The following is a 51918-nucleotide window of genomic DNA, read 5'->3' on the forward strand; positions in this document are numbered from 1 at the left end:
CTCTGCCCCTGCGGTTATGGGAGCGTCCGAGATAGCAAGGGCCGTGGGATGCTCACGAATGCAGGTCTATCGCATCATCCAGAATTATGCCCAGAGCATTTCGCGTTCAGACCTGTAGCCAGCTGTTTCGATGTTTTTGCATTCCTTTGGCGACGGCTTGGAGAGCGCGCAGCGTCGGCCAAGGCCGCCCGGATTGGCTTTTCGGTCTCGCAATCTCTGCGGTAAACCGATTATGCTGCTGACCAAAGCAACTGCCGCCATAATCGGAGACTGCCCTGATGCATGAACGGAATGAAAATGCGAAGCGCGCCCGTGAAATCCTGAAGGCATGCGGGATCGATTTATGCACAGCCTTCGAGGCGCTAGATGGGCGGCAAATCGATGCGCTGCTCGCACATCTGGATCAGCATCGGTTCAACAAATACGGCCCTATGAGCAAACTTCGCCAACCGCCGGGCAGCGTCAATTCGCGAGTGCGATCGTTTCACGGCCTGCTTCAGGGCCGCGCTGCACTCCGGCAGCCTCGAATCGCTGCATCAGTGGGTACTGAACTCCGGTCGGAGACTGAAGAGTAGCTTGGTGACCAAGCGCTCCTTCTCCTCCCGCGACCACCGCCGGCGTCTCTCAACCGACGTGATCACCTCCACCCGCGGCATCGTCATAGGGCTACTCCTAGGATTATGCCTAGGGCTTCCGACGTTCGCCCTTAGCCAACAAGGCGGCCCTCACCGGAGGGGTACCAAAAATGGTGCGCTAGACGCGTTTGAGATCGCACCTTGAAAATTTCGAGGTGGCCGGAGCTTGCCGCGAGGTCCGGTTGCAGAGACAAGCCAATTCCGCGACGCTTGGCGCATGTGCAATCGCTACACATCACTACGTCGCAAGAAGCCATACGCCAGTGGACCTGCGCCCTGCGCGACATGCCCGCCCGACATCGGCAAATACACAACAGAGACCACAGCCACGTGTGTGAGCCACATGGAGGTCCAAGCCCGCCTATGCGGCCTTTTTTGCGACCGGTTTGAACGGGTTGCCAATCGGGAATGAGTCCGGCCGAATTCCGCGCTCGACCTGCATCCAGGTCACCGGATGAGCAATTGGTAGGCCGAGCCGCGCTCTTGGCGAGAACGCTCCCACGGCTGTGTTGCCGCGTCCGTTACGCAGATAGTCAATGAAGATTCGGCCTTTTCGGACCGCGGATGCGGAGGACAGCAGGTAACGATCAGGATCTGCATCAACGAGACACTGGGCAAGCGACTTCGCCAATTGTCGCGCACCGTCGTGGGTCATCTTTGTCTCTAGCGGTGCCGTTAAATGGATGCCCTTGGGGCGCTTGAAAGACCTGATGATCGATCTCCGCAACCCCTTTCGTGTCTCAGAATCGGGGTGCACTACACCATGTATCCGGTTCAAAGTGTTACCCATCTATCAACTGGACAAAGAGCATCTCTCCCCCTTCGGGATATCGTCTGATGCTTGAGCACATCTCACATCCGATAGGGAAGTTGCCATGCCGATGCGGGCAGGTTCGCAGTTCGACACTTCGCGATCGCTCGTCGCGTCGAATCCCATCTGCCACCGAGCGGCGTCATGTCCATGTCTTCTGTCGAAGGGTTCTCAGCAAGATTGCGTTGGACGGCGAACGCAAAGGCAAAATATGTGTTGAGATCGCGGAGTTTAGACAGTCTAGTATCGGTTTAATAATAGAGCCCGATTCAAGCTTGGGCTAGGGGGGGAACTGTCGAGATGCCAAGTGCAGTAGAAGTGTCCAGCTTCCGTCTGCTGAGACCGATAAACGCAGAGGTTTGCGGAAATTTCTGCTTCTGTCGTGCGCGAACATCCCTTCAGCAAGGGCTCGCCATCCGAAGGCAAGCACCAAAAACACCACGTACGGCCCGGCTTATCTGCGCAGGCACTTTCTTGGCGAATCGTCGATGAAGAATCCTTTTGGCTTCGACGCGAGTAAGATGACGCCAAAAGGGTCTCCCGCGCTCCCAACCATGGATCTCTCAGACACCCCGGCAGAACCCTTTCTAATTGATACGATTAAGGATCATGAGAGGCTTCGCAGCCCAATCCTCAGTCTTCCGGCCGGCATCGATTCCAAATGGTTCGAACGCTGGATTTCAGTCTCGAATAGGAGCGTTCGGCTATTCCACAACAAATGGTCATCGAGCGTTACACAATTGACGGGCTTCCGGTGGCCAGAGAGTCGCCCTGACGTAGATTGCCTTTTCGAGATGCTGCCTGAAGGGTCAAAATACCCATTCTTTCTTCGACTCCTCGTCTCGGAACTTCAGGTCATCACAGGAAAGGACTCGCAGTACAGAAAGTTACTGACTGAGTATCGAGGCGCGTTGCAGAAGGCCAATCTTCGTCCTCTGAGAGTATCGCCGGAAGAGGGTGGGGGTAGAAAACAACTCGCGCAGTTAGCGGCGGCTGGCCAATGGGAGATCGTCAGCGCGGTCGTTCTCCTAGATTGGGCAAGTCTTCCCGCTCCCGACAAGGTTCCTGCCATGGCAGAGGTCGCAACGCACTACCCGGCCCTTGCCGACTACATTCGAACAGTTATGGCATGTGACTTCAAAGAGTTCGATAGGATCGTCCAGGTTGCCAAGCGAGGATCACAAGATGCCCCCCTGTCGGTCGAGAAGCAGCAGGAGAACGAGACTTCGACGTTTGACTCCGGGTCCGTGCAACGTGCCGCGACTGCCAAGCCAGGTTTAGAAGAAACACGGACGATGGATGTTCTTTCTGGAGAGGCGACCATCGACCTGGGCGACAGCACGATCGACAACAACGAGCCCCTCAGACGCGCATCGCAAGCGTGGGTGGCCGACCTCGCCGAGATTATCAGAACGTCCGAAAATGCGATTGCCGCCCCCCCGCGCCTGTCGGCCGCCTCGGAACTCGCACGCCTAATAAACCGTGTACACGAACATGCCGCCGGCTATGAGGCGGCCCTCCCGAAAGACGTCAATACGCATGAACTTGTTGGTCGCATGGGTGCCACCCTTGATTTTGTAAGAGACATGTTCGTCCACATGGAATTAGACGGCGACAGCACAGACGAGAGGATTGCGCAGGGCGCGGAATTGATCTCGCGTGCGCCAAACACGGCTGCCATTGTTGCAATTGAGGCAATTGAGGCCCGCATCGCGAAGGCAGAGGCGGCTCAAAAGGATGCCAGGGCAGCGATGGACGACGATGATCGCGCAAAGCTGCTGCCGCGCAAAGAGCGCATCGCTGTGGCTGCAGGGATCATCCACCGAGCCGAGAGCGCCGCAAACCTTGCTCTTGATGAGATCATCGCGGCAGCGGCGGCGCTTACAGACGCAGTTCCTGTCGCCTCTCCTGAAATGTTGGAAACGCCGCAGAATGATCCTTTGGGCGTACCGGCGACGGATGGGCAAGGTGTTGGGTTCTCCACAATTGTTGAGCCTTATCAGTCAATAACCACTCCCGTCTCTCCGGTGAGTCCCCAAGAGGATATCGCTCCAGAAGCTCTGTCTGAATTTGCCGGAAACGATCAGGAACTAGCCATTCCTGTCATTGCGCCTGTCCAGGCACCTATAGCCGTGGACGAGGAGGTCGATCCGCTGCTGCTTGATGCGGTGGGCACAGCTGACACATTGTTTGAACATCAAGAATTTGGGCTCGCGTATCATTTCGTCAGAGCCTGCGAGCGGGTCCTCGGCGAAGGGTCAGGAGTTCCCTACGGGGCCGACGAACTCCGGCTCATCGCTCTGGGCGCTCGGATGGCGGGGCACTCGCGCCACGAACCGGAAGGTTTCCGAGCTTCTTTGAATGCATGCGCCACTGGTCATGACTTTTCTGAAGATGGAGGCGCTCGACAGGAAGCTCGGCGGGTCGCCGTGACGGCTGCCGTAATCCCAACTGCACTTTTCAACGTGGCGGACAGCAGCGCAGCGTTCGCAGTTATCGACAGAATCCGCCCTACCGGGAGCTGCTCCGGTTTTTTTCAGCTGTACGAGACGCTGGAGGAGAACAGGCGATTGGGGTTTCCCCTCACCGTCGCAAGCGTCAGAGCCGCAAGCGCTGCGCACGCCGACCTTTCCTATGTCGACGAACGCAAGCGCGCAGTAGTTGAGCAGATCAGGGCTATGCAATCCGCGACATTTCGCTTCGTGCTGGGCCAAAAGGTAAAGCATGCATTATTGTCCCCGCATGGGCCGGTGGGGGTACTAAATTCAGCTTTGTCAGGAAGTAGTGGGGCCAATGCGGCTGCCAAGTTCGCCGGGCTGTACAGGTCGCGAGAAGACATCGTCGCGACTTTGATTAAGTCGGCCAATGAGGTGGGCAACGGGCAGGTAATCGATGGTGCCGCGCGCGAACGGCTTGTTGCGTTAGTTTCCGATATCTCAGCGCTTAGCTTGGAATACGCGGAGGCCGCCCGGCAAGTCGAGGACCTGCGTTCTGCCGGTGGTAAGATGGCTCTGATACGCCGGCTCATAGACAACTTCATCAAGGGAATCGAACACTTTCGCAATGAAACATCGGCGCCGACAGGCGACTCATTGTTGGATGCGGCCAACACCTACGCGAGGCAGGTGTTGGGGCAGATAGGGAAAACCCTCAAGGGCAAAGCCGTAGCCGAATTTGACCGCAAAGAAGCTAGCCTTGCACTTTATGTTCCCCTGTTGTGGCTACCAGGCATGACTTGGAGCCACGCATGGACCCCGTCGCCTAACGACGCTTCTAGGCTGATGAGAGCGATTGCTGACCTTCCGTTGCCCAGGATAGTAGGAGACCCGACAGAAGCGCTTGAGACCGCCATAGATAAACGTTGCGAAGAGGACGCTTTCGTACCGGCGAAGATTCTCCTCTCCTTTGCGAAGCGCTTTGGCTGGAGCGATTCTCGCGTGGAAGACATCCGCGCGAGAATCGAGACAGCCGAGAGCACCCGAAAGGGCCAACTCAAGGCTAAGCACGAGCAGGTATCCAGCTTGGTCGAAAAAGTTCGGCGCATGGCCCTCGGCAGTCTGAAGGGATCATCTGAGCTGGAAGAGCGACTCCGCAACGTCCCGCTAGACGAAAAGCCAATAGTTGTGGCTGCCGAGTTCATGCCTGAGGAAATAGAGGGCACACATGTCTCGGACGTCAATGCCGCCTTCCACAGGTTGGAAGACCTAGAAAGGGAAGCTCGAAAGCTCTTAGATGAGGCCAAACGGGAGTTTGTCAAAAGCATCGACGACCTCATTCAAGGCGACAAGATCGACGAGGCCGCTCGGGATAATCTGCGCAGACTCTTAGATACGGACGATCTTGCCACACTCTCGGACTGGATTTCTGTTTTCAGTGCGGATGACGAACGGCGACCGGTGCTAGGCGGCAACATCGTAAATCTCGCACTCGACCGGTTCCTCAAGATCTGCGAAAGCACCAAGGGCGTAGATTTAGTGGCCCTGCAGCATTCTGTTGCTGCCGGAAAGGATGACGGTCCCTTCCAGTTTTCCCTTATCGAGGAAGAGCGCCGTGAGGAAATCGGAAGCGCCATCCGTGCCTGGCTTGATTTTAAGCGGAACCTGAGAGGCAATGCCGGCCTCGCGCATTTAGGGCCGAAGCTCGTCAGTCTTCTGTCTCAAATTGCGTTCGAAGCACAGATGGTGGACCTCAACAAGGAAAGAACGGATCAGAAAAGGTCCGTATTCGTCGTAGACGCAAAAATGCGCATGCCACTCGATGCTTCATCCTTGATGTTGCCTGATTTTGGCAGCTCTACCAACGGGGGATGGCGGGTCGCAGCTGCCCCGAACACGGTCAGCAATGTCGAAATCCTTAATCTTGCGGAAGGTGCGGAGCCTCGCGGCGCCATGGTTCTGGTCTTCGGGCACCTTTCACTCGAGCGACGATACCAGATAAAACTCGAATGCCTAAAACGGAAACGGAAAGTGGTCGTAATCGACGAAATGCTGCTTCTCGCAGCACTTTCGTCGCCCGAGCGTCGGCCGTTAATGCTGTTCGAAATCGCCCAAGCCTTCACGACAGCAACACCGTACCAAGATTACGGTCGGTCCGCTCAAGTGCCACCCGAAATGTTCAAGGGTCGAGCAAAGGAGTCCGCGAGCATCGTCAATCCGTTCGGCTCGTACATCGTCTATGGTGGTCGCAGGCTGGGCAAGACAGCGTTGCTGCGCCACATTTCACGAAACGCTCCAGAACATGCGCTGTTCGCATACCTCGATCTGGTAGACTCGCCGTCGGACCTATTGTGGGAAAGGGGTTCAGAGGTTCTTCTTGAGGTGTTCGGCGGCAAGCAGGCAGCCACGGCCGACGAGTTCGAAGCGGGAGTCAAAGCATATCTCGCTGGCGATGACAGGCGTCGAATTCTCCTGATGCTCGACGAGGCGGACAATTTCGTTCGCGAGCAGGCATCTGAAGGAATTCGTCACCATCATGTTCTTCGGCTGCTGACCTTGATGGCCGATACCGACCACCGCTTCAAGTTCGTGCTTTCCGGCCTGCACAACGTCTCCCGCACCTCACGTTCAGAGAACTCTCCTCTAGCGCAAATCTCAAACGACTCGGTTCGCATAGGGCCTCTCGTCTATGGCGATGCTGGCGACGCCGAGGAATTGATAAGGGTGCCCCTGGCGGCCTTGGGCTATGAATTCGCACGCAGGGAGGACGTATGGCGCATCCTGAGTTTCGCCAACTATTACCCAATCCTGATCCAAGTCTTCTGCCAAGGACTGCTGACGAATGTCGAGGAACAGCAGCGCCGCACACAACGCGAGCTGAGACTGATCACGACTCAGATGGTCGATACCGCGATGAAGAGCCCGAGCATCAAGGCCGCGCTCTACGGCAGTTTCGAGAAGACGATCCGGCATATCGAGCAAAGGTATGAACTACTGACGTACATCGTGGCCGAGCGGGCACTAATCGACGCGGTCGAAGGCGCCGATGGCGATGGTATGACTGCGAGTGAAGTGTCTGAACGCGCCGGGCGCTACTGGCCAGAGGCATTTCCTAAGGGCAGCGATCCTTCGGAAATTGAGTACCTGCTCGACGAGATGGAGGGCTTCGGAATCCTCCGATGGATGCCATCTGGAAGGTGGGCTTTGCGTTCCCGCGTTCTACTCGATCTCATGGTCGAAGACGAGGAGGACCTGCTAGGCCGCATCTATAGCTTCAAGGGAAAGCCGCTGGAGGCCCCTTTTGATCCTAAAAACAGCCGGACGAAGATTTCGGGAACTGGGAAAGCCGAAGTCGAGGGCAAGGTTTCGCCGCTGACCGACGGACAGGAAGCTGAAATCATGTCGCCGGTTCGCGAGCACGGCCGCGCCACTGTGCTGTTCGGCGCCCCAGTTTCTAACGTCGAGCATGTTCGTTTTGCCCTTGAAAGGTCGCGGACAGCCCGAGGCAAGGGTTCGCCGGACGTCAAGGTGGAAATCCGCGGATGGAACCGCAGCGACCTCATGCAGGAGATCCGCAAGGGAAAGCACGGGAAGGGTACAAAAGTACTTGTTATAACCAACCTCACGAACTGGACGCCGGAATGGGTCGTTGATGCTGCGCGTCATCCCAACGTAGCCAAGGGATTGGTCAGGCCACTCTTCATTGGCAACGCGAAACACGCTCTGTCTTGGGCGAAGGCGTACCCGCTCGGATCAAAACCGCCATCCCGAGTTAATGTCGAGATATTGCGGCCGTGGGCGCGTTCATACTTGGCGACGCGGCTCGATGGCCTGAATGCCCTCAAGACGACGACCGTGGACAAGATTCTCAAAACAACGGGAGGATGGAACGAACCTTGTCAAACAATCTTTGCGCACGCCATGACAGGTGCGCAGCTGGAAAAGGCAATCAATGAGGCGGGTTCTGCGCTGGAGAAGGCAGGCGTAACAAGCCTGTTTGGCATAGAGCCCGAACTCGTGCCCGCCTATAGCACAATGGCAACCTACTGCGAAGACGGTACCCCCGCCGACGAAATCGCTGACTTGATAGCAGACCCATCGGGTTCCTCGGTGGCCATCCAGTATGGAGCTCTCGCTGGTATCCTGACACTGTCGGTAGATCCATTGAACGCAGGCAAATTGGTGAGCATGAACGCCCTAGCTCGTACTATGTTCGGAGCTGCACGAGACAAATGAGAGAAGGATTTGAATGGTGGACCTTGCCTGGGCCAGCGGGCTTTGTCTCCCGGGTCATGTCCGACCTGTGGACCTCCGGCATTGCCGTTGTTGAGTGTCCCAGGCCGCTGCCGGTTGGATTTCAAAATGCGCTAGCACGAAAGCTCACTGACGAGCTTGCCGCAGAGGCTGTTTCGTTCAATGCATCCGACGCGGAGGTTGGTAGTTCGATTATTCATTCATTGGCGCTGGCGCGCGGCGTAGCTGGCGTTGCCATCGGTACGGTAGCAGACTTCCTGTCAGATCCGGACTTGGAAAGAACCGCGTTTGTCGTCGACGGCGTTACCCGGGAAGAGGTAAGCGTATGGGGAGCATTGCTCCGCACGTTAGTGCTCGAGCGAAAAAGGCAAGCCATTACCTCTGGACCATACCTTGTTGTGTTCGCTCCTACTGGCCTTGGTAAAGATGACGCCAGACGGCTCAGAGGCGCAGTAACCCCGCGTAAGATGATTGGCACAGTTACATCTCTCGATACCGCCGCGTGGGTGGCAGCAAGCGGCATTCGCATCGGCGCAGGTATCATAGAACGTCTTGCTGTGGCCACGGTCATCGAAGTGGCGGCTTGGTCGCGAGAGTTACTTGAGATGGGCCTGGCGTGGGAGGAAGAAGATCAGCTTGCGCCGATCTCGCGGCTTCAAGTTCTGGCAGGATCGAGATCTTGGCCCTATCCGTGCTGGGAAAACGGCCTCGTGGACCTATGGGATGACTTGCCGGTGCCTCACGCTGCGGCGGCTGTCGCACATAATCTCCTTGATGAGATTGATCGCCGGGTTTGGGCAGCCCAAGCGCGGGCGTTGCTTCCTATGGTTGATGCCGTTCGGCGAGGTTTGATCCGAAAATATCTTGACGAGCTTGAACGCCACGCCGGCCCCGAGAACCCTTACGTCAAACAGATAAATGATCGAGTTCTTCGTTATCATAGTCCGTGGCAATTCGAGTGGTACGAAATTCTCACATTACTCGAGCCCCACATGTCCCACGATGAGCGGAACGGTGCGCTAGCTTTTAAAAGGGCCCGGGATTGGCTATCGCACGGCAAACCCGCCGCCAATTCTCACCTTTTTCAGCTTTCCGAATGGTGGGAGCGCTTGGCCGACTCGCTTCCCGCCTCAGTACCAGGATGGGACTGGCCTCGAGTTGGGCAACGCCTAATGATGACGGTGGGGCCGGCAGCGTCGGGGAAGAGTAATTGGGCCGCATCGCAAGGACTCCCGGTAGTCTCAACGGAGAGCATCACACTGGAACTCCACAGAAGTCTGTCCGTAGGAGACCTCGGGCAGATATTTCGCGTAGCCAGAAACCGGGCCGGCGACTTACTGCGCACAGGGTCCGACGTGGTGTTGGATGCCAGGCACATCGGAACTTCCGACAGGGTGCGAAATGCAAAAATGGTACCGAACGATCTTCCCGTCGAGTATGTGGTGATCGATCGCGACCCGTCCGAGGATATCTCTTCACAAGGGATGGGGAAGACAGGTCTCACAGAAGTTCCCCGTTTGCAGTTTCAAGACCCCGAAGCGGGGTGTCTTGCCGGTGATAGCCTTCCCAATGTCCGGGTCATCGATCTGAGAAATGTCGATCGCTAATTTACATGGCCAGTGGGTCTCACCCACCTCTCCCGCATTTTTAAATTAGCGGCTCATTTGGGCGGCGTCTTGCGTGCTTTGATCAGCTCGAACTGCATTCAAGACTTGCAGGTTGAGATCATACGTCGAGGACCCGCTGCCGTGACTCAAAACTGAGCCAATGGATCGTCAGCCCACCTAGGACCGGGGGCGGTGGCGTGTGTTTTGATCGCGCCGGGACAAAACAGTGCCTACACTTGTTCTACCACTCTCGCATCCGCAATCTCCGCACGATCCAGCGCTGCTTGCACGGCCTCTTTATTCAGCAAAACTATGTGCTGCGCCCGCGTAGGCTCCTTCTCGGCATCTCGAAGTAAACCGAGCCTCTTCAGCACATAGAACAGCATTGAACAGCGCACCGACAGCACCGCTTTATTGCCGGTCATACCGTAGTCCTTCGCCACGACCTTCTTCTGATTTTCGGTGAGAGCAGGATGCGGCGTGATTTCGACATGGATGCGCTCGTGCCATCTGAGATCATCTTTGCTGTGCGCGCCAGTCGGGCCAGAGGCTCGTGCTTCCAGAATGCGCGGCAGTATGAAGTCTTTGAATTTAGCATCGGTATGGCAGTATGCCCGCGCATGCCAGCGAAACCCGTCGTAGCCGAAGGCGTGGGGCGACATGCGCCGCCAAACGGGATCGGTTCGCACGCGGCTCATAGACTGATACAGAACCTCCACCGATTTCTTATCGCGCATTGCGTCGAGAACTGCTCGCAGCACGGCGGTGTCGACCTCCCGGTGCGGTGTAAGGGCGATATCAGAATCGGGACAATACCCTAGCCAGGATTCGGTTGGCTTTGACAATCCTTCCGCAAGGGAGCGCAACCGAGACAGGTACGCGTCGGGGTCGCGGGTCAGGAATTTAGGCTCGAAACTTCGTGACGGTATGTAGCGTTTCCCGCTCTTGTCATACTCAACATTTCCCGGCGCTTGATCCTGATACAGCGTCAGGTCTTTCGATGCCTGCGGCACCGAAACGCCAAACATCTTAATAATGTCCGCGCGGTTCACGCCGCCTTCCCAGAACAGCCGAAACTCTATGAATTCCAGCCTTTGTTCAACGCCCCACCGTACACCGGGTTTTTCGTTTTCCATCAGAACCTCGATATGGGTATAAAAACTATATTGACATCGAAAGGTGATGCGTATAATTCATATACCCATCAGCGCGGACGGTCAAGCTGTTGATCCCCAAGCCGATACGTTCGGAGGCTCCAAGCGAAAGCGAGGCACATCAAGCTCGACGAGGTAATAGACCGCCATCCTGACCTTCCACCCCTCGGCAACGCCGACTGCACCCGAATCGATTTTGCCATGGCAAGAACATGCCTGGTCGACGATGCCAACACGTGCAATCCCGATGATCCTTATCACAAGCGTGTTGACTGCCTGAAGAACTGAAATCGGATCTCAGGGCTGCGCAGCGCAGTCAACTCGATGTGGTCTGTTTCACTCATCTCGGTGACGACCTTTACTGCGGTTCCGGTGACTTCTCGTGGCTCGACCTTCCGGCCAAGTACCAAGGCAGGGCCGGAAGCCAGAGGTGAATACGGCGCAAGAAATCTGCGGGCCTGAACGACGAACGCGCTTCAATTTCAGCGCCACAGGGCCTTCCTCGACCTCAATCGCAGATAGGAATAAAAAGTGTATGGACATATTAACGCTATCCATGTACTAATGCTTCTCATTGACGCCCTTCAACAATGATCTGGGCGATTTTGGCCCGTATCGAACGGATCGGGAAACAGAGGGAATTGAAGGTGACAAGCGCAAACGATCAGGTTGAGAAATTTCTTCAGGCACTCGTGGGAGAGCTCGCCATTCCGGTGTCTCGGTATGAACAGGCCGAAACGAGCTACAAGTCCCTGGGCGATTGGTTTCACCGGCCCGAGAGCACGGTAAGGAATTTCGACCCAGCGGTTTATGTACAGGGATCGTTTCGTCTCGGAACAGCGATCCGACCGATAAGCGACGCCGAGGAATATGACGTCGACTCTGTCTGTGAGTTGAAGAAGCTCACAAAAATCGAGCTGACGCAGTTCGACCTGAAGCAGCTCTTGGGCCACGAAATCAAGGCTTATCACGAGGCCAAAGGGATGACGAAGCCGGTGCGCGAAGGCCGGCGTTGCTGGATCCTCTCCTATGCGGATGGCGCCCAGTTCCACATCGACATCCTTCCCTCGTTGCCGAATGGCTCGGAACAGCGGCTCCTTCTGGAACGCGCGCACTTCGATACGCGGTGGGCGGACACTGCGATCGCCATCACGGATCGTGATGTGCCGACCTATCGGGTGCGGACGGTCAACTGGCCGCGCTCCAATCCCAAGGGATATGGGGAATGGTTTAAGTCCCGGATGGCGTCGGTCCTCGCCCGGCGCAAGCAGGTCCTCGTGGAGTCGTTGAGGAGTCAGGGGGTCATGGCTAGCGTCGAGAAGCTGCCGGACTATCGCGTGCGGACACCGTTGCAGGCCGCGGTGATGCTCTTAAAGAGGCACCGGGACAATATGTTCATCGGCGAACCCGATCTGAAGCCCATCTCTGTCATAATCACCACGCTGGCAGGCCACGCATACGGAGAACAGGACGCGATCTCCGGCGCCCTCTTTTCGATCCTGGAGGGCATGGACCGCTACATCAGTCACGATGGTACCAAATACATCATTGCGAATCCCACCGACCCGTTCGAGAACTTCGCTGACAGATGGGAGAAGGACCCGCGCAGGGCGAAGGCCTTCTTCCGGTGGCTCGAACAGGCCCGGCAGGATTTTGGACGCGCCGCCCACGCCACAACCTTGCAGCGCATGAACGACGCGGTCTCTGCCCGGATGGGCACGGCGTTGACCGACCGAGCCGTGACAAAGATTAACGGAAACGGTGGAGGACTGCTGCGCACGCCGTCCGTTGCCCCCACAGTGGCCATCCCGACCTTCGGAAACGCGCCTCGGGTGCCGACGACGCCGAAAGGATTTGCATGAGCTGGTGGCTGAACAACGCTTCCCGTGCGAGGTCCGAGCAGGTCGCGCTCGCACAGTTGCTGGAGCGCGCCGGCTGGCTGTCGGCTGTCGGCTGGAGGGTCGGCGACGACCTTCAGCTGATCGTGGATTTCGACATCCAGCACAACGGTGAGACGTTCAGCCTCTACATGGCGTATCCGTCGACCTTCCCGGATACGCCGCCCATGGTGTTATCACGGGACGGTAAGCGGCTTACCTGGCACCAGTACGGGGCCGGAGGAGAGCTCTGCCTCGAGTTCCGGCCGGACAATTGGGATCCGTCGATCACCGGGGCGATGATGGCTGAGAGCGCATACTTTCTCCTGTCGGGTGAGAGGCCGGAGGGAGACGAGGGCGGCGTTGTTCCATCGGCTCATAAGGCGTCGATCGGCCGGGACGCCCGCAACGAGCATATGAGGTTCGTACTTGACGGAGGCGTCATCGAAGTCCTCGAAGGACTTCCAGTCGATACTGCTGTACCCATCATCGCCTGGGACCGATTCGAGAAACCGACGTGGGTTGCATCTCTCGTCAGTGTCGGGGACGAAGGCTCGATATGGTCGAACAGCGGTCCAGAGCCTTCGCGCTCCTCAACCGCAAAGGGGTTCGCCTTTCGGACAACGCGGGAGACCGACGGCTTTGGGACAAACCCAGGACGTTTCGCCGAGCTGTTACCTGCTGAGTTTCCCGAACTTGCGGAGCTACTGGAAAGCCCCTTTGACGGTTTCCTGCTGCTCGGGGATGCAGACCGGTGGATCGCGCTGAACCTCTATCCGCACGAAGGCAAGCAGACTGTCTTCAGCTATAAGATGATTATCGCACCCGGTACATCCGGCCGCTTGCCGGCGAACCACGTCGGTCTTGCAGAGAAGCGGGTCGCGATCGTCGGATGTGGCTCGGTTGGATCGAAGATCGCTACCACACTTGCCAGATCCGGCGTCCGAAAATTCACGCTCGTCGATGACGATATCTTCTTCTCGGCAAATCTCGTCAGGAATGACCTCGACGCAAGAGCGATTGGCCAACATAAGGTCGACTCCTTGACCGCTCGCCTCAAGGACATCGTCGCTAATGCCGAGATTTCCGTGCGGCGCGTGGCGATAGGTCAGCAGGAGAGTGCCGGCACGACCGACTCCGTCATGGAGGAATTGGCGCAGGCCGACCTGCTGATCGATGCGACCGCCGATCCGCGAGCGTTCAACCTGATGGCGGCGGTCGCGCGCCGGCACCGCAAACCGATGATTTGGTGCGAGGTCTTTGCCGGAGGGATCGGAGGTATCGTCGCGAGGGCGAGGCCAGAGCTCGATCCGATCCCGACGATTGCTCGAGGCCAGATACGCGCCTGGTGCGATGGCCATGGTGTGCGATGGGCGCCTGCAGCTCAAGTGGAATATGGAGCGCATCAGGAGGAAGGCTCCCCGCTCGTGGCCGACGACGCCGATGTCAGTGTCATCGCCGGCCATGCTTCGCGATTGGCGTTGGATGTCCTGACGCGCGAGCGAAGCATCTTTCCGTCCTCGGCCTATGCGATCGGATTGGCTGCGGAATGGATCTTCCGCGCAGCCTTCGATACTTGGCCGATCGACCTTCTGCCGGAAGGAAAGTGGGGCGAAGCCCAAGATGGTACGTCCAAGGAAGACCTGAAGGAGCTTCTCGCCTTTCTCTTCCCGGAAGCCGCGGCATGATCCGGGTGGGAGTCTCCCATGAGGTGCGCGATTGTATGAAGCCGGCTCTTCGACGAGCAGGATCGCGTGAGATTGGCGGCATCCTCATGGGGCAGGAAGTCGCGCGCGGTCATTTTGCGGTCATCGATTTTTCTCTGGACGAGATTTCGGGAGAACGAGCTCACTTCGTTCGCGACTCCGACCATCACCGGCAGGCTTTGGAGAACTTCTTCGATCGGACAGGTCACAACTATCAGACGTTCAACTATCTCGGCGAATGGCACTCGCATCCAAGTTTTTCAGCGCAGCCGAGCGTCACGGATCTTCGTTCGATGCAGGATCTGGTTGACGGAGAAAGGGGTATCGAGTTCGCCGTGCTCCTGATCGTGAAACTGGGATTTTTCCGGCGCTTCATTGTGTCCGCAAGCCTTCATAGGCGCGGTCGGGAGCCCGAACCTGTCGAACTGACGACCAACTAAGGAAACCGCAGAATGCGCTGGGATACAGTTGATTTTGTGATCCAATCGGCCGCCGGATGGTTCTTTCGAGCGCGCAACTCGGAGAGTTGGATTTTCCGCGGTGCTGTCGCGGTGGTGATTGCAGTTCATGGTGCGAACTGGGTATTCAAATATTCAGGCCCCATCTGGGGCACCGCCGGCTCCGTCGAGATAGGAACGGGCGGCGCTGTCTCCAACGGCATTCTCTGGGCCGTCACTGTGGTTTGCGCTCTGCTGATGATCGGCTCAGCGGTCTGGGCGTGGACGCGCTACGCCAATGAGCAAAAGAGACTCTCACGGAAGAAGGTGTTCGTCATTGAGGGCAGAGGTTTGCGCGACGACGATGGTTCGCCATTGAAGGCCGCCGTTCCCGACAGCATTGTTGGTGCTCGCGTGGATCTGGTTATGGATCTGCGCCAGCACAAAGACGGTGTCATCGTAGACCCCGGAGACCTGCTCCAGCCCGTTGCCGGGATGAAGACTTTGTTCCATCAACTCCAAAAGGGAAACGACAGAAGCGACCTGACGACTGTCTATGGTGGACTGACAGCCGTGCCGTTTACCTTTTTGACCGGTGTGCTTCTGGATGATGAGGGAGATGTCGTCGTCATGGACTGGGATCGAGGCGCAAGTCGGTGGCGGTTGCTCGATGGACCGGACGATGGTTTACGTTTCGAAGTTACAGGGAGTGATGAAGCTGGGGGCGCCCGAGAGGTGGTGCTGGCTGTCTCGGTTTCATACACTGTGAAATCGGAAGATTTAGCCACCACCTTCGCGCATCCGATTGTCCGCATGATGCTGCCCGACCCGCAGTCATCACATTGGTCCCAAGTCAAGCAATCGGCACTTGCCGATCAGTTTCTCGGGGTTTTGAAGCAACTCGATGCGGCGGGAGTCGAGAGGATCCATCTGGTCCTGGCTGCGCAAAACAGCGCCGTCTTCAACCTAGCTCGCCGTTATGACAAACGAAATCTGCCTAACCTGGTCGTCTACCAATTCGAACGCGCGCAAAATCCGAAGTACCCGTGGGGTATCGAGATGCCTGTTGCAGGTGTGGGGACTGCTCGAGTCGTTCATGGCGTTGTATCTGAGGCGCAATCTCAGGGAGGCTAGCTGTGCGTATGAGAATCAGACCGCGTCGATGGTCGGTGGAGCAACAACCATCCGCCATGGCGCGCGATGCCGCGAAGCTTCAATTGCCGCTTGCGACTGCCCGCCTGACCAACCTTCTCAACGAGGGTTTGAAGTAGCGCGCATCCTATGAAAGATGTCGGCGCCGGCGGCTGGGCGGCGCTTAAGGAAAGAACGGAGTATATGCCGCAGTCCTGCGCGCGTCCGCACCAGCGGATGATTGTCGCGCGTGGGACGAAGGAATTCGCCCCCGCCGCGGGCGGTGAACAGGACAGCCGTAGGAGCGTCAGCACAGCGCCGGCCGCAGGACGGGGCGCGGGACCGACTGTCCCCGACCGCGGTGGTCCGCGTGTTGCCTCGGAGATAGAAGCCAATCGGCCGAGATCTCGACGCAGTTCCAGTTCTCGACATCCGGCAACTGATCGAACGGATTGGCATCGTGGGGCAAGGGGATGAGCCGATTGCTGAGGATTGAGCCTCGGCGGGCGCCCGTGCGTGGAGGAAGGCGCCTCCAGCCGAATTGCGCGCGCTCATGAAGGAATTGGCGGGTCTGGATCAGCAGTGTTGCAACTTTGATCGAAGCGCCAGCGCTCGAGCTTGCTCGCATAGGAATTAATTCATCGCCATTGTACCAGCCCGTCGCCGGGCCGCATGCCTTCCCGCTTGCACGCCTTCCAAGTCGTTCTTGAAGTGACGAGTGTAGCGCTCGCGGGGAAATAGGAAGCCATCGCTGCCGATTTAGTATTTCTCGAAGGTCGGATTATAGTCTTTGCAGGCCATCTCGCTCAGAATAATTCGCGGCGCAGGGCACGTAGCAGAGATGGGTTCGCAAGCTCAATCGACGCCATCTTCTCTGTCGAAACGCCAATCGTGACGCGCAGAAGAACGGCGAACGCGTGACGAACGAGATCGAGAGAGTGTCGGCCCATAGTCGCTGGCGATGTCATTCCTGATCGCAAATGCAAGAATCTGAAGAAGGGTGCGCTCGTCTCCCGCTGGCGGGGTTGACGCGAATGTTTCAAGCATCCCGATCAAATCAGAGATCTTCGCGTCGATCTCGGGTCGAATGCCCTTTGGATTGACGCCCTTGAGCTTCCACAACGCCCGCTCCCCAGGTGGTGTTGTATGCTGGCGGGGAAGATGATGATCGGCGCAATGCGCTGCCCAACGTAACGGCCCTTTCATAGGTCATTCGCGATCTCGCGACACCTTGCCCGGACGGGCCGGACCATACATTTTCGCGGCGGCATCCTTCAGGATCGCATTGTCGAGCATCTGCTTCGCCAGCAGCTTCTTGAGCCGCGCGTTCTCGTCCTTCAGCGCCTTCAGGCGCCGGGCGTCGGACAGTTGGCGCGCTTCTGAATGAGGCCAAAGAACTGCTTCATGTTTGTCAAACCGGCGCTATTTCTTCTTTTTCACCCTTTGCGTAAGAGCGGATCCCGCGACCGATTTGACTGCCTTTGAGGAGCTCTTAGAACGAAGCAACTTGGATGCCGTAGAAGCTATTTTCTTGCTCGTAACCTCATTAAGTTTCTTTGCCATTGGTTATCCCCGCGCGGTTGAGTTGGCGTAATACGCATTGTGATGCGTCTGCAATCAACTGCCGGAGAGCACTGTCCCCAACTTTCATTTTCCAACACTCGGTCCGGTTCCGCAAACAACCAAGCGGAGCAGGAACTATGCTCGCCTTCACTGTCTTTCACCTTTTGTCGGTCGGCATCGGCTGTTCTGTCGTCCTCCGCGATCAGCCACGCCTGGCACGCAGGAATTCGAAATATGCGCGCACATCTTCGATGAAGATGTTGGCGATGCAACGTTTCTCATCCCAGCATTTGACAAGGTAGCCGTTGCGACCGCCGAGCCTGCTGCCGTTGAACCAAAGACCAAGTCTCGCTGTCCATGTCGGCATCTCTCATTATCGGTGAGATCGGCGACGGCATAACTGCGAAGCCGGCGGCGCTTCGCGTTATCGCGGCTGTGAGCGTGATCTCGCGGCGCTTCCCCTCCGCTGCGATCTATCCGCGCCGGCCGATTAACGCGTCAATTCGCGCAAGGTCATTGTAAGAGCGCAGCTTGAGATATTCGGGCCTCGACAAGCCGGCAGCGAGGATCGCCTGTCGGATCTTATGCAGCGCCTGCTCGATGGAAACCCATTGGTGGTGCGGTCCTGACATAATCCGCAGTGGAATGCCCTTGAGTCTTCACGTCAGTAGGCGAGGATACGTGGTCGCAATTGAGGGCTGTACGAAACCTCGAAAAGTTGCGCGATTGTTGGCCAGCAAGGCAACCCATCCCGGTCATGCAAATGGTCAAACGGCAGCAGTTTTCCGAGGTCGATAAATTCAAGGGCATCGAAATCGGGCAGCCGGACCCACTTCCGGTTCTGCCACACATCGGGTCGTGTCGAGTAGTGCGAACTGTTCGCCGGTCGCAGCTGCGAGAAATCGTTCCGCTGTCGGATACGACTGTTTATGAGATGGAACAACGTGGTGAGTTTCCACGACGCTTCAATCTCACTCCCCGCTGCGTTGTCTGGGACTTGGCAGAAGTCGAAGCTTGGATCGAGGAGCGGCGGAATGCGTCATCTGCCGGAAAAATCGAGACCAGCCCTGCTCCTGACGTAAGACTCCGAAAGACGCGACCCGTCAAGTCGGATCAAGGATAATCGCTGCCTCCGCAGGCGGCTGAAGTGTGGGGGTGTGCTTTTTGCCTGCCGCCCACGCATCAATCATGTCCGCCCATTCCTGCAGCATATGACGACGCTGCAGCTCATATTCAGCTCTGTTGTAGACACCTCGAGAGGACCGGCTGTCGTCGTGGGCAAGGCATTTCTCAATCCAGTCGCGATTAAATCCGATCTCGTTCAGGAGTGTTGAACCGGTGCGCCGAAGGTCGTGCACCGTAAAATGCGCGAGCGGAAAGTCTTGCTTCTTTGCCCGCTCGACAATCGAAGTGGTTACCCGATTGAAGGTCGCGCGCGACATGGGCTCATCGGCATCGTAACGGGACGGCAGCACATATCGGGAGTTCGCCGCGCAAGTCTTGAGCGCGATCATGATGTCGAGGGACTGGCGTGACAGGTAGACGTTATGCGGCTTCTTCCGTTTCATTCGCTCTTTTGGGATGCTCCAGACGGCGTTCTGGAAATCGACCTCGTCCCAAGTCGCCTCGAGTAGTTCACTCTTCCGGACCATCGTGAGCAGGATGAACTTTAGGCCGAGCCGAATGGTCGGCAGCGTCGGCACGCTTTCCAACTCTTTCAGCATAATCCGGATTTCTGCAGGCGACAGAGCACGGTCTTTCGCCTCGAACGTGGCAATTGAGGCCGGTCCCACCTCGTCCGCGGGGTTGGCGATCTTCTCCCCGTGCAGAATGGCAAAGCTATATATCTGCTTCACGATATCGCGGATATGAACAGCGGTTGCCGGCGCACCACGGTCCTTCACCTTTGCGCAGAGCGCCCGCAAGTCGTCAGATGTTATCTCGGTTAGTTGTCTTTTCTCCCAAATCGGCAAAATGTCGCGATCGAAAATGGCCTTGCGCATCGAGCGGGTGCTATCCGCCATCTTCGCTTCCTTGAACCAGCGCTTGCCTTCATCCCCGAAACTCGCCGTGGCTGACAGGCGACGCTTTGCGCGCTGCTTTTCATGCGCCGGCGACTTTCCGGCTGCCACCATTTTTCGCGCGGCAAGGCAGCGGTCGCGCGCCTCTGCCAGCGTGAGGCCTCCCTCCCCATATCGGCCCAGCGTCACAGTCTCTCTCCGACCATTCGTCCGGTAGTCATACCGAAACGCAATCTGCCCAGTCGGAGACACCGCCGCGTACATACCGTCACGGTCGGCAACTTTGTACATTTTGTCTCTTGGTTTCAGCCGCTTAAGGGCAATATCTGTTAGCATAATGACAGAGGATCGGATCACAACTTGGGTTTCTCGGACGCCAATTTTACCGTCATTGATTTTACCGTCAACTGTTAGGAAGAATCCTTGTATTTCAATGCCTTGATGGACAAGAAGTGAGTGCGCTTGCAATCGGCGGGACGACGGTATCGCATGGCATGAAAGAGAACGCAGAAACGCATGCCGTCAAATTTACCGCCAAATGATTCCGCTTCGAGGCGATAGATGGCGATAGATGGAGTAAGGAAAACAAAGTTATTTCAGAGGTTTATACAACTCTGATCGATAGTTACCGAAAGCTCGCTAATGGTGCACCTTTATTCCCACTCGATTGTGCCCGGCGGCTTGCTCGTCACGTCGTAGACGACGCGGTTGATGCCGCGCACCTCGTTGATGATGCGGGTGGCGGCGGCGCCCAGGAACGCCATGTCGTAGTGGTAGAAATCCGCCGTCATGCCGTCGACCGAGGTGACGGCGCGCAGCGCGCAGACGAATTCATAGGTGCGGCCGTCGCCCATGACGCCGACGGTCTGCACCGGCAGCAGCACGGCGAAGGCCTGCCAGATGGCGTCATAGAGGCCGGCCTTGCGGATCTCGTCGAGATAGATGGCATCGGCCTCGCGCAGGATCTCCAGCTTTTCGCGGGTGATGCCGCCCGGGCAGCGGATGGCAAGACCGGGTCCGGGAAATGGGTGCCGGCCGACGAAGCTGTCGGGCAGGCCGAGCTCCTTGCCGAGCACCCTGACCTCGTCCTTGAACAGTTCGCGCAGCGGCTCGACCAGTTGCATGTTCATGCGCTCGGGCAGGCCGCCGACATTGTGGTGCGACTTGATCGTCACCGACGGGCCGCCGGTGAAGGAGACGCTTTCGATGACGTCGGGATAGAGCGTGCCTTGCGCCAGGAAATCGGCGCCGCCGAGTTTCTCGGCCTCTTCCTCGAACACCTCGATGAACAGCCGGCCAATGGTCTTGCGCTTCTTTTCCGGATCCGACTCGCCCTCGAGCGCGCCGATAAAGCGGTCCGAGGCGTCGACCAGGATGAGCGGCAGATTGTAGTGCTGGCGAAACATCTCCACCACGCCTGATGCCTCGTCCTTGCGCATCAGCCCGTGGTCGACAAGGATGCAGGTGAGCTGGTCGCCGACCGCCTCGTGGATCAGCAGTGCTGCGACCGAGGAATCGACGCCGCCCGAAAGCGCGCAGATGACCTTGCCCTTGCCGACCTGCTTGCGGATCGTCTCGACCGCGTGCTCGCGATAGGCGCGCATCGTCCAGTCGCCTTCGATGCCGGCGATCTTGTGGACGAAGTTTTGCAGCAGCCGGGCGCCGTCCGGCGTGTGCACCACTTCGGGGTGGAACATGATGCCGTACATCTTGCGCTCGACATTGCCGAAGATGGCGAAGGGCGAGCCTTCCGATTTGCCGAACACCTCGAATCCCTTGGGCAGCGAGATGACGCGGTCGCCATGGCTCATCCACACCTGATGGCGCTGGCCGGGCGCCCACAGGCCCTCGAACAGCGGGCTGTCCTTCTGGATCTCGACGAAGGCACGGCCGAATTCGCGATGGTCGGAGCTTTCGGCGACGCCGCCCATCTGCACGCACATGGCCATCTGGCCGTAGCAGATGCCGAGCACCGGCACGCCTGCGTCGAAGACAATCTGCGGCGCGCGCGGGCTGCCGATGTCGCCGGTTGAGGCCGGGCCGCCGGAGAGGATCACTGCCTTCGGATTGATGCGCCTGAACGCCGCTTCGGCCGACTGGAACGGCACGATCTCGGAAAAGACGCCGGCCTCGCGGATGCGCCTGGCGATGAGCTGCGTGAACTGGCTGCCGAAATCGACAATCAGGACGGTGTCGGGCAGGACGGTGTCGGGCAGGACGGTGTCGGGACGATTGGCTATCTTCATGGCGAGCGTTTAGAGAAAGAAACGAGTCGGCGCAATGGGTTGCGAAGGCGTCTCCCTCACTCCGTTTCCGCGTCATGCGATGGTCCAAACTGCAGCGCATCGGAGCCGATCGCCTGTTCCAGCCGCGTCACCGCATCCGCCAGCTTCTCGTCGATGACATGGAGATACTCCTTCCAGTCCCCGACATGCCTGAGATCGGCAGCCCCGTCGGAAATGCCGCGCAGGCCGACGAGCGGCACGCCGAACAGTTGGCAGGCTCGCAGGCAGGCGAAGGTCTCCATATCGACCATGTCCTCGGCAATCGCATCATAGGCGCTGCCGGAAATGATCGCCGCGCCGGTCGACAGCGTCGCCTCGCCTATGCCTGGAATCCTAAACGGCAGCGGCACCGTCACGGGCAGGTCGAGAAACGGCGTCGCGCCCTTCTCGAAGCCCAATGGCGAGGCGTCGATGTCGCGGTAGGCGACCGAAACGGCCTGGTAGATTTCCGTTTGTTCCAGTGTCCGGCTGCCGGCCGAACCGAGCGAGACGACGAGATCCGGCAGCGCCTTTTCAGATTTGAGCCATGACAGTTCCGCGCCCAGCCTGACACCCGCTTCGACCGGCCCCACCCCTGTCATGACAGGCGTGAACAGCCGCTGCAGATGCGGCCCGTATTCGGCCTGCGCCGCCATCACGAAGAGGACGTCCCTGCCGGCAATTCTGACGGCCTTGCGCATCGGATCAGCCTTCGATGCCATCGCGACCGACCACCGTCATCATCGTTCCAGTCATGGTGGCGATCAGCTTGGCCTCGCCGTCGACGGCGAAGGCATAGGCCTGGCCGTCGGCAACGATGATGGTGCGGCCGGGCTTGGTCACCGAGCCGCGGAACAGAAAACGCTCGCCCCGGCCCGGCGCCAGCAGATTGACCTTGAACTCGATGGTCAGCACACTGGAGCTTTCCGGCATCAGCGAGAACGCGGCATAGCCGCAGGCCGAGTCCAGCGCCGTCGAAATGACGCCGGCATGGAGGAAGCCATGCTGCTGAGTCAGCGCCGCCGAATAGGGCATCTCGATCTCGATGATGCCCGGCGTCACCAACGTCAGCTCGGCGCCGATCGTCATCATGGCGTTCTGGCGCGCGAAGGACGTCCTGACGCGATCCTCATAATTGGGGGCGGGTACGATCTCTGCTGCCATAGCTTGTCACGCTCCTGTCAGAAAAGCTTATTGCAGAGGCATGAGCGGCAGGCAATCGCTATTGCTGCACTGCAGCAATCAGGCCCGCCGGCAAGGTTCAGCCACCCCTGCGCAGCGCACAGACATAAAACCCATCGGTACCGCTCAGCGCCGGCGACAGCGAAATGCCGCCTGCTGCGCCGATACGGGGGGCCGCCTCGTGGCCCGGAAAGCGGCTGTCCCAAAGCTGGCGGTGATCGACCGGGACAAAGCCGCTGTTACGATCCCTGAAGGCAGCTACCTGCTCGCCATTCTCCTCATCGAACACCGAGCAGGTGATGTAGACTAGCAGCCCGCCCGGTTTGACGAAGGTTTTGGCGACATCGAGGATCGCCGATTGCTCGCCCTTGCGCGCATCGAGCTGCTTCTGCGTCAGCCGCCATTTGGCATCGGGCCGGCGCCGCCAGGTGCCGCTGCCGGTGCAGGGCGCGTCGACCACGACGATGTCGATGTGGCCCGCGAGGGGGGTGAGTTCCGTCGGCTTGGTGACGATTTGGACGTTGCGGTTTTCCGAGCGGCGGATGCGGTCGAAGATCGGCGCCAGCCGCGCTTTTTCGGAATCATGGGCAAACACCTGGCCGCGATTGTCCATCGCCGCCGACAGGGCCAGCGTCTTGCCGCCGGCTCCGGCGCAAAAGTCGAGAACCTGCATCCCGGCCTCGGCGCCAGCCAGCGTGGCGGCGATCTGCGAGCCTTCGTCCTGAACCTCGAACCAGCCTTTCTGGAAGGCCGGTTCGGCCTGCACGTTCGGGTGCCTGCCGTCGCCCGCGATCGGCGGGATGCGGATGCCGTGCGGCGCAATTCGTGCAGCCTTGGCGCTGGTCTCGGCCAGTTCGGCGAGCACCTTGTTGCGATCGGCCTTCAGCGTGTTGACCCTGAGGTCGAGCGGCGGGCGGGTCGCCAGCGCCGCACCTTCATCGACCCAGCAGGCGCCGAAGGCCTGCTCGAAAAGCGGTTCGCACCAATCCGGAATATCGGCGCGCACCGCCGGCGGCGCATCGTCGAGCCTGCGGTCAGCGATGGCCTTCAGTTCATCGTCGTTCAACAGCGGCGGCGCAAACTTGTCACCGTCGAGCGCTTCGTTCAACGACTGCGCCGTCTGGTTCCATTCGAGCAGCAGCGCGCCAAAACCGATGGCGCGCGGCGTATCTTCGCCCAACAGCCAGCCGGCCGAGCGCTTTCGCCGCAGCGCGTCGTAGACGATGTTGCCGATCGCGGCGCGATCGCCGCCGCCGGCGAAGCGGTGCGACAGGCCCCAATCCTTCAGCGCATCGGCGACCGGCCGGTGCCGCCGGCCGATATCCTCCAGCACTTCGATGGCTGCTGCCAGCCGTCCGCCCAGTCGCATCTTGTTATTCCGTTACTCAGCAAATCAATTCCGGGGTCTTGCTCTAAAGCGCGCGACCGGCGCACACAAGCGGGGAGAGTCCTGGAGGCAGAGGGCGCTCGCTTCAGGTTTGCGCTGCCCCTCACCCTGACCCTCTCCCCGTGAGAACGCCAGATCAAAGGCAGCTCTCTTGATATCAGCGACCCTCGCATTGCTATGCTTTTAAACTTTTGAAGTTGCGATAGTCTTCCGCTGCGTGATTCGCCAAGAACTGCAAGCGGATCGGCGGGAAATTACGTGGAGAGGGCAATGAAGACTTACCTGGCGGAAGTTCTAGGCACATTTCTACTGGTGTTCATCGGCACGGCTTCGGTGGTGACGGGCGGCTTCGGCGGCGCGCTGCCGCTCGGCCAGGAAGGCATCGGTCTGGCATTCGGCATCGGCCTGATCGCGGCGGCTTATGCGATCGGCCCGATCTCGGGTGCACATCTCAACCCGGCGGTGACGCTCGGCGTGTTCCTCGCCGGCCGAATGGAGGCCAAGAACGTCATCCCCTACTGGATCGCGCAGGTCATCGGCGCCATCATTGCGTCGCTGGCGCTGTGGATCATCGTCTCCGGGCAGGTCGGCGGCCATACCGGCGGCTTCGGCGCCAATGGCTGGGATGCGACGAAGTGGGGTCTCAGCTCGGCGTTCCTGTGGGAACTGATCGGAACCTTCACCTTTGTCACGGTCATCCTCGGCGTCACCAGCGGCAGCCACGCGACGGCCTTTGCCGGCCTCGTCATCGGCCTGACGCTGGCAGGACTGCACTTCGCCATCATTCCGGTGACCGGCACATCGCTCAATCCGGCCCGCTCGATCGGCCCGGCGCTGTTTTCGGGAGGTGCGGCGATCGGCCAGCTCTGGCTGTTCATCGTCGCACCGCTGATCGGCGGCGCCATCGCCGGCGTGGTCGCCAAGACCCGTATCTTCGAGAAGGACTGACAGGCTTTGGTCTGACAAAAAGGCGCGGGACCCGGCCCGCGCCTTTTTGTTTGAGGTTCGAAAAACTTATCCAGGCGGGACGCTACCCGCTCCGGGCCTTGGCCGATCAGGCAAGTTCGAAGTGATCGGCGTTCATCACCTTGTTCCACGCCGCCACGAAGTCGTTGGCAAATTTCTCCTCCGCGTCCGCGGTCGCATAGACTTCCGCCAACGCGCGCAGCTGGGCATGCGAACCGAAGATGAGGTCAACGCGGGTGCCGCTCCACTTGAGCTCGCCTGTCGTCCGATCGCGTCCTTCGAACAATTCCTTGGCCTCCGATGTCGACTTCCACACCGTTCCCATGTCGAGCAGGTTGACGAAGAAGTCGTTGGTCAGCGTCTCAGGCCGCTTGGTGAAGACGCCGTGCGTTGACTGCTCGGCATTTGCGCCGAGCACGCGCAGGCCGCCGACGAGGACTGCCATCTCCGGCGCCGTCAGCGTCAGCAATTGCGCCCGGTCGACCAGCGCCTCCTCGGGCGACAAACGCTGCGGGCCGCTGAGATAGTTGCGGAAACCGTCGGCGGTCGGTTCGAGCGGGGCGAAGGAGTCGACGTCGGTCTGCTCCTGGGAGGCATCCATGCGACCCGGCGTGAACGGAACCTTCACCTCGTTGCCGGCGTCCTTCGCGGCCTTTTCGATTGCGGCGCCGCCGCCAATGACGATCAGGTCGGCAAGCGAGACTTTCTTGTCGCCGGACTGCGAAGCATTGAACTCCTTGCGGATCGCTTCGAGCTTCTCCAGCACCTTCGCCAGCTGAGCCGGCTGGTTGACGTCCCAGTCCTTCTGCGGCGCCAGGCGAATGCGCGCGCCGTTGGCGCCACCGCGCTTGTCGGAACCACGGAAGGTCGAGGCGGACGCCCAGGCCGTCGAGACCAGCTGCGCCACCGAAAGGCCGGAGGCGAGGATTTTTGACTTCAGGGCGGCCACGTCCAGCTCATCGACCAGCACATGATCGACGGCAGGGATAGGATCCTGCCACGGCAGCTCTTCCTTGGGCACGAGCGGGCCGAGATAGCGCACGAGCGGGCCCATGTCGCGGTGGGTCAGCTTGTACCATGCGCGGGCGAAGGCATCGGCGAACTGGTCCGGATTCTGATGGAAGCGCCGCGAGATCTTTTCGTAGGCAGGATCGAACCGCAGAGCGAGGTCGGTGGTCAGCATCGAAGGCGCGTGACGCTTTGCCGGGTTGTGGGCATCGGGCACAGTGCCGGCGCCGGCGCCGCCCTTCGGCGTCCACTGGTGCGCGCCGGCCGGGCTCTTGATCAACTCCCATTCGAAGCCGAACAAATTGTCGAAAAAGTTGTTGCCCCATTTCGTCGGCGTCGTCGTCCACGTCACTTCCAGGCCGCTGCCGATCGCGTCACCGCCTTTGCCGGTGCCAAACGTGCTCGCCCAGCCGAGGCCCTGCTCTTCGATGCCGGCTGCTTCCGGCTCGGGGCCAACCAGCGTCGCATCGCCGGCGCCGTGGGTCTTGCCGAAGGTGTGGCCGCCGGCGATGAGCGCGACGGTCTCCTCATCGTTCATGGCCATGCGCGCAAAGGTCTCGCGGATATCGCGCGCCGCGGCCAACGGGTCCGGATTGCCGTTCGGCCCTTCCGGGTTGACGTAGATCAGACCCATCTGCACGGCGGCAAGAGGGTTCTGGAGATCGCGTTCGCCGCTGTAGCGCTCGTCGGCCAGCCACTTGCCTTCAGGGCCCCAGTAGATGTCCTGTTCGGGCTCCCAGACATCGGCGCGCCCGCCGGCAAAACCGAAGGTCTTGAAGCCCATCGATTCCAGGGCGACGTTGCCGGTGAGAATCATCAGGTCGGCCCAGGAGATCTTGCGGCCGTATTTCTGCTTGATCGGCCACAGCAGCCGGCGAGCCTTGTCGAGATTGACGTTGTCCGGCCAGCTGTTGAGCGGCGCGAAGCGCTGCTGGCCGGCTCCGGCGCCGCCACGGCCGTCGCCGATGCGGTAGGTGCCGGCGCTGTGCCAGGCCATGCGGATGAACAGCGGCCCGTAATGGCCAAAGTCGGCCGGCCACCACTCCTGCGAGTCCGTCATCAAGGCATGCAAGTCCTTGATCACGGCGTTCAGGTCGAGACTTTTGAACTCCTTGGCGTAATCGAATGCCTCGCCCATCGGATCGGACAGTGCGGACTGCTGGTGAAGTATCTGCACATTCAGCTGGTTCGGCCACCAGTCACGGTTGGCCCTGGCGATAGTTGTGTGTACGACCGGGCATTTTCCGGCGCTGGTGTCATCGGTCTTTGCGTCCATCGTTCTCTCCAATTTCTGAATTTTCCGGGATTTGTCGTTTTCCGGGATTGTCGATCTTTCGGGGATTTGATGATTTTCCGGACGGGCCCTGAGCCACGCCACTCTGGAACGGTTCCAGACTAGGCCGCATTGCCGATAAAAACAAATTGCCTTTCCAGTTTGTTGCGATAGGTTTTCCTTATGATTGGTCTCACCGTCCGGCAGATGCAATATTTCGAAGCACTGGCACAGACGCTGCATTTCGGCCGCGCCGCGAAACTGGCCGGCGTCAGCCAGCCGGCGCTGTCGTCGCAGATCGCGGAGATGGAGCTGCGGCTGAATTGCCGGCTGTTCGAGCGCGGCGGCAAATCGGTTCGGATGACCGACGAGGCACTGGCCATGCTGCCACGTATCGAGCGCATTCTTGCCGACATCCGCGAAATCGAGACCACGGCCCGGCGTGGCCGCCCCGCCATGGAAGGGCGCTTCCGGCTCGGCATCATCCCGACGGTGGCGCCCTATCTGCTGCCGCATGTGCTGCCGGAACTAAAACGGCATTTCCCGGCCTTGCAGCTCGAATTGCGTGAAGCGGTGACCGCCTCGCTGGTCGAGGACACCGCCCTTGGAAAGCTCGACGCCTTCATTGCGGCCCTTCCCCTCGATCAGCCCGGACTGATCACCGAGCCGCTTTTCTCCGACCGGTTCTTCCTTGCCGTGCCGGCCGGCGATCCAGCCTTCGCCTCGCCGCCGGTGCCGCCGGAAAGCCCGGCATTGGAAAGGCTGATGCTGCTGGAGGAAGGCCACTGCCTGCGTGAACAGGCGCTTGCCGTCTGCGGCAGCGTGCGGCCGGTGGCAATGGCGAGCTATGGCGCGACGAGCCTGACGACGCTGCTGCAGATGGTGGCGCACGGGCTCGGCGTCACCCTTATCCCGGAAATGGCGGCAGGGCCGGCCAGCGCCATGCGCGATTTGAAGATCGTGCCGTTCCAGGAGCCGATGCCGCAGCGCACGATCTGCCTCGCCTGGCGACGCAACAAGGTCCGGCATGACGAATGCGTCGAACTGGCCAAGATCATCCGCGGCCTGGACGAGGCGGTGTTGGCGGCGTGAGGGTGGGAATGTCGGCCAGAGGGTCCGACCGCCTTGGCATGCCGCGCAGCAGTGCTACATTCGTTATGGAGGCCAGAACAAGGATAAGCGCCGACTAAAAAATCGTCGAATGCGGAAACATATTGGCGCTTGTGCCCGACCGAGCGCCCGATGCCCCGATGTCACCGGCAGCGAAACTGGTTGCGCAAGGGGCGAGTTCGCATATTCTGGTTGTGGCAGAAGCGTTTACAACAATGGGAGGAGTAAATGTCCGACAATAAAATCTCGCGTCGCGGGTTCCTGGAAAAGTCCACCGCCATCACCGCCGGTGCGGCTGCAGCGACGACGCTCTCGGCCCCGGCCGTACTGGCGCAGGCGCCGGTGACCATCAAGATGCAGACCTCCTGGCCTGCTTCCGACATCTGGATGGATTTCGCGCGGCTATACATAGAGCGCGTCGAAAAGATGTCGGGCGGCCGGCTGAAGTTCGAGCTCCTGCCCGCGGGTGCGGTCGTCGGCGCGTTCCAGGTGCTGGATGGCGTCAATGACGGCGTCATCGACGCTGCGCACACCGTCCCCGTCTATTGGTACGGCAAGCACAAGGCCGCGTCGCTTTTCGGAACTGGCCCTGTGTTCGGCGGCAGCGCCACCACCATGCTTGCCTGGTTCCACCAGGGCGGCGGCAAGGATCTCTACCGCGAGCTGACGCAGGACATCATGGGCCTCAACGTGGTCGGCTTCTATGGCTTCCCGATGCCGGCGCAGCCGTTCGGCTGGTTCAAGAATCCTGTCACGACCCCCGCCGAACTGCAGGGATTCAAATATCGGACGGTGGGTCTTGCCGCAGATCTCATGCAGAACCTCGGCCTCAGCGTGGCGCAGTTGCCCGGCGGTGAAATCGTGCCGGCCATGGAGCGCGGGGTTATCGACGCCTTCGAATTCAACAATCCGTCATCCGACCTTCGCTTCGGTTCGCAGGACGTCGCCAAGAACTATATCTTGTCGTCCTATCATCAGGCTAGCGAGTCATTCGAATTCCTGTTCAACAAGGACGTATTCGACGACCTCGACGACGATTTGAAGGCCATTCTCGAATATGGCGTGGAGGCGGCCAGCACCGCGACCACGGCAGTCGCCCTCGACAACTATTCGGCCGACCTGCAGAAACTGCAGACCGATCACGGTGTCACCGTGCACCGCACCTCCAAGGAGATTCTCGACGCACAACTCCAGGCCTGGGACAAGATCATCCCGACGCTGGAGGCGGATGCGTTCATGAAGCGGGTGCTCGATAGCCAGCGCCAATGGGTCGAACGCGTCGTCTACTACGAGCTTATGAATTCAGCCGACCTGACACTGGCATACGAACATTACTTCCCCGGCAAGCTGAAGCTCTAATTCGCGTCTCCGCTTCGGCAAATCCGGCGGTTTTGCGGACCGCCGGATTGTATCTGACGGAACCCAGTAAATGCTCCGTTACATTGCGTTCGCCGATGAACTTTCGGCATGGTTTGGAAAGGTGTTCGCCTGGAGCGTCGTCGTTATGACGCTCGGCGTGAGCTATGAGGTCGTCGTGCGATACCTGTTCAGCGCGCCGACTGCGTGGGCATTCGACCTCAGCTACATGCTCTACGGCACCATGTTCATGATGGCCGGCGCTTACACCTTGTCGCGAGACGGGCATGTGCGCGGCGATTTCATCTACCGGCTGTGGCGGCCGCGCGTGCAAGCGGCGGTCGAACTTGTCCTCTACTTCATTTTCTTCTTCCCAGGCGTCACGGCGCTGATTCTGGCCGGCTGGAAGTATGCCGCACGCAGCTTTCGCTATCTCGAAGTAAGCTCGAACAGCCCGGCCGGGATTCCGATCTTTCAGTTCAAGGCCGTCATCGTGGCGGCAGGCATCCTGCTCTTCGTGCAGGGGATTGCTCAGGTGTTCCGCTGCGTCGTCTGTCTGCGAACCGGAACATGGCCGCGCGCGGCTGAAGACGTGGAAGAGACCGAGAAGGTGCTGATGGAAGCCAAGACGCTCGATGTTCTGCATCACGGTTCGGAGGCAGTCGACCTCCCGTTCCTCCATCCCGACAATCAACCCGACCGCGACGGAGAAGACAGATGAGCGATCCTCAGGTCGCCGTCGCGATGCTGCTCATTCTGCTTCTGGCGATCTTCCTTGGCTTCCCGGTTGCGTTCACTTTGATGGCGCTCGGGGTCGCCTTTGGCTACTACGCTTATTTAAATCCGGGACGGATGTGGCGCGCCTACGAACGGGCGGTTGAGGATGGCGCCGACGGCTGGACGCTTACGGAGCATTGGATCGGCGGCTTCTTCAACAACCGCATTTTCGATCTGTTCGTGAATCAGACCTATTCTGTGATCTCGAACGACGTGCTGACCGCCATCCCGCTTTTCCTGTTCATGGGCTACATCGTCGAGCGGTCCAATATCATCGAGCGTCTTTTCGGCACCCTCTATATCGCCACCCGGCGCGTTCCCGGCTCCATGGCGGTCGCCGCCCTCATCACCTGCACCCTTTTCGCAACGGCCACAGGCATTGTCGGCGCGGTCGTGACACTGATGGGTCTGCTGGCGTTTCCCGCCATGCTGAAGGCGCGTTACGACGTCAGCTATGCCTCGGGAGTGATCTGCGCCGGCGGAACCCTCGGCATCCTCATTCCGCCGTCGATTCTGCTCATCGTCTATGGCGCGACGGCGGGTGTGTCGGTGGTCCGCATGTATGCGGCAGCCCTGCTTCCGGGACTGCTGCTTGCCGGCCTTTATCTGATCTATGTGGTGGCGAAGGCGGTGCTGCAGCCGCAGCTGGCGCCGAAGCCGACCCGAGACGAGGTAGGCCACTATTCGGTCCTGCAAATCAGCTGGATGCTGCTGACCTCCTTCGTCCCTCTGGCGGTCCTGATCCTTGCGGTGCTCGGCGCTATCCTGTTCGGCCTTGCCACGCCTTCGGAGGCTGCCGCCATCGGCGCGCTCGGCGGCGTCGTGCTGGCCGCCGCCTACCGGGCGCTGACGTGGCAACGCCTGAAGGAGTCCGTCTATTTGACGGCGCGAACGACCGCGATGGTGTGCTGGCTGTTCGTCGGCTCCGCGACGTTCGCCTCGGTCTTTGCCTATCTGGGAGGCCAGCAACTGATCAGCGATTTCGTCACCGGCCTCGACATGTCGCCGCTGATGTTTTTGATCGTCGCCCAGATCATCATCTTCATCCTGGGCTGGCCGCTGGAATGGACGGAGATTATCGTGATCTTCGTTCCGATCTTCCTGCCGCTATTGGCGCATTTCGAGATCGATCCGCTGTTTTTCGGCGTGCTCGTCGCAGTCAACCTTCAGACGGCCTTTTTGTCGCCGCCCATGGCGATGTCGGCCTACTACCTCAAGGGCATTTCGCCGCCGCATGTTCAGCTTTCGGATATTTTCCGCGGAATGATGCCCTATATGCTGATCGTTATCCTGTGCATGGTCATCATCTACATCTTCCCGCAGATCGTGTACGGGCTGCCCAACCTGATCTACGGGGGCTGAGGCGCGATGCCGCGGCGAGTGGAGGACAATAGATGAATTTGAGCCGCTTCCTGGCCGTCTTGGCGTTTGTTGTCTTTCTGGCGTTTTTTGGCGTCGTAATCCGGTTCGTCCCGCATCCCGATCTAGGCGTTGCGGTCGGCATTGGCGTCCTCCTTGCGGGCTACGATCTATGGAGCCAGTTGAGGTCTCGCGCGAGGTAACAGCCGGGCTTTGGGCGGTCGCGGGAAAGCTGCAAGGCTGCAGCGTCGATGCGAGCAATGAGCCGAACCGTCCGCTCGGCCTGAGAAACATCAATTCAATCAAATCCTCGTGAATTGTACCGGACGCCCGGAACCGCAGACGCGTTCCCGGCATTGATCTTGGGGAGGAATCTGCGTCCAGAAGAGGGAGCAGTGTTATGGCTTACCGTGATTATATCCATACGCCGGTGACGCCACGTGACATCCGATGGGGACTCCAGCAGGGGGCCGTCGCGGGTATTGTCGCAGGCATCGTCTTTGCGGCGTTCGAAATGGCGGCGAGTGCGTTCATGATGGGGGCGAAAGCGTTCTTCATGCCCCTGCGCATGATCGGCGCCATCGCGCTTGGACCGGAAGCCCTCGATCCCGGCTACCCGCTCTTGACGGCCAGCATCGCCGGCGTGGTCGTGCATTTGATCCTGGCCATCGCCTATGGGATCGTGTTCGGGGAGATTGCCGCAATGCTGCGAGGGCGAGCAGCCTTCATCGGTCTCGGCAGCATCTTTGGACTCGCCTTGTGGCTCGTCAATTTCTATGTGATCGCGCCGATCGCATTCCCCTGGTTCCTGCAAGCAAGCCCGGTCGTGCAGTTCATTGCCCACACATTCTTCTTCGGTACCGTCCTCGGCTGGTACCTGTGGAAGTCGCACGAGAGAAGCGGGCTCGAAGGACCGGCGGTTTAGCCTTGCCAGCACCGACCTGGCACAGTCGGATTGAAGCGGAAAGACAGCGGTGATCACCGGCGCTTCTTGGCATCGGGCGTGCGCTTCGCACGAGTGTGCGAAGGTCGCTTTGATCGCCCGCGACCCGACGCTGCTGCAGATGGTGGCGCATGGGCTCGGGCGTCACGCTCATCCCGGAAATAGCGGCAGGACCAGCCAGCGCCATTGCGCGATCTGGAGATCGTGCCCACTCCAGGAACCGATGCCGCAGCGCCATCTGCCTCGTCTGGCGGCGCAAGAAGATGCGGCACGACGAATGCGTCGAAGTGGCAAGATCATCCGCGCAATGGCTGAGGTGGTGTGCAATTAATCAGGTAGAGTAGAAGAGAAACTGAGCAGTCAATCGACGATACGTCGCGGGCCGTCCGTGAGCAGACGCTCGGCTTGTCCGATCATGTCGTCGATCACGCGTCCAGCCGACTCCACGCTCCGGATCACTCCGGCCACTTCCCCCATCAAAACGCCGGTGTTCTCGGCATCGCCAGCGTAAAAGGCGTCCCAATAGTCGCTGCTCTGGATGGCCAGCGTCGGCGCTTCAGTCAGCTGACCTTCGCGGCCATGCCAGGCGGCGACAAATCGAGTCCTCAGCACGCGCGCGACGAATTCGTCTGTCGGCCAACGATGGTTGCGGGCGATGTCGACAGTTGTGGTCTTGATCGTCGCATCGCCATCGGCGGCGATGATAGCCTCCTGGAATCCGCGCGGCGCAGCGGACTCTGCAGTCGCCATGAACCGCGTGCCGACCAGGACGCCGTCGGCGCCGAGCATCAATGCCGCGGCAAGCGCTCGACCGTCGCCAACGCCACCCGCCGCCACGAGAAGCGTCTGAGGCGCCTGTTTCGCGAGAAGATCGGCAATCTCGGGAACGAGTGTGAAGGTCGAGCGGGGACCGCTGTGGGCCGCCGGCTTCATTGCCCTGCGCCACAATTGCATCTGCGCCGACGTCGAGCGCCTCGCTGGCGTGCAACATCGACTGGACTTGGCAGATGAAAGGCACTCGCGCTTCTCTGATATGCGCGGCGAAGGGTGCTGGCGAGCCGAATGAAAGCATCAGCGCCGCGGGTTGCCGCTCCAGCACGCGGTCGAGCAGATACGGCCTGGTTGCCAGCGACCATGTAATAAACCCACATCCGACACGGGCGTTGACTGCGGCGGCAAACTCCTTGTCCAGCCAGGCTTCGTCGCCGTAGCCGCCGCCGATCAAACCGAGCCCGCCGGCATGCGACACCGCTGCTGCAAGCCGTCCGCCTGCCATCACGCCCATAGGAGCGAGGAGGATGGGATGCCTGATCGCAAAACGTTCGGTCAGTCGGGTTTTGAGTGGCACGGTTCGCGCTCGCCAAATCATCGAAGGGATACCGAAGATGCAGCATACGCGACGCACTGTAGCAGGATAGTGGTCCCGCTTGAGACTCGAACCGGGAATCAGACCGTTTTCAGTGGTAAGTGACTGATGGTCGCCGCAACGCAAAGCTGGCGGCTGACGGCCGCACTGGGTGGCGAGCTGACACACTCTGGCAGCAATTTGGCAGCAAGACGCGATTGAGCATCAACCGCGTCGCGCCGCCTCGATCGCGGCGACGTCGATTTTCTTCATAGTCATCATGGCATCAAACGCGCGCTTTGCCTCGTCGCCGCCAGCCGCCATCGCGTCAGTCAGCACGCGCGGCGTGATTTGCCAGGAAATCCCCCATTTGTCTTTGCACCAGCCGCACACGCTCTCCTGGCCGCCATTGCCGACGATGGCATTCCAATAGCGGTCGGTCTCCTCCTGATCGTCGGTGGCGATCTGGAACGAGAAGGCTTCGTTGTGCTTGAACTCGGGACCTCCGTTGAGGCCGATACAAGGAAGGCCCGCGACTGTGAATTCGACCGTCAACACGTCGCCCTCTTTGCCGGCCGGGTAGTCACTGGGTGCACGGTGCACGGCACTCACCACGCTGTCGGGAAAGATCTCGGAGTAGAAGCGGGCGGCAGGCTCGGCGTCCTTATCGTACCAGAGGCAAATCGTATTCTTTGCCATTTGCGGGTTCCTTTCGCTTGAGGCCAAGATTTCGGCCTTGTTTCCCCATCCGCTCTCTTCCGAAATAGGTAGCCAACCGCTTTTCTCCACCCTGGAAGCGTCCGTCTCGCCCGCGCGAACGCAAAGAGCAGCTTACCCTAATGTCGCTGTCGCTTTGGCACGGGTTCCGGACGATAAGCGAAGGCCCGCCCCTGAAATGCGTCGCGAATGTCTGGAAAATCCACAAAGCAGACCAACTTTCCGACCAGACGACAGGGCCACGATCCGGCACCCGCAGACCTCGCCCACCGGCGCTCCAGTCCGACACGTCATGTTCACCTGCGGCTCGGAAAGGCACAGTGGTGCTATCCAGGCGTGTTCGCCTTGACGACCTTTTGGCATTCGGGCGTCAGCTCACTCATGTGATCGGCCAGGCATTTGATGATGTGGCCGCCGCCCGGCAACACGCCCTCGCAGATCTTCTGGTAATCTGCCTGGCAGGCCTCACGCTCGGCCGCCGTCTGCGCCAGCGCCACGGTGGTTGCCATCTGAGTTGCCAAGAAAAGCACGCGCAACGCAATCCGCATGACAAACTCCCCTCAAACATGTAGATTGGCTCACTTTTATATAATGCGATATACACCGGGAAGTATATAGAGGGGGGAAATGCTTTTCCTATCGGGTAGAATCGAGCAGGCGGCAGGCTTGTTCGCCGTTACACTACTATTGTCCGCTTGCAGCGAGGAAAACACATACGTACCGCCACCTCCGCCCAAGGTCGACGTGGCGCTCCCGACGAAGCAGAGCGTGACCCCTTATCTCGAGGCCACCGGCACGGCCGCGGCGGTGAACACGACGCCCCTGGTTGCGCGCGTCTCGGGCTTCATCCAGGAAATCGATTACAAGGACGGCGACGAGGTCAAGGCCGGCGCCCGGCTGTTCCTGATCGAGCCCGATTCCTACCAGCTGGCGCTTGAGCAAGCCGAGGCTGGGCAGGGTTCATCTGATGCCGCCGCCAAGCAGTCCGGTGCTGACCTAAAGCGGCAGCAGGAGCTGTTGGCCCAGAAAATCATCTCGCAATCGACCGCCGACCAGGCCGCCGCGGCAGCAGACGTCGACATCGCCAAGCAAAAGCAGAGCGCGGTCGACGTCAAACAGGCTCAACTCAATCTGAGCTATACGGAGGTCAAAGCGCCGTTCGCGGGCATCGTCACCTCACGCCAGGTGTCGACGGGGCAGCTCGTCGGCGCCGGCAGCGCCACCGCGCTGGCGACCATCGTTCAGACCGCACCCATCTACGTCAATTTCAATATCTCGGAGCAGGATGTGCTGCGCATTCGCACCGCCATGGCGAAGCGTGGAATGACCGCGCAGGATCTCAAGAAAATACCGGTCGAGGTCGGCTTGCAGAGCGAGACGGGTTATCCCCACGCGGGAACGCTGGACTACGCCGCGCCAGAGGTTACCGCTGCCACCGGCACGCTAGCGGTCCGCGCAGTGCTCCCCAATGAAGGCCGGGAACTGCTGCCTGGCTATTTCGTGCGTGTGCGCGTGCCGTTGGGCGTAGAGCCGGACATGCTGCTCGTTCCCGACCGGGCGATCGGTAGCGACCAGAAGGGTCGCTACGTGCTCGTCGCCGGAAAGGACGACGTGGTCGAACAGCGTCCGGTTGAGATCGGCCAACTGGTCGGCGCGTTGCGTGTGATCACCAAGGGTGTCGGGGCGGACGACCGCGTCCTGGTCTCCGGCCTGTTGACGGCAGTCCCTGGCCAGAAGATCGAACCGCAAGAAAAGAAACTGGAAGCAGTCGCCACGGACGGCGCAGCGCAATGATCTCCAAATTCTTCATCGAGCGGCCGGTCCTGGCGAACGTAATCGCCATCCTCATGGTCGTCATAGGCGTCATCTCGCTCTTTGCCCTGCCGGTGGCGCAGTATCCCGACGTGGTACCGCCTACCGTTTCGGTGACGACGCGCTATCCGGGAGCGAGCGCGCGTGCGGTGATCGACACGGTGGCGTTGCCGATCGAGCAGCAGGTTAACGGCGTCGAGGGCATGATCTACATGCAGTCCTATGCTGCATCGGATGGCACCTACAATCTCACCGTCACGTTCGCGATCGGCACCGATCTCGACCAGGCGCAAGTGCGTGTGCAGAACCGTGTGTCCTCAGCCCTGGCGACGCTGCCGCAAGCGGTGCAGGTGCAAGGCGTCACCGTTCAGCAGAAGTCGACCTCGATCCTCGAGATCGTCACGCTGACTTCACCGAACGGGGAATATGACAGCCTTTATCTCGCCAACTACGCGACCATCCGGCTCAAGGATGAGCTCTCCCGAATACCGGGGGTCGGCAATGTCAATGTGTTCGGCGCCGGCCAGTATTCCATGCGTGTCTGGCTTGATCCCGAGAAGATGCAGGCGCGCGGCCTTACCACGCAGGACGTCGTCCAGGCGCTGGGGCAGCAGAGCGAGCAGGTCACCGCAGGCCAGGTCGGCGCGCCGCCGGCGCCCGACGGCCAGTCCTTCCAGTACACGATCGAAGTGTCCAGCCGCCTTGACGATCCCGGCCAGTTCGGCACCGTGATCGTCAAGACCGGCGCCAATGGCGACATGACGCGCGTGCGCGACGTCGGCCGAGTCGAGCTCGGCGCCCAGACCTATGGGCAGTTCTTCAATCTCGACGGCCAGCCGGCTGCGGGCATGGCCGTTTTCCTGTCGCCGGGCGCCAATGCGCTCGATGTGGCCGGCAAGGTCGAGGCCAGGATGAAGGAACTGTCACGCGAATTTCCGCAAGGCCTGGCATACTCGATCCCCTTCAACACCACGATTTTCGTCAGCCAGGCGATCCACGAGGTCTACAAGACGCTGATCGAAGCCGCCGTCCTGGTGCTCATCGTCATCCTGCTTTTCCTGCAGGACTGGCGGGCGATGCTGGTGCCGGCAACGACCGTTCCGGTGACGATCATCGGGGCGTTCGCGGCGATGGCCGCGCTCGGCTTTTCGGTCAACCTGTCGACCCTGTTCGCCATCGTGCTTGCCATCGGCATCGTCGTCGACGACGCCATCGTCGTGGTCGAGGGCGCCGCTCACAATATGGAGCGCGGCATGTCGGGCCACGACGCGGCCATTGCCGCCATGAACGCCCTCTTCGGGCCGATCATCGGCATCACCTTGGTGCTGATGGCGGTGTTCCTCCCGGCTGCGTTCCTGCCCGGCCTCACGGGGCAAATGTATGCGCAATTCGCACTGGTGATTGCGGCAACTGCCATAATCAGCGCCATCAACGCGGCAACGCTCAAACCGACGCAGTGTGCGACATGGCTAAGGCGGCCGGTGCCGCCGGACCAGCGCAATGTCTTCTTTCGCGGCTTCAACGCGGTCTACCAGCGCCTGGAGAACCGTTATGCCGGCCTGATCGGTGCCATGGTGCGTCACAGCACGGTGATGGGCATCATCGCGCTGCTGATCATCGGGGCGGCAGGCTATGGCATATCGCGCGTGGCCACCGGCTTCATCCCGATCGAGGACCAGGGCTACCTGCTTGCTTCGGTTCAACTGCCCGACGGCGCCGCACTTGGCCGTACACAGGAGACGCTGCAACAGGTTTCGAAGCTCGCCAAGGCCACGCCGGGCGTCGATCAGGTCGTGACCATCGCGGGCATCTCGGCACTCGACAATAATTCGACGCTGGCAAACGCCGGCGTTGCCTACATCATCCTCAAGGACTGGAGCTTGCGCGGCAAGGGCGAGGATCTTGCCTCGCTCTACGCAACGCTCAACAAGAATCTGTCCGACATGGGTGACGGAACTGTACTGGTGCTGCCGCCACCGCCGATCCAGGGCATCGGCAACGCCGCCGGCTTCACCATGCAGGTCGAGCTGCGTGACGGCAGTTTCGACCTCGCCAAGCTGCAAGGAGCAGTCGAGGCAATAACCAGGACCGCTCAGACGCAGTCAGGTATCCAGCGCGTATCGGCGCCGTTCCGGGCCAACGTCCCGCAATACACGGTCGAAATCGACCGCGAGAAGGTGCAAACCCTGGGGCTGACCACGGACGAGGTCTTCCAGACGCTCGCCGGTTATCTGGGCTCGACTTATGTCAGTCAGTTCAACAAGTTGGGGCGGGTGTTCCAGATCTATGTGCAGGGCGATGCGCAATTTCGCCTGACGCCCGAGAATATCGCCCGCCTGAGCGCGCGCAACCAGAGCGGCGACATGATCCCGCTCGGGACATTGCTGACAGTCACGCCAAGCGTCGGCCCATCACTGATCAGCCTCTATAACCTCTATCCCTCGGCATCGATCATCGGTGTGCAGGCACATGGCTTCTCGTCGGGCGACGCGATCAAACTGATGGAAGGGATTGCGGCCGACACATTGCCGCCCGGCACCGGCTTCGACTGGACGGCGCTGTCCTTCCAGGAAAAGCTTGTCGGCAGCCAGATCTATTTGGTGTTCGGCATGGCGCTGCTCTTGGTCTATCTGGTGCTGGCAGGCCAATATGAGAGCTGGCTGGCCCCGATCTCGATCTTGCTCGCCGCGCCGCTGTCGCTGGTGGGTCCGGTCCTGGTTCTCAACGGCCTCGGCATCGACAACAATCTCTACGTGCAGATTGGCCTGATCCTGCTGATCGCGCTATCCGCCAAGAACGCCATCCTGATCGTCGAGGTCGCGCGCGAATTGCGCGCCGCCGGCAGACCGATAGTCGAAGCGGCGATCGAGGCGGCACGAGCGCGCTTCCGGCCCATCCTGATGACGTCCTTCGCGTTTATCCTTGGTGTCGCGCCGCTGGTGTTGGCGACAGGCGCCGGGGCCAGCGCGCGCAAGTCGATCGGCATCACGGTCTTTTCCGGCATGATCGCCTCGACCTGTCTCGCCGTTCTCTTCGTACCGTCCTTCTTCGTCATCCTGCAACGGTTCGAGGAATGGCGCGCCGCGCGAAAGACGAGGCGTGAGTACACACCTACACTTCCCGGGTAGCAGTACGATCTTATCGCGGTCTGTCACTGGTGCTGGCTCGGGTCCGTCGTCGCAGATCTCAGCGGGGAGGCCGCGTTCGAACGGGTCATTGTCGCCCGACATTGAGACAACGCCTCTGTTCTTCAAACGCGTAAGTACGAACGGGAGCCCGTTGCCCGCTCAGGCGGTCTTCGGCGTCACCAGCCCCAGTTCGTCAACCATCGCCTCGCGCATCAAAAACTTCTGCGGCTTGCCGGTCACCGTCATTGGCAATTCGGTGCGAAAGCGGATGTGGCGCGGGATCTTGTAATGGGCGATCTGGCCGGCGCAGAAGGCCTTGATCTCCTGGTCGGTGGCGGTCTGGCCCGGCTTGAGCACGATCCAGGCACAAAGCTCCTCGCCAAATTTCGGATCGGGGATGCCGAACACCTGCACTTCCCTGACCTTGGGGTTGCGGTAGAGAAATTCCTCGACCTCGCGCGGATAGACGTTCTCGCCGCCGCGGATGACCATATCCTTGACCCGGCCGACGATGTTGCAATAACCCTCGGCGTCGATGGTGGCGAGGTCGCCGGTGTGCATCCAGCCGTCGGGATCGATCGCCTCGCGGGTTTTTTCCTCGTCGTCCCAATAGCCCTTCATCACCGAATAGCCGCGCGTGCACAGCTCGCCCGGCGCGCCGACCGCAACAGTCGCGCCGTCGGCATCGATTGCCTTGACCTCGACATGGGGATGGACGCGGCCGACCGTCGAGACGCGCTTTTCCAACGGGTCGTCGACGCTGCTCTGGAACGACACCGGGCTGGTCTCGGTCATGCCATAGGCGATTGTCACCTCCGCCATGTGCATCAGCGACACCACCTTCTTCATCACCTCGATCGGGCACGGCGAGCCGGCCATGATGCCGGTGCGCAGGCTGGTGAGATCGAAGGTGTCGAAATCCGGATGGTCGAGCAGGCCGACGAACATGGTCGGCACGCCGTAAAGGCCGGTGCAGCGCTCGCCCGCCACCGCCTTCAGCGTGGCGCCGGCATCAAAGCCCTCGCCAGGGAAGACCATGGTCGCGCCCTTGGTGACGCAGCCGATCGTGCCCATCGACATGCCGAAACAGTGATAGAGCGGCACCGGGATGCACAACCGGTCGTCGACGGTCAGCCTGATCGCCGAGGTGACGAAATTGCCGTTGTTGACGATGTTGTTGTGGGTCAGCGTCGCGCCCTTTGGCGCGCCTGTCGTACCTGAGGTGAACTGGATGTTGATGGCGTCGCCGGGCTTCAGCCCCTCGGAGATCCGGTCGAGGCTGTCATGCTCGTCGCGCCCAGCCATCGCCAGCACGTCGGCGAAATTGAACATGCCGGGCGAGTTCTCCTCGCCCATGCGGATGACGATTTTTAGCGCCGGCAATTTCTTCGCGTCGAGCTCGCCCGGTGTCGCCGTCGCGATCTCCGGCGCCAGCGTCTCGATCATGCCGAGATAGTCGGAGCTCTTGAATCTGACGGCCGTGACCAGCGCTCGGCAATCGACCTTGTTCAGCGCATAATCCAGCTCGGTCAGCCGGTAGGCCGGGTTGATGTTGACCAGGATCAGGCCGATGCGCGCGGTGGCGAACTGCGTCACCAGCCATTCCCAGCGGTTGGGCGACCAGATGCCGACGCGGTCGCCTTTTGCCAGGCCAAGCGCCAGGAAGCCTGCGGCCAGCGCGTCCACCGTGTCTGAAAGTTCGCTCCAGGTGAAGCGCTTGTCCTGGTCGACGAAGACGGCGGCATCGAGCGTGCCGTATTTGCTGACGGTGTCCGAAAGCAGCGCCGGGATCGTTTGCTGCAGCAGCGGCACAGTGCGCTCGCCCGACACATGCGCCCTGCCGTCGACCGGCGCGACAAACGTGGCCCCGTTGCTCGGGCGGCGGCCGCGCAGGTTGGTGGCATTCTTCAACTCGTCGAGATTGATCGGCATCGCCGTCTCCTCCGCAGGCGACCCGAGTCTATCAGCCTGCCGGGGTGGTGGAAATCCCGTTGATGGTTTTGGAGCCAATCCCCTCCCCCTTGAGGCAGGGTGCCTCGCGAAGCGAGGCGGGTGGGTCGTCTCGCGTCGAGCACTGCCGCAACCACCCCACCGCCTTCGGCGGCTGTCCACCCTCCCCTCAAGGGGGAGGGAAGGCACCCATCTTCGCCGCGATGTCGCGCATGACAGCCTCGTCGGTCGCCGCACGCGGCTTCCGCGACGCGACGAGGCAGGCCTGCGAGCGCAGGATGACGCCGTCCGCCAAAACCTTCAGGTGATTGGCGCGCAGCGTCGAGCCTGACGTGGTGATGTCGACGATGACATCGGCCAATCCCGCCGCCGGCGCGCCTTCGGTGGCGCCGAGGCTCTCGACGATGCGATAGACCTGGATGCCGTGCTTTTGGGAAAAAAACTGCTGCGTCAGCCGCCAGTATTTTGTGGCTATCCTGAGCCGCCTGCCGTGGCGCTGGCGGAAATCGGCGGCGACATCGTCGAGGTCGGCCATCGTATCGACGTCGAGCCAGATCTCGGGCACCGCCACCACGACATCGGCATTGCCGAAACCGAGGCGGGCGACGATCTCCGCGCGCGCCTCCCAGTCGGCGAGGCTTTCGCGCAACAGATCCTCGCCGGTGATGCCGAGGTCGACCGAGCCCTGGCCGATTTCGCCTGCGATTTCTGAGGCCGACAGGAACGCCACCTCGACCGCTTTCACGCCTTCGATGCGGGCGCGGTATTTGCGCTCGTCGCCGGGCAGGCTGACGGCAAGCCCGGCCTTGGCCAGCACCTCCAGCGCCTGCTGCTTGAGCCGGCCCTTCGATGGAATCGCCAGGGTGATCATTGCGCCTTCTCCCGCAACGCTTCGATGCGGTCGAGCCAGACGGAAAAGCCGACGCCGGGGATCGGCGTTTTCGCGCCGAGCAACGTCAGCAGCCGGTCGTAGCGGCCGCCGCCGGCCAGCGGCCGGTCACCGTTTTCCGCCGCGATCTCGAAGACCAGACCGGTGTAGTAATCGAGCGGACGGCCGAAGGCGGCGTCGTAGCGGATTTTTGCCGAGGGCAGGCCAAGCGCTTCGATCGCCTTGGCACGCACGGAGAAATTGTCCAGCGCCGCGCCCAGCGAAAGGCCGGCGCCGGTCGCAAAGGTTTCGAGCGCTTTTGCCGCGCCGTCGAGCGCCACATCGACTGCCAGAAAATCCTTAAGCGCCGAAAATGCCTCGTTCGACAGCCTGACGCTGCGCAGCTCAGCCTTTTCGATCAAGCGCCGCGCAATCTCGGTCGGCGACCGTCCGGCCGACGCCGACAGACCCGCCTGTTCCATGCCGCCGGCGATGTGCGAGGAAAGCGCTTCCAGATTGCCGTCGAGGACAAGGGCTGCGACCGCGCCGGCAAGCTGGCCGTTGCGCGGCGGATTGGCGAGGTCGGCCAGCGCTGCCTCCAGCATCGCCGCCGAACCGAAGGCGCGGGCCAGCCGCATGCGCCAGCCGCGCGGCAGGCCGAGTGCGGCGAGCACCGCCTCGAAAACAGTCTGGTCGCCGAGCGTGATCGATAGTTCCTGGCCCGGAAGCACCAGCGAAAGCAGCGCATGCGCATCGGCCAGCGATCGGGCATCGGCCTGTGGGATGTCGCCGTCGCCGAGATCCTCGATGCCGGCCTGGAAAAACTCGTTTCCGCCCTCGCGGCGCTGGCGAAACACCTCGCCGAAATAGGAATAGCGGCGCGGCGTGCCGGCTTGGCTGGCAATGTGGTCGAGGCAGACCGGGATGGTGAACTCCGGCCGCAGGCAAAGCGTCAGTCCGGTCTCGCTTTCGGTGAGGAAAATACGCCGGCGCAAATCCTCGCCGGCCATATCGAGGAAGGGGTCGGCCGGCTGCAGCACCGCCACCTCGACCGCATGCGTGTTGCGCGCAGCAAAGAGTTTTGTGATGTCTGATGCGATGTCGGGGTAGCGGGAGGTCATGGGAACGCGAGGCGCGAGGCACCCCCCTCTGGCCTGCCGGCCATCTCCCCCTCAAGGGGGGAGATTAGTCTCGTCGCAGCCGTCGCTAATTTTTCAAACACGTCTTCAAGGTTGCAGAGGAAGTGCCTACGGCCACGCTGCCAATCTCCCCCCTTGAGGGGGAGATGGCCGGCAGGCCAGAGGGGGGTGTTCACGCGCCACCCTTCGCAGGGTCGGCCGCCTGCGCCGCGAGTATCTTCCTGACCTCGCCAACCAGATCACTTTCCGCCACCGTCACCTGAGCTGGCCGCGCGGCGCGCCATTCGGCGTTGTCGGCGATCTCCGCCGACATGCGGGCACCTTCGATCAGATCCTTGATCTGCACCTCGCCCTTCGCCCGCTCGTCGCCTCCCTGGATGATGGCGACCGGGCTGCCGCGGCGGTCGGCATATTTGAGCTGCGCCTTCATGCCGGCGCCGCCGAGATACATTTCCGAGCGGATGCCGGCGGCGCGCAGCTCGGCCACTATTTTCTGGTAGCGGCCGAGACTGTCCGTGTCCTTGTCCATGGTGAGCACGACGACCGGCGCGATCACGTCCGGTGTATCGAGCTTGCCGAGGTTCTTCAGCGCCGTCATCAGCCTGGAAACGCCGATGGAAAAGCCGGTCGCCGGCACCGGCTCGCCCCGAAAGCGCGAGACGAGGCCATCATAGCGCCCGCCACCGCCGACCGAGCCGAAGCGGACGATTTTTCCCTCTTCGTTGGGAATTTCGGCCAGCAGTTCGGCTTCATAGACCGGGCCGGTGTAATATTCGAGGCCGCGGACGACGGAGGGGTCTATGCGAATGCGGTCCGGACCATAGCCGGCAGCCAGGACAAGCGCTTCAATCTCTTTGAGTTCAGCAAATCCCGCTTCGGCGGTGGGGTTGGCCTCAAGTACCCTGTTCCATTTTCCTACATCGTTTTTGAGCCCAGCCTCGACGTGTTGGTTGTGAAGAACGACGGCGACAATGAACGCGGCTTGAACTTCGTCTAGCCCAGCCCCCTTTGTAAAATCCCCCTCTCCCTCTTTACCGCCGTCCCAGCGACCTTTGCCCAGCAAAAGCTTGACGCCTTCCGGTCCAAACTTGTCCAGCTTGTCGATCGCGCGCAGCACCTGCAACCGGCGCCCAGCATTCTCGTCGCCGCCAAGGCCGATCGCCTCCAGCACGCCGTCGAGCACCTTGCGGTTGTTGACCCTTATGACATAGTCGCCGCGCTTGATGCCGAGCGCTTCCATCACGTCGGCCATCATCATCGCCATTTCGGCGTCGGCCGCGACACCCGGCGTGCCGACCGTGTCGGCGTCGAACTGCATGAACTGGCGGAAGCGGCCAGGGCCGGGCTTCTCGTTGCGGAACACCCAGCCGGAGCGGTAGCTGCGATAGGGTTTTGGCAGGCGCTCAAAGTTTTCAGCGACAAAACGGGCCATCGGCGCGGTCAGGTCGTAGCGCAGCGACAGCCACTGGTCGTCATCGTCCTGGAAGGAAAACACGCCCTCGTTCGGCCGGTCCTGGTCGGGCAGGAATTTGCCCAGCGCGTCGGTGTATTCGATCAGCGGCTGGTCGACCGGCTCGAAGCCGTAAAGCTCATAGACCGAGCGGATCGTCGCCATCATCTTCTCGACGGCGCGGATATCCTCGGCGCCGCGGTCGACAAGCCCGCGCGGCAGCCGCGCTTTCATCTTTTCCGATTTGTCGGCCATGGCATGGGTCTTCTTGCTAGGTAAAAGCTGACTTGTTCCGAGTGGGCGTGTCCTAACCGATGGGGCTTGGCGCGGCAAGGGTTTGCTCCCTGCCTTCTCCCCGTGCGGGAGAAGCCAAGAAGCTGAAACAATTCCGCCATAAGCGCGGCATCGTGCCGACACAATCGCAGCCGATAAAGCGCGCCGAAACAAGGGATTCGGGCTATGACCTTGGCGCGGAAATTCGACATCATCGACAGCCGCACCTGCGAACTGCCCGCCCAGTTGCGCCCGGCCGATCATCATGCACCGGGACCTGCAGCCCAAATGGCGGGACCGTTCGAGGTTGCGTCAGACAAGCGTACGGGGCCGACCATGCGCGATGCGCTGCTGACCAGCCTGCTCGTGATCTATCCGGCTTTTGCCACGATAGCGGCTATCGTTGCCGGACTCTTTCTGGCGGGCGCCGGCGGCGCTTGAGTTTTTAAGCTCCCCTTGCCTTTTCCCCTTGTGGGAGAAGGAAAAAGAAGGGAGCTACTTCGGCCTTTTGAACGCCTGCCGCTCCGCCTCGACCTGCTCGCGGCAGACACAGCCCTCGAGATGGTCGTTGACCAGCCCCATCGCCTGCATGAAGGCGTAGACGGTGGTCGGGCCGACAAAGCTCCAGCCGCGCTTCTTCAGCTCCTTCGAAATCCGCACCGAGACTACCGTGGTCGGGTTGGCGCGCAGATGGGCGAGATCGACGATTTCGGGCCGTTCGTCCGGGCCGGGTTCGAATTTCCAGAACCAGGCCGCCAGCGAGCCGGCCTCGTCGGCCAATTCACGCGCGCGCCTGGCGTTGTTGATGGTCGAGACGATCTTGCCGCGGTGACGAATGATGCCGGCATTGCCGAGCAGGCGCTCGACATCCTGTTCGGTGAAGGCGGCGATCCTGTCGATATCGAAGCCGGCGAACGCCTCGCGAAAATTCTCGCGTTTGCGCAATATGGTCAGCCAGGACAGGCCCGACTGAAAGCCTTCGAGGCAGATCTTTTCGAACAGCCTGCGGTCGTCGGCGACCGGCCGGCCCCATTCGTGATCGTGGTAGTGCAGATAATCCGGCAGATTGCCGTGCCAGAAGCAGCGCGCGATACCATCGGGTCCGGCGAGCAGGCCTGTCTTCTCATCCATGGCGGAATTCCATTGGTTAATGCGCCTCAGCGCTGCCTTTACCGCGGCTTTACCAGATTCCTGAACCGGCCGGTAACCACACCGAAAGCTTTACTGACAATGCAGCATTTTACGCATTCCGATTCACGTTTCGGTTGCTGCTCCGCGCCCAATGTTCGCGACATCGGGGACGCTTTTGCGCCCCGGCGTGTTCGACGATCAGGGTGCGTACCGATGAAGACATTTTTGTTCCCGCTGCTCGGCGCCGCTGCCGTACTGGCCGCCGCTACACCCTCCAGCGCCAATGACCGCTATGCCGACAGGCCGCCGGTGATGGTGAGCCCCGACCTTTCGGCGCCCTGGGTGCTGCAGCTTGGCCGCGCGCCGGGCATCGTCCGCCAGAACCGGCAAGAGATGCAAAGGCCGCAGCGCCGTTCTCAGCGGCAGGCGCAACCGGCTCCGCTGCACACGGCCGCGATGCAGGCGCCGGCCAAGAAGCGCATTATCGCGCGACCGCAGATCAACCCGATCTACCTGCCGCAGGAAGTCGCCTATGACGGCCCGGAGAAGCCGGGCACGATCGTTATCGATACACGGGAGAATTTCCTCTATCTGGTCGAGAACAACGGCAAGGCGCGGCGCTATGGCGTCGGCACCGGCAAGCCGGGCTTCGAATGGGCCGGCAAGCACAAGATCTCGCAGAAGAAGGTCTGGCCCGAATGGCGACCGCCGGCGCAGATGATCTCGCGCGAGGCCGCCAATGGCCGTTATCTGCCGACCTATGTCGCCGGCGGCGTCGAGAACCCGCTCGGCGCGCGCGCGCTTTATCTCGGCTCGACGCTCTACCGCATCCACGGCACCAACCAGCCATGGACGATCGGCGGCGCCGTGTCGTCGGGCTGCATCCGCATGCGCAACGAGGACGTCGTCGATCTCTATGAGCGGGTCGATGTCGGCACGACGGTTGTGGTGATGTAATCTGCGGTTGATTTTGTTGCCGAGTCTGTCCAGAAGTCTCGGGATCCATCGGAATACGGGGGACGGGCCGTGTGGGGATACGGTCAGTCACGAAAGGGCAGCGCGGCAAACCGCCCTGCCCTTTCTGTTTCCGGGACGCCATAGGATAGTTTAGTTTGTCAGGATCGGGTGGTACGTCGCGCCCGCGGCATGGCGGTTCGCATTCTCGCTGCCATTCTCCTTGGTATTTTGCTATGTCGGCTGCAACGCTTCCAGACAAAGGCCTAGCTCAATGTCCCTGTCCGACGACAGCCGCTATCTCCGGGGCGGTCCGGTCGCCCAACGCATCATCGCCTCGGTACGCGAGGATGCAGCGATCGCAACCGCCGAAGGCTTTCCGGCCAAACTGATATCGATCACCGTCGGCGACACGGCTGCAGTCGATGTCTATGTGCGCAACCAGCGCGCCAAGGCGGCACTCGCCGGTATCGGCTTCGAGGAAAGACGATTTCCCGCCGACATCACCGCCGGCGAACTCGAAGCAGCGATCCACGGCCTGAACGCCGATCCGCGCGTCACCGGCATCATCATCCAGCGGCCGGTGCCGGTGCATATCCCGATCAAGACGCTGCAAGCGGCGGTGCATCCGCTCAAGGACGTCGAGGGCATGCATCCAGCCTCGATCGGCAACATCGTCTACAACCAGCTCGACCTCGCACCCTGTACGGCCGCCGCTTCGGTCGAACTGCTCAGGGAAACCGGTCTCGATCTCAAGGGGCTCGAGGTCGTCATCGTCGGTCACTCCGAGATCGTCGGCAAGCCGATCGCCTTCCTGCTGATGAGCGAGGGCGCGACGGTGACGGTGTGCCACCACATGACGCGCTCGGTGGCCGCGCATGCGCGGCGTGCCGATGCTCTGTTCGTCGCCGTCGGCAAGCCGCGGCTGATCAAGGCCGACATGGTCAAGCCCGGTGCGGCCGTCATCGACATCGGCATCAATTCCGAGATCGGACCGGACGGGGAGAGCCGCATCGTCGGTGACGTCGACGCCGAGAGCGTCAAGCATGTGGCGTCCTGGATCACGCCGGTGCCGGGCGGCGTCGGCCCGATCACCGTGGCGATTCTTTTGCGCAACACGATGGTGGCGCTCAGCCGGCAGCGCGCGCGCTACCATGCGACCTATGGCGTGGTGGACAAGCTCGCAGCGGAATAAGCCGGCAGCGCCGGTGGATCACTCCGCCGCAACGGCTGCCCTGCTGTCCGGAACGCCCTCCGGCTGCGGCCCGCCATAGGCCCAGTCGAGCAGCTTTATCGTGTGCACCACCGGCAGTTTCGCGGCGGACGCAATCTGGGTGATGCAGCCGATGTTGCCGGTGGCGACGATTTCAGCACCGGTCGCCTCGATATTTCTCACCTTGCGGTCACGCAGTTGAGCCGAAATCTCCGATTGCAAAATGTTGTAAGTGCCGGCCGAGCCACAGCACAAATGCCCCTCGCGCGGCTCGCGCACGACGAAGCCGGCTTTGGCCAGAAGCTCCTTCGGCTGGCGGGTGATTTTCTGGCCGTGCTGCATCGAGCAGGCGGAGTGATAGGCGACGATGGTGCCGGGCTTGCGCACCGGCTCGGGCAGATCGATGCTTGCCAGATATTCGGTGATGTCCCTGGCCAGCGCCGACACCCGCGCCGCCTTGTCGGCATAGGCGGGATCGAGGCGCAGCATAAAACCATAATCCTTGATGGTGGTGCCGCAGCCCGACGCAGTGATGACGATGGCATCCAGCCCGCCTTGGTCGATGGCGCGCGTCCAGGCGTCGACATTGCGCCTGGCCGAGGCAAGGGCTGCCGCCTCGCGGCCCATGTGATGCACCAGCGCGCCGCAGCAGCCCTCGCCCTCGGGAACCACGACCTCGACGCCGAGCCGCGTCAGCAGCGCGATCGTCGTGTCGTTGATGGCGGGATCGAGCACGGACTGCGCGCAGCCGGTAAGGATGGCGACGCGGCCATTTTTGCTCGTGCCCTGCCCGGCATGAATGCCCGGCGAAGCCATTGGCGAGGCCGCAGCAATCGACGCCGGGGCGAGCTTGAGCATCGCACCCAGCGGCTTCAGCGCCGGGAGCTTTTCCAGCAATCCGGCGAATGGCTGGCCGAGCTTTGCCAGCTTGAGCGCAGCGCGAAACCGCGAGGGATAAGGCAGGACCAAGGCCAGCATGGCGCGCGTCAGCCGATCGGGCAGCGGCCGCTTGTAGGTTTCCTCGATATGGACGCGGGCGTGGTCGACCAGATGCATGTAGTTGACGCCCGATGGGCAGGTTGTCATGCAGGCGAGGCAGGACAGGCAACGGTCGATATGGGTGACGATCTGCTTGTCGGCCGGTCGGCCGTTCTCCAGCATGTCTTTGATCAGATAGATCCGCCCGCGCGGCGAATCCAGTTCGTTGCCAAGCGTCACATAGGTCGGGCAGGTGGCCGTGCAGAAGCCGCAATGCACGCATTTGCGCAGGATCTTTTCCGATTCCGCGACATGCGGATCGGCAAGCTGGGCAGCTGAGAAATTGGTCTGCATCTCGTACCTCCTAAGCCATGCGGCCGGGGTTGAGGATCGCCTTCGGATCGAATTCGGCTTTGAGCCGCGCCGACAATGCTGCCAGGTGCGGCGCCTGCGGCTCGAACACCGGCGCAGCGGCGCGATGCGAAGGGGCGGCGCGTACCAGCGTCGCATGGCCGCCGCCATACTGTCTCACTACTGCTCGCAGAAGATCGGCTTCGGGATCGCCATGCTCCATGCGCAGCCAGATCAGACCGCCCTGCCAGTCATAAAAGGCATCGACGGCCGCCTGCATGCGCAGCGCCAGCACCATCTGGTGGCCTTGCGCCGGCGCCATCGACACGCGCCACACCGGCTTTTCCAGGCCGTCGGCAAACGGCGCGCAATCGCGGATATCGCGCCAGACCGAATGCGAAGTCTCCCCCGAGATTTCCTCGAGCGGGCCGGCATTTCCGAGCAGATCTTTCAGCGCTGCGATGCGGTAGGCGACCGACGGGCCGAACCCCTCGACGCGCAGCAATGTCGCGGCGGTGCTGCCGAGACCGCCGCCGGCGACCCGTGCGGCAACGCGTTCGGGAAGATGGGCAGCACTCGACACTTCGGCGCTGGAACCGAGCGCCAGCGCCATAGCGGCCGCGGCATGATCGTCGAGCAGGCCGCGCACAGCCAGCGTGACTTCGGTCTCGGCAGCGGGCAGCACCTTGAAGGTGACGTCGGTAAGAACGGCAAGCGTGCCCCAGCTGTTGGCCATGAGCTTGGACAGGTCATAGCCGGTGACGTTCTTGACCACGCGGCCGCCCGATTTGAACGCCTCGCCACGCCCCGAAACCGCTGCAATGCCAAGAATATGGTCGCGCGCCGCCCCCGCCTTCAGCCGGCGCGGACCGCAAAGGTTCGCGGCCAGTACGCCGCCGATCGTGCCTTTTCCCTTTTCGCCGCCGAGCAGCGGGCCATAATCCAGTGGTTCGAAAGCGAGTTGCTGGCCGTTTTCGGCAAGTAATTTTTCGATCTCGGCGAGCGGCGTGCCGGCCTTTGCTGACAGCACCAGTTCAGCCGGCTCGTAGAGCGTCACGCCTGACAGTTTCGACAGGTCGAGCGTGTGCTCGGTCTGCAGCGGACGGCCGATGCCGCGCTTGGAGCCATGGCCGAGGATTTCGAGCGGCGTTTCTTCCGCCGCCGCCCAGGCGACAGTGGCGAGAGTTTCGGCGGTGGTGGCGGCGGTGAAGGTGGTCATGGCTGTCCTGGGCGCACATCGGCCGCAGACCCCCTCTCCGTGGGGGGGGGGGGGGGGGGGGGGGCGGGGGCCCCCCCGGGGGGGGGGGGCGGCCCCCCGGGGGGGGGGGGGGCCGCGCCAAACACAAAAGAAAG

The 51918-nt window shown here is 61.0% G+C and carries 39 protein-coding genes and 2 pseudogenes; 20 read left to right on the forward strand and 21 right to left on the reverse strand.

What is annotated here, in order from left to right:
* Positions 1-16: 16 nt before the first annotated feature.
* Both AC0L15_RS21880 and AC0L15_RS21885 read left to right on the forward strand, forming a co-directional pair.
* Positions 17-118, forward strand: coding sequence for a helix-turn-helix domain-containing protein (locus tag AC0L15_RS21880; RefSeq protein ID WP_473497046.1), 102 nt, complete (start codon positions 17-19; stop codon positions 116-118).
* 160 nt (positions 119-278) lie between these two features.
* On the forward strand, positions 279-575 hold the full coding sequence (locus tag AC0L15_RS21885) for a hypothetical protein (protein ID WP_473497013.1): 297 nt from the start codon (positions 279-281) through the stop codon (positions 573-575).
* A 421-nt stretch (positions 576-996) separates the two neighbouring features.
* Here AC0L15_RS21885 and ligD read toward each other — a convergent pair whose 3' ends face one another.
* Positions 997-1425 carry a non-homologous end-joining DNA ligase LigD gene (gene ligD / locus AC0L15_RS21890; RefSeq protein WP_473497015.1) on the reverse strand — a complete coding sequence of 143 codons (429 nt, stop codon included), beginning with the start codon at positions 1423-1425 and terminating at the stop codon, positions 997-999.
* Positions 1426-1934: 509 nt separating this feature from the next.
* Here ligD and AC0L15_RS21895 point away from each other — a divergent pair.
* Both AC0L15_RS21895 and AC0L15_RS21900 read left to right on the forward strand, forming a co-directional pair.
* Positions 1935-8117: an AAA family ATPase gene (locus tag AC0L15_RS21895; RefSeq protein ID WP_473497017.1), complete on the forward strand. Its 6183-nt coding sequence runs from the start codon at positions 1935-1937 to the stop codon at positions 8115-8117.
* Positions 8114-9742 carry a hypothetical protein gene (locus AC0L15_RS21900; protein WP_473497019.1) on the forward strand — a complete coding sequence of 543 codons (1629 nt, stop codon included), beginning with the start codon at positions 8114-8116 and terminating at the stop codon, positions 9740-9742. Before AC0L15_RS21895 ends, AC0L15_RS21900 begins: the two co-directional genes overlap by 4 nt.
* A gap of 230 nt (positions 9743-9972) precedes the next feature.
* Here the strand turns inward: AC0L15_RS21900 and AC0L15_RS21905 are convergent, their stop codons facing one another.
* Positions 9973-10878 carry a BrxR family helix-turn-helix transcriptional regulator gene (locus AC0L15_RS21905; protein ID WP_473497021.1) on the reverse strand — a complete coding sequence of 302 codons (906 nt, stop codon included), beginning with the start codon at positions 10876-10878 and terminating at the stop codon, positions 9973-9975.
* 608 nt (positions 10879-11486) lie between these two features.
* Between AC0L15_RS21905 and AC0L15_RS21910 the strand changes: the two genes are divergently transcribed.
* From AC0L15_RS21910 to AC0L15_RS21925, 4 genes are read left to right on the forward strand one after another with little or no spacing between them, the layout of a single operon-like run.
* Positions 11487-12758 (forward strand): nucleotidyltransferase domain-containing protein, encoded by a 1272-nt coding sequence (locus AC0L15_RS21910; RefSeq protein WP_473497023.1) that lies wholly within the window; start codon positions 11487-11489, stop codon positions 12756-12758.
* Complete coding sequence (locus AC0L15_RS21915; RefSeq protein WP_473497025.1) at positions 12755-14461, forward strand: ThiF family adenylyltransferase; 1707 nt, start codon at positions 12755-12757, stop codon at positions 14459-14461. Before AC0L15_RS21910 ends, AC0L15_RS21915 begins: the two co-directional genes overlap by 4 nt.
* Positions 14458-14919, forward strand: a complete 462-nt coding sequence (locus AC0L15_RS21920) for a Mov34/MPN/PAD-1 family protein (RefSeq protein WP_473497027.1) — start codon at positions 14458-14460, stop codon at positions 14917-14919. Before AC0L15_RS21915 ends, AC0L15_RS21920 begins: the two co-directional genes overlap by 4 nt.
* Positions 14920-14931: 12 nt before the next feature.
* Positions 14932-16050 carry an SAVED domain-containing protein gene (locus AC0L15_RS21925; protein WP_473497029.1) on the forward strand — a complete coding sequence of 373 codons (1119 nt, stop codon included), beginning with the start codon at positions 14932-14934 and terminating at the stop codon, positions 16048-16050.
* Between the two features lie 852 nt (positions 16051-16902).
* On the opposite strand, the gene AC0L15_RS21930 is transcribed toward AC0L15_RS21925, so the two are convergent.
* Complete coding sequence (locus AC0L15_RS21930; protein WP_473497031.1) at positions 16903-17169, reverse strand: hypothetical protein; 267 nt, start codon at positions 17167-17169, stop codon at positions 16903-16905.
* A 120-nt stretch (positions 17170-17289) separates the two neighbouring features.
* Positions 17290-17418: pseudogene (locus AC0L15_RS21935) on the reverse strand (IS3-like element ISMamg1 family transposase); the annotation flags it as partial.
* Between the two features lie 955 nt (positions 17419-18373).
* Between AC0L15_RS21935 and AC0L15_RS21940 the strand changes: the two are divergent.
* Positions 18374-18733 carry a helix-turn-helix transcriptional regulator gene (locus tag AC0L15_RS21940; RefSeq protein WP_473497048.1) on the forward strand — a complete coding sequence of 120 codons (360 nt, stop codon included), beginning with the start codon at positions 18374-18376 and terminating at the stop codon, positions 18731-18733.
* Here AC0L15_RS21940 and AC0L15_RS21945 read toward each other — a convergent pair.
* The 5 genes from AC0L15_RS21945 to AC0L15_RS21965 all read right to left on the reverse strand — a co-directional run bounded on the left by AC0L15_RS21945 (position 18714) and on the right by AC0L15_RS21965 (position 24446).
* On the reverse strand, positions 18714-19967 hold the full coding sequence (locus tag AC0L15_RS21945; protein ID WP_473497050.1) for a tyrosine-type recombinase/integrase: 1254 nt from the start codon (positions 19965-19967) through the stop codon (positions 18714-18716). The two genes, AC0L15_RS21940 and AC0L15_RS21945, sit on opposite strands and share 20 nt — an antisense overlap.
* Before the next feature lie 317 nt (positions 19968-20284).
* Positions 20285-21877 carry a glutamine-hydrolyzing GMP synthase gene (gene guaA, locus AC0L15_RS21950; protein WP_023800374.1) on the reverse strand — a complete coding sequence of 531 codons (1593 nt, stop codon included), beginning with the start codon at positions 21875-21877 and terminating at the stop codon, positions 20285-20287.
* A gap of 56 nt (positions 21878-21933) precedes the next feature.
* The gene (locus tag AC0L15_RS21955; RefSeq protein WP_023800373.1) at positions 21934-22596 is read right to left on the reverse strand and encodes a 5'-methylthioadenosine/S-adenosylhomocysteine nucleosidase; all 663 of its coding nucleotides are present in this window, start codon (positions 22594-22596) and stop codon (positions 21934-21936) included.
* Between the two features lie 4 nt (positions 22597-22600).
* Entirely contained in the window at positions 22601-23059 is a 459-nt protein-coding gene (locus tag AC0L15_RS21960; RefSeq protein ID WP_023800372.1) for a PaaI family thioesterase, read from the reverse strand.
* A gap of 97 nt (positions 23060-23156) precedes the next feature.
* Positions 23157-24446 carry an RsmB/NOP family class I SAM-dependent RNA methyltransferase gene (locus AC0L15_RS21965; protein WP_287225499.1) on the reverse strand — a complete coding sequence of 430 codons (1290 nt, stop codon included), beginning with the start codon at positions 24444-24446 and terminating at the stop codon, positions 23157-23159.
* Between the two features lie 288 nt (positions 24447-24734).
* On the opposite strand from AC0L15_RS21965, the gene AC0L15_RS21970 reads away from it, so the two are divergent.
* Positions 24735-25412 (forward strand): aquaporin, encoded by a 678-nt coding sequence (locus AC0L15_RS21970; RefSeq protein ID WP_023800370.1) that lies wholly within the window; start codon positions 24735-24737, stop codon positions 25410-25412.
* A 106-nt stretch (positions 25413-25518) separates the two neighbouring features.
* On the opposite strand, the gene katG is transcribed toward AC0L15_RS21970, so the two are convergent.
* Positions 25519-27714 carry a catalase/peroxidase HPI gene (gene katG, locus AC0L15_RS21975; protein WP_473497033.1) on the reverse strand — a complete coding sequence of 732 codons (2196 nt, stop codon included), beginning with the start codon at positions 27712-27714 and terminating at the stop codon, positions 25519-25521.
* A 180-nt stretch (positions 27715-27894) separates the two neighbouring features.
* Here katG and AC0L15_RS21980 point away from each other — a divergent pair, with 180 nt between their 5' ends.
* The 5 genes from AC0L15_RS21980 (at position 27895) to AC0L15_RS22000 (ending at position 33238) form a co-directional block, all read left to right on the forward strand.
* On the forward strand, positions 27895-28803 hold the full coding sequence (locus AC0L15_RS21980) for a hydrogen peroxide-inducible genes activator (protein WP_023800368.1): 909 nt from the start codon (positions 27895-27897) through the stop codon (positions 28801-28803).
* A gap of 246 nt (positions 28804-29049) precedes the next feature.
* On the forward strand, positions 29050-30180 hold the full coding sequence (locus AC0L15_RS21985; protein WP_473497035.1) for a TRAP transporter substrate-binding protein: 1131 nt from the start codon (positions 29050-29052) through the stop codon (positions 30178-30180).
* 70 nt (positions 30181-30250) lie between these two features.
* A complete protein-coding gene (locus AC0L15_RS21990; protein ID WP_023800366.1) occupies positions 30251-30898 on the forward strand; it encodes a TRAP transporter small permease subunit in 648 nt (215 codons plus the stop codon).
* Positions 30895-32316, forward strand: coding sequence for a TRAP transporter large permease (locus AC0L15_RS21995; RefSeq protein WP_287120509.1), 1422 nt, complete (start codon positions 30895-30897; stop codon positions 32314-32316). Before AC0L15_RS21990 ends, AC0L15_RS21995 begins: the two co-directional genes overlap by 4 nt.
* A 397-nt stretch (positions 32317-32713) precedes the next feature.
* The gene (locus AC0L15_RS22000; protein WP_287246576.1) at positions 32714-33238 is read left to right on the forward strand and encodes a hypothetical protein; all 525 of its coding nucleotides are present in this window, start codon (positions 32714-32716) and stop codon (positions 33236-33238) included.
* Positions 33239-33616: 378 nt separating this feature from the next.
* On the opposite strand, the gene AC0L15_RS22005 is transcribed toward AC0L15_RS22000, so the two are convergent.
* The 4 genes and pseudogenes from AC0L15_RS22005 to AC0L15_RS22020 form a co-directional block, all read right to left on the reverse strand.
* Positions 33617-34210: an NAD(P)H-dependent flavin oxidoreductase gene (locus tag AC0L15_RS22005; protein WP_473497038.1), complete on the reverse strand. Its 594-nt coding sequence runs from the start codon at positions 34208-34210 to the stop codon at positions 33617-33619.
* Between the two features lie 292 nt (positions 34211-34502).
* Positions 34503-34625, reverse strand: a pseudogene (locus AC0L15_RS22010) (hypothetical protein); the annotation flags it as partial.
* Positions 34626-34826: 201 nt separating this feature from the next.
* Entirely contained in the window at positions 34827-35300 is a 474-nt protein-coding gene (locus AC0L15_RS22015) for a VOC family protein (RefSeq protein WP_287246623.1), read from the reverse strand.
* 344 nt (positions 35301-35644) lie between these two features.
* Positions 35645-35866 carry a hypothetical protein gene (locus AC0L15_RS22020; protein WP_287246574.1) on the reverse strand — a complete coding sequence of 74 codons (222 nt, stop codon included), beginning with the start codon at positions 35864-35866 and terminating at the stop codon, positions 35645-35647.
* Between the two features lie 79 nt (positions 35867-35945).
* Here AC0L15_RS22020 and AC0L15_RS22025 point away from each other — a divergent pair, with 79 nt between their 5' ends.
* Together AC0L15_RS22025 and AC0L15_RS22030 are read left to right on the forward strand one after the other, a co-directional pair.
* Positions 35946-37112, forward strand: a complete 1167-nt coding sequence (locus tag AC0L15_RS22025; RefSeq protein ID WP_287246573.1) for an efflux RND transporter periplasmic adaptor subunit — start codon at positions 35946-35948, stop codon at positions 37110-37112.
* Positions 37109-40258 carry an efflux RND transporter permease subunit gene (locus AC0L15_RS22030; protein ID WP_473497040.1) on the forward strand — a complete coding sequence of 1050 codons (3150 nt, stop codon included), beginning with the start codon at positions 37109-37111 and terminating at the stop codon, positions 40256-40258. Before AC0L15_RS22025 ends, AC0L15_RS22030 begins: the two co-directional genes overlap by 4 nt.
* A 159-nt stretch (positions 40259-40417) precedes the next feature.
* On the opposite strand, the gene AC0L15_RS22035 is transcribed toward AC0L15_RS22030, so the two are convergent.
* From AC0L15_RS22035 to hisS, 4 genes are all read right to left on the reverse strand, one after another.
* On the reverse strand, positions 40418-42190 hold the full coding sequence (locus tag AC0L15_RS22035) for an AMP-binding protein (RefSeq protein ID WP_287246571.1): 1773 nt from the start codon (positions 42188-42190) through the stop codon (positions 40418-40420).
* A gap of 187 nt (positions 42191-42377) precedes the next feature.
* Entirely contained in the window at positions 42378-43079 is a 702-nt protein-coding gene (gene hisG / locus AC0L15_RS22040; RefSeq protein ID WP_287246570.1) for an ATP phosphoribosyltransferase, read from the reverse strand.
* Positions 43076-44197 (reverse strand): ATP phosphoribosyltransferase regulatory subunit, encoded by a 1122-nt coding sequence (locus AC0L15_RS22045; protein ID WP_287246569.1) that lies wholly within the window; start codon positions 44195-44197, stop codon positions 43076-43078. Before AC0L15_RS22045 ends, hisG begins: the two co-directional genes overlap by 4 nt.
* 190 nt (positions 44198-44387) lie before the next feature.
* A complete protein-coding gene (gene hisS, locus AC0L15_RS22050) occupies positions 44388-45920 on the reverse strand; it encodes a histidine--tRNA ligase (RefSeq protein WP_287246568.1) in 1533 nt (510 codons plus the stop codon).
* 204 nt (positions 45921-46124) lie between these two features.
* Here hisS and AC0L15_RS22055 point away from each other — a divergent pair, with 204 nt between their 5' ends.
* Positions 46125-46379, forward strand: coding sequence for a hypothetical protein (locus tag AC0L15_RS22055; RefSeq protein ID WP_287055864.1), 255 nt, complete (start codon positions 46125-46127; stop codon positions 46377-46379).
* A 54-nt stretch (positions 46380-46433) separates the two neighbouring features.
* On the opposite strand, the gene AC0L15_RS22060 is transcribed toward AC0L15_RS22055, so the two are convergent.
* On the reverse strand, positions 46434-47069 hold the full coding sequence (locus AC0L15_RS22060) for a DNA-3-methyladenine glycosylase I (RefSeq protein WP_287246567.1): 636 nt from the start codon (positions 47067-47069) through the stop codon (positions 46434-46436).
* Positions 47070-47282: 213 nt separating this feature from the next.
* Here AC0L15_RS22060 and AC0L15_RS22065 point away from each other — a divergent pair, with 213 nt between their 5' ends.
* Together AC0L15_RS22065 and AC0L15_RS22070 are read left to right on the forward strand one after the other, a co-directional pair.
* The gene (locus tag AC0L15_RS22065; RefSeq protein WP_287246566.1) at positions 47283-48026 is read left to right on the forward strand and encodes a L,D-transpeptidase; all 744 of its coding nucleotides are present in this window, start codon (positions 47283-47285) and stop codon (positions 48024-48026) included.
* 271 nt (positions 48027-48297) lie between these two features.
* Positions 48298-49218, forward strand: coding sequence for a bifunctional 5,10-methylenetetrahydrofolate dehydrogenase/5,10-methenyltetrahydrofolate cyclohydrolase (locus AC0L15_RS22070; protein ID WP_287246565.1), 921 nt, complete (start codon positions 48298-48300; stop codon positions 49216-49218).
* 18 nt (positions 49219-49236) lie between these two features.
* On the opposite strand, the gene glcF is transcribed toward AC0L15_RS22070, so the two are convergent.
* Positions 49237-50568 (reverse strand): glycolate oxidase subunit GlcF, encoded by a 1332-nt coding sequence (gene glcF, locus AC0L15_RS22075; RefSeq protein ID WP_287246564.1) that lies wholly within the window; start codon positions 50566-50568, stop codon positions 49237-49239.
* Positions 50569-50578: 10 nt separating this feature from the next.
* Positions 50579-51784 carry an FAD-binding protein gene (locus tag AC0L15_RS22080; protein WP_287246563.1) on the reverse strand — a complete coding sequence of 402 codons (1206 nt, stop codon included), beginning with the start codon at positions 51782-51784 and terminating at the stop codon, positions 50579-50581.
* Positions 51785-51918: the final 134 nt, after the last annotated feature.

This window comes from Mesorhizobium sp. WSM4846 (assembly GCF_055811415.1).

Excerpts from the sequence above, each read along its gene's own strand:
- AC0L15_RS21880 (WP_473497046.1), top strand. The coding sequence starts at position 17 with ATGGGAGCGTCCGAGATAGCAAGGGCCGTGGGATGCTCACGAATGCAG.
- AC0L15_RS21885 (WP_473497013.1), top strand. The coding sequence starts at position 279 with ATGCATGAACGGAATGAAAATGCGAAGCGCGCCCGTGAAATCCTGAAG.
- ligD (WP_473497015.1), bottom strand. The coding sequence starts at position 1,425 with ATGGGTAACACTTTGAACCGGATACATGGTGTAGTGCACCCCGATTCT.
- AC0L15_RS21895 (WP_473497017.1), top strand. The coding sequence starts at position 1,935 with ATGAAGAATCCTTTTGGCTTCGACGCGAGTAAGATGACGCCAAAAGGG.
- AC0L15_RS21900 (WP_473497019.1), top strand. The coding sequence starts at position 8,114 with ATGAGAGAAGGATTTGAATGGTGGACCTTGCCTGGGCCAGCGGGCTTT.
- AC0L15_RS21905 (WP_473497021.1), bottom strand. The coding sequence starts at position 10,878 with ATGGAAAACGAAAAACCCGGTGTACGGTGGGGCGTTGAACAAAGGCTG.
- AC0L15_RS21910 (WP_473497023.1), top strand. The coding sequence starts at position 11,487 with ATGATCTGGGCGATTTTGGCCCGTATCGAACGGATCGGGAAACAGAGG.
- AC0L15_RS21915 (WP_473497025.1), top strand. The coding sequence starts at position 12,755 with ATGAGCTGGTGGCTGAACAACGCTTCCCGTGCGAGGTCCGAGCAGGTC.
- AC0L15_RS21920 (WP_473497027.1), top strand. The coding sequence starts at position 14,458 with ATGATCCGGGTGGGAGTCTCCCATGAGGTGCGCGATTGTATGAAGCCG.
- AC0L15_RS21925 (WP_473497029.1), top strand. The coding sequence starts at position 14,932 with ATGCGCTGGGATACAGTTGATTTTGTGATCCAATCGGCCGCCGGATGG.
- AC0L15_RS21940 (WP_473497048.1), top strand. The coding sequence starts at position 18,374 with ATGGTCAAACGGCAGCAGTTTTCCGAGGTCGATAAATTCAAGGGCATC.
- AC0L15_RS21945 (WP_473497050.1), bottom strand. The coding sequence starts at position 19,967 with ATGCTAACAGATATTGCCCTTAAGCGGCTGAAACCAAGAGACAAAATG.
- guaA (WP_023800374.1), bottom strand. The coding sequence starts at position 21,877 with ATGAAGATAGCCAATCGTCCCGACACCGTCCTGCCCGACACCGTCCTG.
- AC0L15_RS21955 (WP_023800373.1), bottom strand. The coding sequence starts at position 22,596 with ATGCGCAAGGCCGTCAGAATTGCCGGCAGGGACGTCCTCTTCGTGATG.
- AC0L15_RS21960 (WP_023800372.1), bottom strand. The coding sequence starts at position 23,059 with ATGGCAGCAGAGATCGTACCCGCCCCCAATTATGAGGATCGCGTCAGG.
- AC0L15_RS21965 (WP_287225499.1), bottom strand. The coding sequence starts at position 24,446 with ATGCGACTGGGCGGACGGCTGGCAGCAGCCATCGAAGTGCTGGAGGAT.
- AC0L15_RS21970 (WP_023800370.1), top strand. The coding sequence starts at position 24,735 with ATGAAGACTTACCTGGCGGAAGTTCTAGGCACATTTCTACTGGTGTTC.
- katG (WP_473497033.1), bottom strand. The coding sequence starts at position 27,714 with ATGGACGCAAAGACCGATGACACCAGCGCCGGAAAATGCCCGGTCGTA.
- AC0L15_RS21980 (WP_023800368.1), top strand. The coding sequence starts at position 27,895 with ATGATTGGTCTCACCGTCCGGCAGATGCAATATTTCGAAGCACTGGCA.
- AC0L15_RS21985 (WP_473497035.1), top strand. The coding sequence starts at position 29,050 with ATGTCCGACAATAAAATCTCGCGTCGCGGGTTCCTGGAAAAGTCCACC.
- AC0L15_RS21990 (WP_023800366.1), top strand. The coding sequence starts at position 30,251 with ATGCTCCGTTACATTGCGTTCGCCGATGAACTTTCGGCATGGTTTGGA.
- AC0L15_RS21995 (WP_287120509.1), top strand. The coding sequence starts at position 30,895 with ATGAGCGATCCTCAGGTCGCCGTCGCGATGCTGCTCATTCTGCTTCTG.
- AC0L15_RS22000 (WP_287246576.1), top strand. The coding sequence starts at position 32,714 with ATGGCTTACCGTGATTATATCCATACGCCGGTGACGCCACGTGACATC.
- AC0L15_RS22005 (WP_473497038.1), bottom strand. The coding sequence starts at position 34,210 with ATGCAATTGTGGCGCAGGGCAATGAAGCCGGCGGCCCACAGCGGTCCC.
- AC0L15_RS22015 (WP_287246623.1), bottom strand. The coding sequence starts at position 35,300 with ATGGCAAAGAATACGATTTGCCTCTGGTACGATAAGGACGCCGAGCCT.
- AC0L15_RS22020 (WP_287246574.1), bottom strand. The coding sequence starts at position 35,866 with ATGCGGATTGCGTTGCGCGTGCTTTTCTTGGCAACTCAGATGGCAACC.
- AC0L15_RS22025 (WP_287246573.1), top strand. The coding sequence starts at position 35,946 with ATGCTTTTCCTATCGGGTAGAATCGAGCAGGCGGCAGGCTTGTTCGCC.
- AC0L15_RS22030 (WP_473497040.1), top strand. The coding sequence starts at position 37,109 with ATGATCTCCAAATTCTTCATCGAGCGGCCGGTCCTGGCGAACGTAATC.
- AC0L15_RS22035 (WP_287246571.1), bottom strand. The coding sequence starts at position 42,190 with ATGCCGATCAATCTCGACGAGTTGAAGAATGCCACCAACCTGCGCGGC.
- hisG (WP_287246570.1), bottom strand. The coding sequence starts at position 43,079 with ATGATCACCCTGGCGATTCCATCGAAGGGCCGGCTCAAGCAGCAGGCG.
- AC0L15_RS22045 (WP_287246569.1), bottom strand. The coding sequence starts at position 44,197 with ATGACCTCCCGCTACCCCGACATCGCATCAGACATCACAAAACTCTTT.
- hisS (WP_287246568.1), bottom strand. The coding sequence starts at position 45,920 with ATGGCCGACAAATCGGAAAAGATGAAAGCGCGGCTGCCGCGCGGGCTT.
- AC0L15_RS22055 (WP_287055864.1), top strand. The coding sequence starts at position 46,125 with ATGACCTTGGCGCGGAAATTCGACATCATCGACAGCCGCACCTGCGAA.
- AC0L15_RS22060 (WP_287246567.1), bottom strand. The coding sequence starts at position 47,069 with ATGGATGAGAAGACAGGCCTGCTCGCCGGACCCGATGGTATCGCGCGC.
- AC0L15_RS22065 (WP_287246566.1), top strand. The coding sequence starts at position 47,283 with ATGAAGACATTTTTGTTCCCGCTGCTCGGCGCCGCTGCCGTACTGGCC.
- AC0L15_RS22070 (WP_287246565.1), top strand. The coding sequence starts at position 48,298 with ATGTCCCTGTCCGACGACAGCCGCTATCTCCGGGGCGGTCCGGTCGCC.
- glcF (WP_287246564.1), bottom strand. The coding sequence starts at position 50,568 with ATGCAGACCAATTTCTCAGCTGCCCAGCTTGCCGATCCGCATGTCGCG.
- AC0L15_RS22080 (WP_287246563.1), bottom strand. The coding sequence starts at position 51,784 with ATGACCACCTTCACCGCCGCCACCACCGCCGAAACTCTCGCCACTGTC.